The 57,671-nt window shown below is 65.3% G+C and carries 43 protein-coding genes and 2 rRNA genes (1 of these 45 running past the window's edge); 21 read left to right on the plus strand and 24 right to left on the minus strand.

Going from position 1 to position 57,671, the window contains the following annotated elements; translation table 11 throughout:
• The 4 genes from VGM71_RS06650 to VGM71_RS06665 all read left to right on the plus strand — a co-directional run.
• Positions 1-221 (plus strand): 23S ribosomal RNA (locus tag VGM71_RS06650); the annotation flags it as partial.
• Positions 222-406: 185 nt separating this feature from the next.
• Positions 407-521, plus strand: a 5S ribosomal RNA gene (gene rrf, locus VGM71_RS06655).
• 194 nt (positions 522-715) lie between these two features.
• Positions 716-2,317 (plus strand): ExeA family protein, encoded by a 1,602-nt coding sequence (locus VGM71_RS06660; protein ID WP_331543254.1) that lies wholly within the window; start codon positions 716-718, stop codon positions 2,315-2,317.
• 2 nt (positions 2,318-2,319) lie between these two features.
• Positions 2,320-3,003: a rhomboid family intramembrane serine protease gene (locus tag VGM71_RS06665; protein ID WP_331543256.1), complete on the plus strand. Its 684-nt coding sequence runs from the start codon at positions 2,320-2,322 to the stop codon at positions 3,001-3,003.
• Here the strand turns inward: VGM71_RS06665 and VGM71_RS06670 are convergent.
• Entirely contained in the window at positions 2,992-3,729 is a 738-nt protein-coding gene (locus VGM71_RS06670; protein WP_331543258.1) for a glutamine amidotransferase, read from the minus strand. The genes VGM71_RS06665 and VGM71_RS06670 overlap by 12 nt on opposite strands.
• 2 nt (positions 3,730-3,731) lie before the next feature.
• Positions 3,732-5,540 carry a GspE/PulE family protein gene (locus tag VGM71_RS06675; protein ID WP_331543260.1) on the minus strand — a complete coding sequence of 603 codons (1,809 nt, stop codon included), beginning with the start codon at positions 5,538-5,540 and terminating at the stop codon, positions 3,732-3,734.
• Between the two features lie 66 nt (positions 5,541-5,606).
• Here VGM71_RS06675 and glyQ point away from each other — a divergent pair, with 66 nt between their 5' ends.
• Positions 5,607-6,521, plus strand: coding sequence for a glycine--tRNA ligase subunit alpha (gene glyQ, locus VGM71_RS06680; RefSeq protein WP_331543262.1), 915 nt, complete (start codon positions 5,607-5,609; stop codon positions 6,519-6,521).
• On the plus strand, positions 6,511-8,655 hold the full coding sequence (gene glyS, locus VGM71_RS06685) for a glycine--tRNA ligase subunit beta (protein ID WP_331543264.1): 2,145 nt from the start codon (positions 6,511-6,513) through the stop codon (positions 8,653-8,655). Before glyQ ends, glyS begins: the two co-directional genes overlap by 11 nt.
• Before the next feature lie 45 nt (positions 8,656-8,700).
• Here glyS and VGM71_RS06690 read toward each other — a convergent pair whose 3' ends face one another.
• Entirely contained in the window at positions 8,701-9,303 is a 603-nt protein-coding gene (locus VGM71_RS06690; protein ID WP_331543266.1) for a helix-turn-helix transcriptional regulator, read from the minus strand.
• A 558-nt stretch (positions 9,304-9,861) separates the two neighbouring features.
• Between VGM71_RS06690 and VGM71_RS06695 the strand changes: the two genes are divergently transcribed.
• The 3 genes from VGM71_RS06695 (at position 9,862) to VGM71_RS06705 (ending at position 17,620) form a co-directional block, all read left to right on the plus strand.
• Positions 9,862-12,903 (plus strand): TonB-dependent receptor, encoded by a 3,042-nt coding sequence (locus tag VGM71_RS06695; protein WP_331543268.1) that lies wholly within the window; start codon positions 9,862-9,864, stop codon positions 12,901-12,903.
• Positions 12,904-13,392: 489 nt separating this feature from the next.
• Complete coding sequence (locus VGM71_RS06700; protein ID WP_331543270.1) at positions 13,393-16,437, plus strand: TonB-dependent receptor; 3,045 nt, start codon at positions 13,393-13,395, stop codon at positions 16,435-16,437.
• A 316-nt stretch (positions 16,438-16,753) separates the two neighbouring features.
• The gene (locus tag VGM71_RS06705; protein WP_331543272.1) at positions 16,754-17,620 is read left to right on the plus strand and encodes a DUF1481 domain-containing protein; all 867 of its coding nucleotides are present in this window, start codon (positions 16,754-16,756) and stop codon (positions 17,618-17,620) included.
• 91 nt (positions 17,621-17,711) lie between these two features.
• Here the strand turns inward: VGM71_RS06705 and VGM71_RS06710 are convergent, their stop codons facing one another.
• The 5 genes from VGM71_RS06710 to pepN form a co-directional block, all read right to left on the minus strand.
• Positions 17,712-19,508, minus strand: a complete 1,797-nt coding sequence (locus VGM71_RS06710; RefSeq protein WP_331543274.1) for an autotransporter outer membrane beta-barrel domain-containing protein — start codon at positions 19,506-19,508, stop codon at positions 17,712-17,714.
• 100 nt (positions 19,509-19,608) lie between these two features.
• Entirely contained in the window at positions 19,609-21,939 is a 2,331-nt protein-coding gene (locus VGM71_RS06715) for a Tex family protein (protein ID WP_331543276.1), read from the minus strand.
• A gap of 100 nt (positions 21,940-22,039) precedes the next feature.
• Complete coding sequence (locus VGM71_RS06720) at positions 22,040-22,798, minus strand: RDD family protein (RefSeq protein WP_331543278.1); 759 nt, start codon at positions 22,796-22,798, stop codon at positions 22,040-22,042.
• Between the two features lie 49 nt (positions 22,799-22,847).
• Positions 22,848-24,722: a tRNA uridine-5-carboxymethylaminomethyl(34) synthesis enzyme MnmG gene (gene mnmG, locus VGM71_RS06725; RefSeq protein ID WP_331543280.1), complete on the minus strand. Its 1,875-nt coding sequence runs from the start codon at positions 24,720-24,722 to the stop codon at positions 22,848-22,850.
• A gap of 449 nt (positions 24,723-25,171) precedes the next feature.
• Complete coding sequence (pepN, locus tag VGM71_RS06730) at positions 25,172-27,820, minus strand: aminopeptidase N (RefSeq protein ID WP_331543282.1); 2,649 nt, start codon at positions 27,818-27,820, stop codon at positions 25,172-25,174.
• Positions 27,821-27,891: 71 nt separating this feature from the next.
• Here pepN and VGM71_RS06735 point away from each other — a divergent pair, with 71 nt between their 5' ends.
• The 4 genes from VGM71_RS06735 (at position 27,892) to VGM71_RS06750 (ending at position 31,455) form a co-directional block, all read left to right on the plus strand.
• Positions 27,892-28,896 carry an aldose epimerase gene (locus tag VGM71_RS06735; RefSeq protein WP_331543284.1) on the plus strand — a complete coding sequence of 335 codons (1,005 nt, stop codon included), beginning with the start codon at positions 27,892-27,894 and terminating at the stop codon, positions 28,894-28,896.
• Complete coding sequence (locus VGM71_RS06740) at positions 28,893-29,840, plus strand: threonine ammonia-lyase (RefSeq protein ID WP_331543286.1); 948 nt, start codon at positions 28,893-28,895, stop codon at positions 29,838-29,840. Before VGM71_RS06735 ends, VGM71_RS06740 begins: the two co-directional genes overlap by 4 nt.
• Before the next feature lie 156 nt (positions 29,841-29,996).
• On the plus strand, positions 29,997-30,545 hold the full coding sequence (locus tag VGM71_RS06745) for a DNA-3-methyladenine glycosylase I (protein ID WP_331543360.1): 549 nt from the start codon (positions 29,997-29,999) through the stop codon (positions 30,543-30,545).
• 46 nt (positions 30,546-30,591) lie between these two features.
• Positions 30,592-31,455: a DUF72 domain-containing protein gene (locus tag VGM71_RS06750; protein ID WP_331543288.1), complete on the plus strand. Its 864-nt coding sequence runs from the start codon at positions 30,592-30,594 to the stop codon at positions 31,453-31,455.
• Positions 31,456-31,459: 4 nt separating this feature from the next.
• On the opposite strand, the gene bioC is transcribed toward VGM71_RS06750, so the two are convergent.
• Genes bioC through bioB form a run of 5 tightly spaced genes read right to left on the minus strand, consistent with a single transcriptional unit; the run spans position 31,460 to position 36,098 of the window.
• A complete protein-coding gene (bioC, locus tag VGM71_RS06755) occupies positions 31,460-32,347 on the minus strand; it encodes a malonyl-ACP O-methyltransferase BioC (protein ID WP_331543290.1) in 888 nt (295 codons plus the stop codon).
• A complete protein-coding gene (gene bioH, locus VGM71_RS06760) occupies positions 32,344-33,117 on the minus strand; it encodes a pimeloyl-ACP methyl ester esterase BioH (RefSeq protein WP_331543292.1) in 774 nt (257 codons plus the stop codon). Before bioH ends, bioC begins: the two co-directional genes overlap by 4 nt.
• Complete coding sequence (locus VGM71_RS06765) at positions 33,114-33,851, minus strand: sulfurtransferase (protein ID WP_331543294.1); 738 nt, start codon at positions 33,849-33,851, stop codon at positions 33,114-33,116. The genes bioH and VGM71_RS06765 overlap by 4 nt, the downstream gene beginning before the upstream one ends.
• 28 nt (positions 33,852-33,879) lie before the next feature.
• Complete coding sequence (locus VGM71_RS06770; RefSeq protein WP_331543296.1) at positions 33,880-35,097, minus strand: 8-amino-7-oxononanoate synthase; 1,218 nt, start codon at positions 35,095-35,097, stop codon at positions 33,880-33,882.
• Positions 35,094-36,098 (minus strand): biotin synthase BioB, encoded by a 1,005-nt coding sequence (gene bioB / locus VGM71_RS06775; protein WP_331543298.1) that lies wholly within the window; start codon positions 36,096-36,098, stop codon positions 35,094-35,096. Before bioB ends, VGM71_RS06770 begins: the two co-directional genes overlap by 4 nt.
• A 139-nt stretch (positions 36,099-36,237) precedes the next feature.
• Between bioB and VGM71_RS06780 the strand changes: the two genes are divergently transcribed.
• The 5 genes from VGM71_RS06780 to VGM71_RS06805 all read left to right on the plus strand — a co-directional run bounded on the left by VGM71_RS06780 (position 36,238) and on the right by VGM71_RS06805 (position 41,820).
• Positions 36,238-36,441 (plus strand): hypothetical protein, encoded by a 204-nt coding sequence (locus tag VGM71_RS06780; RefSeq protein ID WP_331543300.1) that lies wholly within the window; start codon positions 36,238-36,240, stop codon positions 36,439-36,441.
• A 15-nt stretch (positions 36,442-36,456) separates the two neighbouring features.
• Positions 36,457-37,176 carry a ComF family protein gene (locus VGM71_RS06790; protein ID WP_414675099.1) on the plus strand — a complete coding sequence of 240 codons (720 nt, stop codon included), beginning with the start codon at positions 36,457-36,459 and terminating at the stop codon, positions 37,174-37,176.
• Between the two features lie 178 nt (positions 37,177-37,354).
• Positions 37,355-39,208 carry a type IV secretory system conjugative DNA transfer family protein gene (locus VGM71_RS06795; RefSeq protein WP_331543302.1) on the plus strand — a complete coding sequence of 618 codons (1,854 nt, stop codon included), beginning with the start codon at positions 37,355-37,357 and terminating at the stop codon, positions 39,206-39,208.
• Between the two features lie 50 nt (positions 39,209-39,258).
• Complete coding sequence (locus VGM71_RS06800) at positions 39,259-39,852, plus strand: hypothetical protein (protein ID WP_331543304.1); 594 nt, start codon at positions 39,259-39,261, stop codon at positions 39,850-39,852.
• A gap of 87 nt (positions 39,853-39,939) precedes the next feature.
• Positions 39,940-41,820 (plus strand): DUF2235 domain-containing protein, encoded by a 1,881-nt coding sequence (locus VGM71_RS06805; RefSeq protein ID WP_331543306.1) that lies wholly within the window; start codon positions 39,940-39,942, stop codon positions 41,818-41,820.
• A gap of 12 nt (positions 41,821-41,832) precedes the next feature.
• Here the strand turns inward: VGM71_RS06805 and VGM71_RS06810 are convergent, their stop codons facing one another.
• The 3 genes from VGM71_RS06810 to ubiA all read right to left on the minus strand — a co-directional run bounded on the left by VGM71_RS06810 (position 41,833) and on the right by ubiA (position 46,901).
• The gene (locus VGM71_RS06810) at positions 41,833-43,326 is read right to left on the minus strand and encodes a CehA/McbA family metallohydrolase (protein WP_331543308.1); all 1,494 of its coding nucleotides are present in this window, start codon (positions 43,324-43,326) and stop codon (positions 41,833-41,835) included.
• On the minus strand, positions 43,326-45,815 hold the full coding sequence (locus VGM71_RS06815) for a TonB-dependent receptor (protein ID WP_331543310.1): 2,490 nt from the start codon (positions 45,813-45,815) through the stop codon (positions 43,326-43,328). The genes VGM71_RS06810 and VGM71_RS06815 overlap by 1 nt, the downstream gene beginning before the upstream one ends.
• Before the next feature lie 195 nt (positions 45,816-46,010).
• On the minus strand, positions 46,011-46,901 hold the full coding sequence (ubiA, locus tag VGM71_RS06820) for a 4-hydroxybenzoate octaprenyltransferase (RefSeq protein ID WP_331543364.1): 891 nt from the start codon (positions 46,899-46,901) through the stop codon (positions 46,011-46,013).
• A gap of 201 nt (positions 46,902-47,102) precedes the next feature.
• Between ubiA and VGM71_RS06825 the strand changes: the two genes are divergently transcribed.
• Both VGM71_RS06825 and VGM71_RS06830 read left to right on the plus strand, forming a co-directional pair.
• On the plus strand, positions 47,103-47,909 hold the full coding sequence (locus VGM71_RS06825; protein ID WP_331543312.1) for a hypothetical protein: 807 nt from the start codon (positions 47,103-47,105) through the stop codon (positions 47,907-47,909).
• On the plus strand, positions 47,897-48,847 hold the full coding sequence (locus VGM71_RS06830) for a hypothetical protein (RefSeq protein ID WP_331543314.1): 951 nt from the start codon (positions 47,897-47,899) through the stop codon (positions 48,845-48,847). Before VGM71_RS06825 ends, VGM71_RS06830 begins: the two co-directional genes overlap by 13 nt.
• 11 nt (positions 48,848-48,858) lie before the next feature.
• On the opposite strand, the gene VGM71_RS06835 is transcribed toward VGM71_RS06830, so the two are convergent.
• The gene (locus VGM71_RS06835; protein WP_331543316.1) at positions 48,859-49,017 is read right to left on the minus strand and encodes a hypothetical protein; all 159 of its coding nucleotides are present in this window, start codon (positions 49,015-49,017) and stop codon (positions 48,859-48,861) included.
• Between the two features lie 143 nt (positions 49,018-49,160).
• Between VGM71_RS06835 and VGM71_RS06840 the strand changes: the two genes are divergently transcribed.
• A complete protein-coding gene (locus VGM71_RS06840) occupies positions 49,161-49,760 on the plus strand; it encodes a short chain dehydrogenase (protein ID WP_331543318.1) in 600 nt (199 codons plus the stop codon).
• Here VGM71_RS06840 and ilvN read toward each other — a convergent pair.
• The 7 genes from ilvN to leuC all read right to left on the minus strand — a co-directional run.
• On the minus strand, positions 49,745-50,107 hold the full coding sequence (ilvN, locus tag VGM71_RS06845) for an acetolactate synthase small subunit (protein ID WP_331543320.1): 363 nt from the start codon (positions 50,105-50,107) through the stop codon (positions 49,745-49,747). The genes VGM71_RS06840 and ilvN overlap by 16 nt on opposite strands.
• Before the next feature lie 2 nt (positions 50,108-50,109).
• A complete protein-coding gene (gene ilvB / locus VGM71_RS06850; protein WP_331543322.1) occupies positions 50,110-51,972 on the minus strand; it encodes a biosynthetic-type acetolactate synthase large subunit in 1,863 nt (620 codons plus the stop codon).
• A 2-nt stretch (positions 51,973-51,974) separates the two neighbouring features.
• Positions 51,975-52,994: a ketol-acid reductoisomerase gene (gene ilvC, locus VGM71_RS06855; protein ID WP_331543324.1), complete on the minus strand. Its 1,020-nt coding sequence runs from the start codon at positions 52,992-52,994 to the stop codon at positions 51,975-51,977.
• 143 nt (positions 52,995-53,137) lie between these two features.
• Positions 53,138-54,898, minus strand: coding sequence for a dihydroxy-acid dehydratase (gene ilvD, locus VGM71_RS06860; protein WP_331543326.1), 1,761 nt, complete (start codon positions 54,896-54,898; stop codon positions 53,138-53,140).
• Positions 54,895-55,959, minus strand: a complete 1,065-nt coding sequence (gene leuB, locus VGM71_RS06865; RefSeq protein ID WP_331543328.1) for a 3-isopropylmalate dehydrogenase — start codon at positions 55,957-55,959, stop codon at positions 54,895-54,897. Before leuB ends, ilvD begins: the two co-directional genes overlap by 4 nt.
• On the minus strand, positions 55,956-56,552 hold the full coding sequence (leuD, locus tag VGM71_RS06870) for a 3-isopropylmalate dehydratase small subunit (protein ID WP_331543330.1): 597 nt from the start codon (positions 56,550-56,552) through the stop codon (positions 55,956-55,958). Before leuD ends, leuB begins: the two co-directional genes overlap by 4 nt.
• Positions 56,549-57,671, minus strand: partial view of a 3-isopropylmalate dehydratase large subunit gene (gene leuC / locus VGM71_RS06875; RefSeq protein WP_331543332.1) — the 3' portion only. The gene runs 293 nt beyond the window's last position; the window shows 1,123 of its 1,416 coding nt (coding positions 294-1,416); its start codon lies beyond the right edge, outside the window; the stop codon is at positions 56,549-56,551. The genes leuD and leuC overlap by 4 nt, the downstream gene beginning before the upstream one ends.

A 57,671-nucleotide genomic window follows, 5' to 3' on the forward strand; every position in this document is an offset into this window, starting at 1 on the left:
CTGGTGTTCGGGTTGTCATGCCCATGGCATTGCCCGGTAGCTACGAACGGAAGTGATAACCGCTGAAAGCATCTAAGCGGGAAGCACGCCCCAAGATGAGATCTCCCGAGAGCTTGACTCTCCTTAAGGCACCATCAAGACTAGGTGGTTGATAGGTCAGGTGTGGAAGTGCAGCAATGCATTGAGCTAACTGATACTAATGAGCCGTGCGGCTTGACCATATAACCCCAAGACGCTTCGTGTGTTTTAACAACGAAAGTCCGATTCGAATTCACCTCGACGCTTGTCACTCGTTTACGATTTATCCACGTGAGTTCCCACTCACGGAAGAGGCCGATCAGCATCACCGATCCACCTTTTCAAGAAGAATGCGGAGCCGGCGCGTCAGCGCTACTCCCACCCCTTCCCTGGCGGCCATAGCGGCGTGGTACCACCTGATCCCATCCCGAACTCAGAAGTGAAACGCGCATGCGCCGATGGTAGTGTGGCTCAAGCCATGCAAGAGTAGGTCACCGCCAGGGGCTTTATCCCAAAACCCGGTCTCATTAGAGGCCGGGTTTTTTCTTTGCTGTCGTGCCCAACGGGCACGCTCAGCAACAGGTCACCGCCAGGGGCTTTATCCTAAAACCCGGTCTCTTTAGAGGCCGGGTTTTTTCTTAATGCGTTTTTTGCCCGTCGGCATACCCGTCGTGGGCTGATGGGCTACAGTAGGCCCATGTATCTACAGACTTTCGGACTTCGCGAACCGCCTTTTGGCGACGCACCGGATCCGCGTTTCGCGTGCCTGTTTCCGCGAGAGCGGGAGGTCCTGGCGCACGTGGAATACGAGGTAGGTGCGGACCAGTCCAGCGTCACGCTGGTGACTGGCGAGCGTGGCATCGGAAAGACACTCCTGTGCATGCTGATCGAGGCCGATGCGCCGAACCATGGCGTGCGCCCGGTGCGCCAGGGTGCAGGTGACTACGCGCTCGAGACGGTCGCATGGCTCCGGGCCCTGTATGCCGGTTTCGGCCTGCCCCTTCCGCTGAGCGCCGATGCGAACACCGAGGACCACCTGGTCGACGGCCTTGCCGCGGGACTCGGGCGCCTCGCCCACCACGTCAATCATCGCTTCCTGTGGATCCTCGACGACGCTCATGAGCTGTCCGACGAGGACTTCGCCATCGTCATGCGTTTGCTGCTCGCCTGCGAAAAGGCGAGTGCGCCCTTTTACATCGTGCTCGCCGGTGATCCCTCGCTGCGAGAGCGCCTGGCCGGCCCCGAAGCACCGGCATTGGCCGGACGAATCCGCAGCCGACTGCCCTTGGCCCCGCTTAACGCGGAGGAGAGCGAGCGCTACGTCCGCCACCGCTTGCACGTGGCCGGTACGACGCTCATGCCCTTCAGTCGTCTCGGATTGCTCAGCCTGCGCGACGACGGCAAGGGCAATCCGCGCCGCCTCAACACACTGGCCCACCGTGCCCTTGAGCGTGCCGCCGAGCGCGGCGAAAAATCGATCGGCGAGCGAGCCTTGGGCTTCGTCGTCCGCGAGGCTCTTCCGCAGCATGCGCGCTATTGGCTGAGGCGGTATCGCCGGCCCATCCTCGCGATTGGGATCATGGTCGCCATTTTTTTTGTCGGCGGCATGTCTACCTGGGTTCTCACCGGGCACAGCCCCTCACGGCCCAAGAACCTGGTTGCCGAAAGCCCGGAGCAAGCCCTGGTCAAGTTCCACGATGCCTTGCCCGCGCCGGAGGTGGGTAAGCTGCGCGCATGGGGCGAACTGCTCGCCCGCTGGCAGGTGACGTCGAAAGAGACGTCCGTCTCCAATGCGGTCAACTGCGACGCGACCATCTTCCCAGGCTTCGCCTGCGTGAGTGGCCGCGGTTCGCTGGAGCAGCTCCGCCGTTTCGATCGCCCGCTCATCCTCGAGCTGGACGATGCGAATGCCAAGCAGCAGGTGCTGCTGGTCGGCGCGGGTAACGAGGCGGTGCGTCTCTACCTGGGCGGCAAGTACGTCGAACTCACGCGCGAGGCATTCCAGCGCGTATGGAATGGCCGCTTCTACGCCGTTTTTCGCGTGGACCCGGCCATGCCACCCAAGCTCTCCCGAGGCGATAGCGGCGAAGGCCTAGGCTGGGTACTCGCCCGTCTTCCTCCGGACGCCACGGGTGCTGTCCCGCGGCCGGCGACCTTCGACGGCACCGTCGAGGCTCGCGTCCTCACCGTACAGCAACGCTTCGGCATCGCCGCCGACGGCGTCGTTGGCCCGGAGACCATGTTCGCGCTGTCCTCGCTGGAAGTGGAAGGCCCGCACCTCGCGCGCGGCGTGCCTTGAGCATGTTCGTCCACGTCGACACCCGCCGGCGTTCCCGCCTGTGCTGGGCGACGATGCTCGTGGTGATCGTGTGCGTGGTCTGCTTCGTGGCGTTGGCCCTGACCAGCCCGGCGGAACGCAAGTCGATCATGCTGCACTGGGGCACCGTGCCCGCGCACCTGTTCGGCACGGGGCTGCCCTTCCTCGAACAGGTGAGCGACCCGGCTCTGCTGAGGTTGTTCACGGCGACGTTCATCCACGCGGGCTGGCTGCACCTGCTCAGCAACCTGCTCTTCCTCGTCATTTTCAGCCTCCCGGCCGAGCGCAGCCTGGGTTCGCCACGCTTCCTGCTGCTCTTCCTGCTCGGCGGCGTGGTTGCGAACCTGATCGGAGCGATGTCGCTCACTGGGGTTCGCGTGGCGATCATCGGGTGCAGCGGCGCCGTGTCCGCGGTCGTGGGTGCCTACGTCACGCTGTTTCCGCGCGCCAAGCTGGGTCTCGTGCTGCCGCTGGGCCTGTATCTGGAAATCGTGCGTGTGCCAGCCTTCGTGCTGATCGGCATGTGGGCGCTTGTGCAATTGCTCTTCAGCTATGCGGGAGCAAGCTATGGCGCCGTGGTGTGGTGGACCCACATCGGCGGCTTCCTGTTCGGCATCGTGTTCGCTGTGTTTTCCCGTGGTGCGATCGCGCGCCGCTTACGCGGCTGACGTCTCGCGCGGCGCCAGCAGGTGCTCGCGCACGAAACCTCGCAGCAGCATGCGGGCATGGGGAGTGGGCGCCACCGCGGCCAACAAGGCATCCGGCGACCGACCTTCCTTGCTGAGCGCATCGCGTTTGCGCAGGATGTACGCGCGCATCACTTCCGCGGAAAACTCCGGGTGGAACTGGGTGCTTACAGCGTGCTTGCCATAGCGCACCAGGTGATGCGGATCGCGATCGGATCGTGCCAGCGACACCGCGCCGCGCGGCAGTTCAAGCACGCTTTGCTCATGTGTCGCGTGGGCATGGAACGAATCGGGCAGGGCGGCGCCCAGCGCGTCTTTCGCTGCGCGCGCGTGCACGTCGATCCGCAGCGTGCCCATCTCACGCCCACCGGGAAGATAATCCACGCGGCCGCCGAGCGCGTGCGACATGAGTTGATGCCCGTAGCACACGCCCAGCATCGGCAGATCGGCGTCCATCGCGTTGCGGATCCATCCCGCGGTGCGTTCGCTCCACGGAAGCTTCTCCGTGACCATCGATGCAGAGCCGGTGATCACCGCGCCAGCGCAGTCCTCCGGATCCGGCAAGGTATCGCCATGCTCCACGTCGACGATGCGGAGACTGTCTTCGCGCAAACGCAAGCCCAGACGGAACCAGCGTGGAAAATCCCCATGGCGGTGACTGATGGTGTCGGGTGCGCGGCCGGTGCGGACAATGAGGACAGGCTTCATGATCAATTGTTTTCGTCGATCTCGGTGGGTGGAAGCACGTTGAGCACTTCACGAACGGTGGTGAGACCGGCGGCGACCTGCATCGCCGCCGAAATGCGCAGGGGTTTCATGCCTTCACGCAGGGCTTCGCCGCCGAATCGGCCCAGGTCTAGTTCCGAGGAAATGATCGACCGCAGCCGCGTGGACATCGGCATCATCTCGTAGACGCCGGTGCGGCCGAGGAAACCGGTCTTGCGGCATTCGAGGCAGCCGACTGGTTCAAATACCTGACCGGGCAACGGGATGTCCCAGCCATGCGTGAGCACGCGCCAGGCATCCGGGTCCTGCGAGGAGGCTGTCTTGCAATGGGGGCAGAGCGTACGCACGAGGCGCTGCGCCACCACGCCGGCAAGCGTGGACTGGATGAGGTAATGCGGCACGCCGAGGTCGAGCAGCCGGGTGACCGCACTGGGCGAATCGTTCGTGTGCAGTGTCGACAGCACCATGTGGCCGGTAAGCGAAGCTTGCACGGCCATCTGCGCGGTTTCCAGGTCGCGGATCTCGCCGATCATGATGATGTCCGGATCCTGGCGCAGCAGCGTGCGCACACCTGTCGCGAAGTCCAGGTCGATCGACGGCTGCACCTGCATCTGGTTGAGTTCCGGCGAGACCATTTCGATCGGGTCTTCGACGGTACAGACATTCAGCTCCGGCCGGGCCAGGTGCTTCAGCGTGGAATACAGCGTAGTGGTCTTGCCGGAGCCGGTGGGCCCGGTGACCAGGACGATGCCGTGCGGACGCTCCACCATCCCGCGCCAGATGCGGTCTTCGTCGGCGGAAAAGCCGAGCTGTGCGAAATCCTTCATGACGAGGTCGGGATCGAAGATACGCATCACCACTTTCTCGCCGAAGGCGGTGGGCATGGTGGAGATACGCAATTCCACTTCGCGTCCACCGGCCGACCGGGTCTTGATGCGGCCGTCCTGTGGGCGGCGCTTCTCCGCCACGTCCATGCGCGAGAGGATCTTCACGCGCGCGGTCACGGCAGTCATCACCGGCGGCGGCAGCTCGAACACCTTCTGCATGACACCGTCGATGCGAAAACGCATCTGCCCGGCGTCGCGGCGCGGTTCAAGGTGGATGTCCGAAGCGCGCTGCTCGAACGCGTACTGCAGCAGCCAGTCGACGATATGCACGACATGGCGATCATCGGCACCAACTTCGCCTGCCTTGCCCAGTTCCACCAGTTGTTCGAAGTTGATGATCTTCGAGGGTTCGTTGCCCTTGGCGTCCTGGGCGAGCTGGATGGAGCGCTGCACGCCATAGAATTCGAGCAGGTAGCGGTTGATGTCGATCGGGTTCGACACGACGCGGCGCACGTCGCGCCGGAGCATGTGGGCGAGGTCGTTGGCCCAGCCGGTATCGAACGGCTCCGCCGTGGCGAAGGTGACTTCCATGGGGGAAGCCGCGACCGGCAGGATCCGGTGGCGCTGCGCATAGGCGCTGCTGACCGCCTGCGTCGCCTGGGCCACGTTGACCTTCATCGGATCGATTTTCAGGTAGGGCAGGTCGGCCTTGCCGGCGAGCCATTCCATCAGGGCTTCCAGGCTCAGCGGCCGTCCGGGGTCACGGCGGTTCTCGGGCTTCGCATTGGCAATAAGGACGAGTGGGTGCAGTTCGATGGCCGACTTGCCACTGCGGGAGCCCATGCGGACTCGTTTCGCGTCGTCGCCGGCGAGGTAGCCGTCCACCACGAGGGAGGCGAGTACTTCCTCCAGTTCCAGCCTGCCGCGACGTCCTAAAAGCGCGCCCTGCTGTGGATTGACTGCCATTGGCCTGCGACCCTGTGTTAATGCCACGCCGCTATACTAGCCCGCTTTCTCAAGGACCCGGGAACCATGTCCGCGCCCACCTTCCAAGACGTGATCCAGACCCTGAACCGCTACTGGGCGGACCAGGGCTGCGTACTGGTCCAGCCGCTCGATACCGAGGTCGGCGCGGGCACCTTCCATCCGGCCACTTTCCTCCGTTCGCTCGGACCCGAACCCTGGGCCGCCGCCTACGTGCAACCCTGCCGCCGTCCGACGGACGGCCGCTACGGCGACAACCCGAACCGCCTCCAGCATTACTACCAGTACCAGGTGGTGCTGAAGCCGAACCCGGACGACATCCTGGAGCGCTACATCGGTTCGCTGAAGGCCTTGGGCATCGATCCCCTGGTGCACGACCTGCGCTTCGTCGAGGACAACTGGGAATCGCCCACCCTCGGCGCCTGGGGTCTCGGCTGGGAGGTCTGGCTGAACGGCATGGAGGTCACGCAGTTCACCTATTTCCAGCAGGCGGGCGGCCTCGAATGCCGTCCCGTCACCGGCGAAATCACCTACGGCCTCGAGCGCCTGGTGATGTACCTGCAGAACGTTGACAGCATCTACGACATCGTCTGGACGCATGCGCCGCACGGTGTGGTCACCTATGGCGATGTGTTCCACCAGAACGAAGTGGAGCAGAGCACGTACAACTTCGAACACGCCAACGTTGCGGAACTCTTCCGCTGGTTCGGCGTCTGCGAGGGCGAGGCCGGCAAGCTGATCGCCGCGGGCCTGCCGCTTCCCGGCTATGAACAAGTGTGCAAGGCCAGCCACGCGTTCAACCTGCTCGATGCGCGTCGCGCCATCAGCGTCACCGAGCGCCAGCGCTACATCCTTCGTGTACGTACGCTTGCCCGGGCCGTCGCGGAGGCCTACGTGGCGCAGCGTGAAAAGCTCGGTTTTCCAGGCCTGAAGAACGACAAGGAGGCCGTCCATGGCCGATAAGCGATTGCCGCTCCTCATCGAGTTGGGCACGGAAGAACTGCCACCCAAGGCGCTCGACGATCTCTCCAGCGCATTCGCGCGCGGTGTCGTCGAAGGCTTGGAAAAGCGTGGCGTTGCCGCAGACTACGCCTCGGCGAAGGCCTACGCGTCGCCGCGCCGTCTCGCCGTGCATGTTGCGGATGTGGCCGTCGCCCAGCCGGAGCAGACGGTGGAGCGTCGTGGTCCCGCGGTTGCCGCGAGCCTCGGTGCCGACGGCGAGCCCAGCAAGGCGCTGATCGGATTTGCCCAGTCCTGCGGCGTGGACGTCGCGGCGCTGGAAAAACTCGAGACGGACAAGGGCGCATGGTTCGTGTTCCGCGCCGTGAAGGCCGGCCAGCCCACGTCGGCCCTCCTGCCGGAAATCGTCGTCGAGGCGTTGAAGGCCCTTCCGATCCCCAAGGCCATGCGCTGGGGCGATCGCGACGACAGCTTCGTGCGTCCGGTCCATACCCTGCTGATGCTTCATGGTGCCGACATCGTCGAGGGAGAAATCCTGGGCCTGAAGAGCGGCCGCCTCAGTCACGGCCACCGCTTCCATCATCCCAAGCCGGTGCACGTGGCCGATGCAGACAGCTGGCTCGACGCCCTGCGCCACGCGCACGTGATCGCCGATCCCGCGGCGCGGCGCCAGCGCGTTCGCGACGAAGTGGCACGCGTGGCCACCGGCGGCGTGCCGCGGCTGTCCGAAGGCCTGCTTGACGAAATCGCCAACCTTACCGAGTGGCCGGTCGGCATCGCCTGCACCTTCGAGCGCGAATTCCTCGACGTGCCGCCGGAAGCGCTGGTCACGACGATGGAAACGAACCAGAAGTTCGTTCCGGTCTTCGACGCCGAAGGCCGGCTCACCGAACACTTCATCGGCATCGCCAACATCGAAAGCCGGGATCCGGCCGAGGTCCGCAAGGGCTACGAGCGCGTGATCCGCCCGCGCTTCGCCGACGCGAAGTTCTTCTGGGACGAGGACATGAAGACACCCCTGGCGGATTACCAGGAAGGCCTGAAGAACGTCACCTACCAGCAGTCGCTCGGCAGCCTGTGGGACAAGACCGTGCGCGTGGCCGAACTCGCGCGCGTCATCGCCAATCGGGTCGGCGTCGACGCCGGCCAGGCCACGCATGCCGCGGCGCTGGCGAAGTGCGATCTGCTCACCCGCATGGTCGGTGAGTTTCCCGAGTTGCAGGGTGTCATGGGTCGTTACTACGCGACGCGCCAGGGCATCGCCGCCGAGGTCGCCGACGCGCTCGACGGCTTCTACCAGCCGCGCTTCGGCGGCGACGCCATCGCCGCGGGTGCCGTCGGCCGGGTGCTTGCCGTGGCCGAGCGCCTGGACACCCTGGCCGGCATCTTCGCCGTCGGCCAGAAGCCCAGCGGCAACAAGGATCCCTTCGCGCTGCGCCGCGCCGCGCTCGGCCTGGCGCGTACCCTCATCGAGGGCGGCCTGGACATCGACCTGCGCGCCGCGCTCACGGAAGCTTTCGATCTCGTGCCCGAAGCGGCCCTGGTCGCCGGCGTGAAGCCGGGCAAGGACGGTAAGCCGCCGGTCGTCGACATCGGTACCCGCCGCCGGGAGCTCGGCGACGAGGTGCATGGGTTCCTGCTCGATCGCCTGCGTGGTTATTACGCTGACCAGGGCTTCTCGGCCGACCAGTTCGAATCCGTGCTCGCCGTGACCCCCGCCACGCTGCCCGACTTCGACCGCCGCCTGCGCGCCGTGGGCGCATTCGCCCTCCGCAGCGAAGCCGCCGGCCTCGCGGCCGCGAACAAGCGCGTGGCGAACATCCTGCGCAAGCAGGCCGAGGAAGCAGGCGCCGCGCCGATGAAGGGGAGTGTCGATCCGACGCACTTCGAGCTTGATGCGGAGCGCGACCTGCATGCGGCGCTGGATGCCGCGCGTGCAGAGACGAAGGGGTTGCTGGCCAGCGGCGACTACACGGGCACGCTGGCCCGCCTGGCGGCGCTGCAGGCGCCGGTGGACCGCTTCTTCGACGACGTGCTGGTGAATGCCGAGGATCCGGCGGTGCGCGCCAATCGCCTCGCCCTGCTGGCCCAGCTGAAGGCAAGCTTCGGCGCCATCGCCGACATTTCCCGGCTCTGACAGGAGGATGCAGGAGCCGCTATAGCAGCTCCTGCATCAGCCAATTCAGGCAGCCACGCCCTGGTCTTCCTGGATCCGCGACATCAGCGTGCGCCGGAAGGCCACCATGCGATCGGCGTAGTCGGTTTCACCCGAGCGGCCGAGGATCGAATACATTTCCGCGACCAGGTCGGCGTGGCGCACCGGCGAGAAGCGGCTACCGGTCATCTCGATGTCGGACTGCAGCAGCTTCATTGCCGCGGCCAGGCGCGTTGGATCGAGGGCCGCGCTGCGATTGGCCGCCATGTCGCGGCCATGGCCGTTCGTGCCATCGGCGGCGCCGCTCCGGGCGGCCGTACCTTCGGTGGAGCCGTCCAGCATCATCGGCCCTTCGCCCGCCGCCAGCCACACCAGGGACAGGCCCAGCGTCTTGGCCATCGTGACGCAGCGGCCACGCGAAGGATCGGTGTTGCCGTCGCGCCAGCTGCGCACCACGCCTTCCGAGAATCCGCAACGGCGCGCGATTTCGCTCACGCTCCCGGACATCTTGATAACGGCGCGCACGCGGCTGGCGAACGAAGAAGACGCGACCATGGCATCCGGGTGGGCGGTGTCCAGACCTCCTCGGGAGGCCTCGGCCAGGACGGATCCCCGTGAGTTGTCGTTCATGCGAATGGAACCTCGTTTTTAGAAGACCGCCCCCCGGCGATGTGCGCTCCAACGCGCGAGCCCGGCTTTCGGTGTACAGGAACTTGCCTTCGAAAGCCTTTCATCGCAGAAATTTCTTAAATATCCGCAGGTGGCTCATTAAATATCCGTCGGTGCCCAGGGCGAGAACGGTCGCCCCACGTGCTCTTTCTACTAGGAACGTTTCCTAGGTAAAAGTCCCATATAGGCCAGAAGTCATGCTTAAGGCCCCGCGTAAGCCTTTGCCACAGCGCGAAATTCCTTGGCATGCCCGCTGATGTTGTCACGCAATTAATTGCGACAACAGGTAAAAAATATGTGAGTTTTCCATATTGCGGGACGATGACGGCTTGCGTATACGTGTAGGCAATCACCTACAAGGTGATGTTCCGGGGGCGGGATTCGTTCGTGGATTCCGTTGTTTTTTTGGAGAGTTTCCAAGACCAAGCAACGAGCCAACCGACACCGTCGGTGACAGGTTTCGGCTTGCCGCACTATCGCATTACCTTGCGATGCGGCTTTCATGGGGAGAAGCATTCGATGAGTTCACGTCATTACCGCGCCAAATCGCTCGGCCGCAGGAGCGCCCTGGCCCTCGCGATTAGCCTGGGCACCGTCTCGGGCGCCGTGTTCGCGCAGGCGACCACCGGTAGCATTTTCGGCCAGGCCCCCGCGGGCGAGGGCCAGACTGTCACCGTCACCAGCGACACGGGCGTCACCCGTACGGTCAACGTCAATCCGGACGGCCGTTACAACGTCGGCCAGCTGCCCCTGGGCAATTACAAGGTCACGCTGAACCGTGGCGGCGCGCCTGTCGACTCGCGCACCAACGTCACCCTGCGTGTCGGCGCGGGTACCTCGGTGGGCTTCACCGATGCCGCTTCCGCCACAGAGGCCGCGAGCCTCGAAGGCGTGACTGTTTCCGCGAATGCCTTGCCGTCGATCGACGTCAGCTCGGTCGACTCGCGCACGGTCATCACCTCCGAGCAGCTTTCCAAGCTTCCGCTGGCTCGCACGGCCGAAGCGATCGCCCTGCTGGCGCCTGGCGCGGTGGCGGGCAGCTCGTTCTTCACCGGCCCGACCGGCAATGCCCTGGTTTCGATCGCCGGTAGCGCGGTTACCGAGAACGCGTACTACATCAACGGCTTCAACACGACCGATCCGCTCAGCGGTTTCGGCGGTATCAGCCTGCCTTATGGCGCCATCGACCAGCAGGAAATCCTGGCCGGCGGTTACGGCGCGGCGTACGGCCGTTCGGCCGGCGGTGTGATCAGCCAGGTCGGCAAGCGCGGCACTAACGAATGGCACTTCGGTGGACAGGTTCTCTGGGAGCCGAACGGAACCAAGGCCAGCCCGATGAACTTCTATCAGAAGGTCGGTGCGAATGCCGGGCAGATTTTCGACCGTAACGACAAGGACAAGCTCTGGCGCACGACGTACTCCGCGTACGCCGGCGGCCCGTTGATCAAGGACACGCTGTATGTCTTCATCGCCGCCGAACAGGAGCGTCGCGAAGGTAGCCAGACCACCAACATCAATGCGCCGTTCGTTTACAAGCAGAGCTACCGCAATCCGAAGTACTACGGCAAGATCGACTGGAACATCAATGACAGCAACATCCTCGAACTGACGGGTGCGTCGAACAAGCAGGAATACGACGCGTCGATCTTCGAGTACGACTACGACACCAAGACCCGCGGCGCGTTCGTGGGCAAGGACACGGCGGGTGCGCCACAGAACAAGTCGGGTGCCGACGTGTATTCCGCGAAGTTCACCAGCTACATCACGGATGACCTGACCCTTACCGCGCTCTACGGCAAGATGAAGGGTACGTACTACACCGCGGAGGCTGGCGAGACATCCCTTCCTTCGATCCTCACCCCGACGAGGCAGGATCCGGCGCTCAACGGCGGTTCTCCGATCAGCAACGCCAACCCGTCGGCGCAGATCGCGGATCCGACGCATAAGTCCACCAATACCAATCTGCGCATCGACCTGAGCTATCACATCGGCGATCACACCGTCACCGCCGGTATCGATAACCAGAAAGTGTCCGACCAGAACGACGGTATCACGACGTCCGGTCCCGGCTACGCCTGGGAATACAACCTGGGTGTCGCCGGTACGCCGATTATCGGCACGTCGCCGACCGACGCCGCTTATGTCGCACCCCCGGGCGGCAACGGCTATTACGTGGCCCGCTATGTTTACAGCACCGCTGCCTCGGTGCGCACGACGCAGCGCGCGCAGTACATCGAGGACTCGTGGCAGGTCAACGATCGCTGGCTCGTCAAGCTCGGCCTGCGCAACGACCAGTTCACCAACTTCAACCAGAACGGCGAAGCGTACCTGCGTCTCAAGAAGCCGCAGTGGGCGCCGCGCATCGGCGCCACCTGGGATGTCAATGGCGATTCCAGCCTGAAGATCTACGCCAACGCGGGTCGTTACTTCCTCGCGCTGCCGGCCTCGGTCGCGTTGCGCTCGGCGGGTGCGTCGCTGTACACGCGTGAGTACTTCAACTACACCGGCATCGATGCCAACGGCATCCCGCAAGGACTGACGCCGATCTTCAGCAGCACGGGCGGCCCCATTTCAGCCAACCGCGAATACGGCATCCCGCGCGATCCGAAGACGGCCGCCGGCAAGGGCATCAAGTCCGAGTACCAGGACGAATTCATCCTCGGCTTCGACGCGATGCTGACAGACAAGTGGACTTACGGTGCCAAGGCGACGGTGCGCAAGCTGCGCAACGCGATCGACGACGTGGGCGATTCCGATGCCATCCTGCGCAAGATGGATAGCCTGGGTATCGATCCCGATACCATCGGCGCCATCCAGGGTAGCTACCTGTTCAACCCGGGTCGGGCGAACACGTTCCTCATCCCGAACCTCAATGGCGGCTACTACAGCGTCGACATGACCAACAAGGATTTCGGATTCCCGCATTCGAAGCGCAACTACTACGGCCTGAACCTGTACCTCGACCATGCGTGGGATGGGAAATACCAGGTCCGCTTCGACTACCTGTACTCGAAGAGCTACGGCAACTCCGAAGGCCAGGTGCGTTCGGATATCCGGCAGGACACGGTGTCCGCGACGGTGGACTGGGATTACAACGAGGTCATGCAGTACGCCAACGGCGAGCTGGCGAACAGCCGCAAGCACCAGTTCAAGATCTACGGCTCGTACCAGATCGCGCCGGAGTGGCTGGTCTCGGCTAACGCCCTGCTGTCGTCCGGTGCGCCCAAGAGCTGCCTCGGCTACTTCGGTCCGGATGAAACCAATCCGAACCTCGGCTATGGCTCCTATTACCACTGGTGCGAGGGCCGTCCGTCGCCCCCCGGCGAGGCAGGCCACAATCCCTGGACCTACATCGTCACGGGTGCCATCGAATACCGTCCGGTGTGGGCCGACAGCAAGCTGGCCTTCAACGTTACCGTCTTCAACCTGTTCAACCAGCGCAAGGAAACGCAGACCTTCCCGATCCGCGAATTCACGGACGATCCGAACCCGCGTTATGGCGTGCCGCTCTACCAGACCACGCCTCGGTACGCCCGCTTCGGTGTCACGTACGACTTCTGATAAGGCCTCCGCTGGAACAGCTACAACAAGAGAAGGTCACGGGAGCAAGGGACGGCTCCCGGGGCAAAGGCAATACGCCTCCCCAGATCGCCCCCTGCCTCCCGGCCGGGGGCGCTTTTTTTACGTAACCATTTCACTTGTAAGCAGGAATTCCCCGATATCCGCGGTTTGCAAGAGGCGATTGCCGAGCAAAACGTAAGAAAAGGCGGCGATCCTGTGTAAATAATTTGTTGACACAGCCCTCGGCGTACGCCTAGATTCGGCCTCGATGATGCTGGACGACCCTCCCCCTGAACGGGGTGGAAGGCGGTTCAGCAAGTCCATGGCTTGTCGGAAGCAGGTCACGGGGGCAGCGCACCACTCTGGGAGAGAGGACGCGCTAAGGCGAGATTCCCCGCGACGTACAACCGAGCGAGTCACTTTTTTTCCGACTTATGTCGGTTTTGCTCGTTTTCAGGCCCGGTTCGGGCTGATCTGGGGAGATTTGCAATGAGTTCTCGCAGCATCCGGCAGGCATCCGTCCTGCGTCACTCCGCGTTGGCCTTGGCCCTCGCGATCGGTCTCGGCGGCACGGGCGTCGTTCTGGCCCAGTCGACCACCGGTAACATCTTCGGTACCGCCCAGCCTGGCGACACCGTGCAGATCAGCGGCTCCACGGGTATCACCCGCGAAGTGCCGGTCGACGCGTCGGGCCGTTACCAGTTCAACAACCTGCCGGTTGGCAGCTACCAGGTCGACCTCAAGCGCAACGGTGCCGTCGTCGATTCGCGCAAGAGCGTGAGCCTCACGGTTGGCAAGGGTTCGGACGTGTCGTTCACGGCCCCGGCCACCTCCGGTAACGCCCAGTCGCTCGAGTCGGTCACCGTCACGGCTAACAGCCTGCCGCCGGTCGACGTCTCGACTGTCGACTCGCGTACGGTCATCACCTCCGAGCAGCTCGCCAAGCTGCCGCTGGCACGTACAGCGGAAGCCATCGCACTGCTGGCGCCGGGCGCAGTCTCGGGTAGTGGTTACTTCTCCGGCCCGACCGGCAATGCCCTGGTTTCGATCGGTGGCGGCTCGGTCACCGAGAACGCGTACTACATCAACGGCTTCAACACCACCGATCCCATCAGCGGCTTCGGCGGTATCTCGCTGCCCTATGGCGCGATCGACCAGCAGGAAGTTCTGGCCGGCGGCTACGGTGCCGCTTACGGCCGCTCGGCCGGTGGCGTGATCAGTCAGGTCGGCAAGCGCGGCACGAACGAATGGCACTTCGGTGCGCAGGTCCTGTGGGAGCCGCGCGGCACCCGTTCGACCTCGGGCAACGACCGGTACATCGTCGACGGCCCGAGCACCAAGGCCGGTCAGGTGTACAACTACAACCGCAAGGACACCCAGATGCGTACGGTCGAGTCGGCCTACGTGGGTGGTCCGCTGATCAAGGACAAGCTGTACATCTTCCTTGCCGCGGAACAGGAACGCGTGAACCAGGACACCTACAAGTCCGCGGACACGGGTGCCTACTACGATCGCTCGTACCGTAACCCCAAGTACTACGGCAAGATCGATTGGAACATCAACGACAGCAACATCCTCGAAGTCACCGGTGCGTCGAACAAGGCGAATTACGACGCCAACGTCTATGACTTCGACTATGCGACGCTGCAGCGCGGCGCGTACATCGGCAAGGACCAGTCCGGCACGCCGCCGAACAAGACGGGCGCTGACCTGTACACGGCCAAGTTCACGAGCTATATCACCGACGACCTGACCCTGTCGGTGCTGTACGGCAAGATGCATGGCACGTACTACACCGGCGTGCCGCAGACGCAGACGCCGCACATCATCAACCCGACGAACCAGAACCCGGATTACACCGGTGGCGCCGCGGGTGGGATCACGAACGAAAACCCGGCGACCCGCGTTTACGACCCGCAGCACAAGTCCACGAACACGAACCTGCGCATCGACCTGAGCTACCACATCGGCGATCACACGGTCACCGGCGGTATCGATAACCAGGACGTGCGTGACTCGAACGACGGTCTCGGCACGTCGGGCCCGGGTTATGCCTGGGAATATGGCACCGCCGACGTCGGCAAACCCATCGCCGGCTCGCCGGGCAGCGGTTCCTTCGTCGGTCCGCCGGACGCCCGCGGCTTCTACGTCGATCGCTACGTCTACGTGGCTCGCGCATCGGTCCGCGTGAAGCAGCGCGCGCAGTACCTCGAGGACTCCTGGCAGGTCAACGACCGCTGGCTGGTGAAGGTCGGTATCCGTAACGACCAGTTCACCAACTACAACGGCGAGAGCCAGCCGTACCTCACCCTGACCAAGCCGCAGTGGGCGCCACGCCTCGGCGCCACTTGGGACGTCAACGGCGATTCCAGCCTGAAGATCTATGCCAACGCGGGCCGTTACTACCTCGCGCTGCCGTCTTCGGTCGCGCTTCGTTCGGCCGGCAACTCGCTGTACACGCGTGAGTATTTCACCTACACCGGCGTCGACTCGCAGGGTATCCCGACCGGCCTGACGCCGATCCAGACCGCCACGGGTGGCCCGATCTCGTCGAACCGCGAGTACGGCGTGACCCGCGATCCGGTCACCGCTGCTTCGAGCAACCTGAAGTCGGAATACCAGGACGAATTCATCCTGGGCTTCGACAAGACGCTCGGCGACAAGTGGGTCTACGGTGCGAAGGCCACCGTCCGCAAGCTGAGGAACGCGATCGACGACGTCGGCGATGCCGACACGATCACGAACAAGCTCATCGCGCAGGGCGTGGATCCGGCGACGATCGGTCCGGTACAGGGCAGCTACCTGTTCAACCCGGGTCGCGCTTCGGACTTCCTGGTGCCGAACCTCAACGGTGGCTACTACACCTCGCACGTCACGAATGCCGACTTCGGCTTCCCGCACCTCAAGCGCAGCTACTACGGTCTCGAGATGTACCTCGAGCATCCGTTCGACGGCAAGTGGTACGGCAAGGTCGATTACCTGTACTCGAAGAGCTACGGTAACTCGGAAGGCCAGGTGCGTTCGGACATCGGCCAGCAGGACGTGTCCGCGACGGTCGACTGGGATCTGCCGACCCTCATGGCGTACTCGAACGGTGAACTGTCTAACAGCCGCCGCCACGTTCTGAAGGCCTACGGTTCCTACCAGCTGACGGACGAGTGGATGCTGTCGGGCAATGCGACGGTTGCCTCGGGCGCGCCTAAGAGCTGCCTCGGCTACTACGGTGCGGGCGAGACCGATCCGACCGGCTACCAGTCGTATTACCACTACTGCTACGGTCAGCCGTCGGCTCCGGGCGCGGCGGGTCACAATCCCTGGACGCTCCTGGTCGACATGAGCGCCGAATACCGCCCGGTCTGGGCCGACAAGAAGCTTGCCTTCAACGTCACGGTGTTCAACGTGTTCAACGACCGCGAGCGCCTGGCCACCTACCCGCAGGCCGGCCGCAGCGACTCCGTCGATCCGAACTATCGCACGGCGCTGTTCCAGACCACGCCGCGCTACGCTCGCTTCGGCGTCACCTACGACTTCTGATCCACCGAAGTCGAATAGCAGTCCCACGCTCTTCGGAGCGTGGGACTGGACCGACAAACGCCACCCTTGGGGTGGCGTTTTTCTTGATAAGCCAAGGAAAGATCTTGTAAATTCAGATCACTGCCGATTTTCGGCAAGTCTGACTGCCAGCTTTCCGGCCTGCCCGGAAAAGTCATTCGTGGCGAGTTCGTCACTTGACTTTTCTGAAGGCGCATTTGCCGGTATCCTCACAAGTTCCCCCCGGAAGCTTCGCTGCGCCATGCGCATGCGTATCTTCCGTGACCCACGACCATTCCGTTCGTAACGAGGTTCGACCATGCGCAGGATTTTCTTGTCGCTCGCATCCGTGGCCGCATTGGCGGCCCTCGCCGGTTGCAGCGGCGGCTCCGACACCAATGGCCAGCAGGCCGCTGCCAGCGGCAGCACCGCCGATAACGCCGCTCCCGCCGCGCCGGCCAATGCCGTCACCGGCACGGTCAGCCTGCGCGATGCAAGCGCCCAGCTCAGCCCCGACGCCAAGCTCGACCTCAAGCTGGTCGACGTGAGCGCCGAGGGTTCCCAGCCGCTGGCTTCGAAGACGATCGCGCCGGTCACCATGCCGCAGTCGTTCCAGCTGGACTTCAACGCATCGGACCTCAATCCGAACGACATGTACATCATCGACGTCTCGCTGCAGGACGGCGAGCGCCACTACTCCTCGCCGCTGAAGACGCCCGTGCTGACCAAGGGCGCGAAGAGCGCCGTCACCGTGCAGCTCGTTGGCGAAGCCACTCCGGGCGAGAAGGAACTGGCGGGCTACAACAGCCTGAAGAAGAACATCGGTGGCATGAAGGTCACCCAGGGCACCGCGCTTAAGGAAGGGGAATCGCGCGGCTGGCAGATCTTCCGCAAGGGCAAGGACGTCCAGTTCGTGATCGAGCTGGTGGACTACGGCGACAAGGGCTTCACGTCGACCAACTATGCATATAAGGACGGCAAGCCGTGGGTCATCGTGCAGGAGAAGAAGTCGAGCAAGGATGCCAAGCCGAATTCGACCGAGCGCGCGGGCTGGAACGATGCCGGCGAGCTGGTGCTGAAGCAGAATGAGTCCGGCGGCAAGGTCGATGCGCTCTCCGACGACGACGCGAACAGCCTGAAGAAGCAGGCCGAGGCCATGTATTCGAAGGCTGGCGGCAAGAAGTAATCGCTGCGATCCAGAATCGATGAAAAAAAGAACGCCGGCATATGCCGGCGTTTTTTTGTTGCCCTGTATCGGGCGCTAACGTCCTATCGGGTCAGAATGCCAGCTTCACACCCAGGTTCAATCCGTTGTAACGCTGCGTATCGTCCCCGAAGCGGCCGCTGTAGCTGACCCACCCGCTCCAGCTCTGGCTGAAGTCGGCGGTGACGCCGAGATCGGCGGTCATCCAGGTCTTGTCGGGCGAGAAGCCCTGCACGCTGAACTGGCCGGCCATGTTGGTCAGGCCCGCGTCGATGTAGCGATCTTCGGCGCGGCCGTCGTGGTTGTAGGCCACTTCTGCGAAGGGGCGCAGCATGGTGCTACCCGACTGCCACGCGCCCTGCAGGCGCCAGCCGGCCGTTTCGATGCGCGAGTTACGGATCTGCTTGCCGAAGTGCATCGACGTGCTGGTGTTGCCGCGCTCGTCGTAACCAAACACGCGCAGTTGCTGCCATTCCACCGACGCGAACGGGCCTGTCTTCAGCGTCTCGCCGCCGAACCACCAGCCGCCGCTCAGGCCGCCACCGACGTGCGAGCCGTCGGTCTTGCCGGTTTCGGTGCGCCGGGCCGCGCCCAGGTCGATACGACGATCGATGTCGGTGAAGCTGAGCTGGCCGAAGCTGACGATGCCCCCGAAGTAGCCGCCACCGTTGTGGTAGAAGGCGTAGCCGGATCCGGCGATGTCCTGCATCTTGTAGCCGCCGCCGCCCTGGAAGTCGGCCTTCGCCTGACCGAGGCCCATGGCCACGCCGATCGACACATGATCGCTCACGCGGGCGTCGGCACCGATCGTCAGATTGACGTTGTCGCTATCGGTCTTGGGCGAGGTGTCGGTGTTCTTGAACTTCTGCTGGCCGTAGTCGACGGCCGCGAAGAAGCGCGAGTCGGCGCCGAAATTGTCCGCCATCATCTGGTTGCGCAGCGTGCGCACATGCGCGGCGTTGGAGGCCAGGCCTGCTTCGCCGAGCAGGGAGATCTGCTGCGGCGCCGTGATCACGGAGATCGCGTACTGGCCGAGCAGCGCATGCGCCGCGGTGGTCGGATGGATGCCGTCGGCGAACAGGTAGGTGCTGGCCGCGTTCGGGTCGCGCAGGGTGGCCGGCGAGCAGGTGATGGAGCTGGCCGTGGTGCAGGCCGGCACGGTGACGTTGGTGAACCCATACGTGCCCGGGCTGGCGATGACTTCGTTGAGCAGGGCGTAGGTATCGATCGGCACGATGCCGCGGTTGGCCGAGGCCAGGCCGCCGCTGAGGATGCCGTTGTAGACCTGGGAGAGCTGGGTGATGCCGGCGGAGGCGGCGGCGCCCTGCGACATGGCGGCCGGGGTCTTGCCCACGTCCGGCAGGTTGAAGACCACGATGGTCTTGGCGCCCGCCGCCTGGAGGGCCTTGATCTGGCCGACTTCGTTGGCCGCGGCGGTTGCCACAGTCACCTGGGCGGTGGCCGGGTCCTGCACCGCGGCGAGCAGGTCGTTGGCGCCGATCCACATGGTATACAGCGCGTTCGGGTTGGCCTTGCCGCCGTTGGCCGCGAGGTACTGCTGGACCTGGGTAGAGGTGGCCGGCACGGGGTTGTCGATAGCGGCGCGCGCGCCACCGAAGGCGTAGTCGGTGCCGCCCTGGAGCGAAGGCGTCAGTGTCAGGTTGAAGTGTTTCGCGATGTTCTCCACCGCGACGGTGCCCGGGTTGGTGGTGAAGCGAGTGATCACCGGGGAACCGGAAAGAAGGGCGACGTTGCCGCTATCGCTCAGGCTGTCGCCGAAGGAAACGACCTGCTGGTACCCGTCGGCGTGCGCCCCGGCACTGAAGAGGAGGGCGGCGCCAATGGCACCGGCAAGATGACGAATTCGCATGAGTACACTCCGTGTGAGGCGTTAGAGAAACGTTACGGTAATGGAAATCCATACGCTAGCGCATGCTGCGTTGCAGTAGCAGAATTTCATGGGCCTGGGGCTATTTCTTCAAAGCTTTCGAGAACGCGTCGGCGAAGGCACTGTTGGCCGGGACAGGCGCCGCCTTCGGCGGCGGCGTGCGGCTGCCCTGAGGGCTACCCCTGCGGTTGCCACCGCCCGGCGCTTCGTCGCGCGGGCCGGGACGCCCGCCACGGGCTTCACCCGGCACGTCGTCCAGGCGCATGCTGAGGGCGATGCGCTTGCGCGGAAGGTCGACCTCCATGACCTTCACCTTGACGATGTCGCCCGCCTTTACCGCATCGCGCGGGTCCTTGACGAAGGTATGCGACAGCGCCGAGACATGGACAAGGCCGTCCTGGTGCACGCCGATATCCACGAAGGCGCCGAAAGCGGCCACGTTGGTGACACGGCCTTCCAGCACCATGCCCACCGCGAGGTCCTTCAGGTCCTCCACGCCCTCGGCGAAGCTGGGTGCCACGAATTCGGGACGCGGATCGCGGCCGGGCTTTTCCAGTTCCTTCAGGATGTCGCGCACGGTGGGCAGGCCGAACGTATCGTCTGTGAATTGTTCCGCCTTCAGGCCACGCAGGAACGACGTGTCGCCGATCACCTGCTTCACCTCCCGGCCGCATTGTTTAAGGATCCGCTCAACGACGGGATAGGCCTCGGGATGCACCGAGCTGGCATCCAGCGGATTGTTGCCGCCGGTAATGCGCAGGAAGCCGGCGCACTGTTCGAAGGCTTTGTCGCCCAGGCGCGGCACCTTCAGCAGGTCCTTGCGGCTGGGGAACGGGCCATTCGCGTCGCGGTGCTTCACCACGTTCTCGGCCACGCTGGTGGACAGTCCGGCTACTCGCGCGAGCAGCGGCGCGGAAGCCGTGTTCACGTCGACGCCCACCGCGTTCACACAGTCCTCCACGCGTGCGTCCAGCGCACGGGCGAGCTTCACCTGGTTCACGTCGTGCTGGTACTGGCCCACGCCGATAGCCTTCGGCTCGATCTTCACCAGTTCGGCCAGCGGGTCCTGCAGGCGGCGCGCAATCGAGACGGCACCGCGAATCGACACGTCGAGGTCCGGGAATTCCTTTGAAGCGAGCTCGGAGGCGGAATACACCGACGCGCCGGCTTCGCTTACCACGACTTTGGAAAGAGCCAGGTCGGCGTGTTTGCGCATGACTTCGCCGACGAGCTTGTCGGTTTCGCGCGAAGCGGTACCGTTGCCGATGGCGACGAGGTTCACGCCGTGCTGTTTCGACAGCTGCGCGATGCGCGCGATGGACTGGTCCCACTGGTTGCGCGGTTCGTGCGGATAGATCGTGTCGTGGGCGAGCAGCTTGCCCGTTGCATCCACGATGGCGATCTTGCAGCCGGTACGGATACCGGGATCGAGGCCCATGACGGTCTTCGTGCCGGCCGGTGCGGCGAGCAGGAGATCCTTGAGGTTGTCGCCGAACACGCGGATAGCCTCGTCTTCCGCGCCTTCACGCACGCGTCCGAAGAGGTCGAGGGTCAGGTGCAGGTGCAGTTTCACGCGCCAGGTGAGGCGCACGGTCTCGCGCAGCCACGCATCGGCGGGGCGGCCGCGACCCACGATGCCGGCACGCGCGGCGACGCGGCCTTCGCCCTCGGCGTGGCCCTGGTCGGCATCCACGCCCGGATTCAGGTCGATCTCTAGAACACCTTCGTTACGGGCGCGCATCAGCGCGAGCAGGCGGTGCGAGGGAATCTTGGCGACCGGCTCGGCATGGTCGAAATAGTCGCGGAACTTCGCGCCTTCGTTTTCCTTGCCGGGGACCACAGTGGCGCGGATCTGTCCCTTGTCCCAAAGCCAGTCGCGCAGTTCGCCGACCAGCGCGGCGTCCTCGGCGATCGTCTCCATGAGGATGGCGCGGGCGCCGTCGAGCGCGGCCTTGCTGTCGGCGACGCCCTTTTCCGCGTCGACGAACCCGCTGGCGAAGGTTTCCGGATCCAGCGTGGGGTCCTCGCGCAGGCCCAGCGCGAGCGGTTCGAGGCCGGCCTCGCGGGCGATCTGCGCCTTCGTGCGGCGCTTGGGCTTGTAGGGCAGGTAAAGATCTTCCAGCCGCGCCTTGGTGTCGGCGACGAGGATGTCGGCCCGCAGGGCGTCGGTCATCTTGCCCTGCTCGGCGATGCTGTCCAGGATCGCGGCGCGCCGGTCCTCGAGTTCACGCAGGTAGCGCAGGCGCTCTTCGAGCAGGCGCAGCTGGATGTCGTCGAGACCACCGGTCACTTCCTTGCGATAGCGCGCGATGAACGGCACGGTGGCGCCGCCGTCGAGGAGCTCCACCGCCGCGCGCACCTGCTCGGTCTTGGCGGCGATGTCCTGGGCAATACGTTGTTCGATGCTCTGCATGGGTTTCCTGTGACTTGCTCTGCCGACCGGCCCTGGGGCCGGGCCGCCGATGATAGCAAGCACGGGGAAAGCCCCGGCCGGGCGGCCGGGGCGATGGGCATCAGGCGTCGAAGCTACCGCCCGGACCGTTGCGCGGGGTGGGAGCCACGACGGCTTTCTCGGGGCGGCCGGTCAGCACGTAGGTGCTGGCCAGCAGGTCATGCACGCCCTGCTTGCGCTGGGTGAAAGCGGCGGTGATGTAGAAGACCATCGGGACGAGGAAGGTGAAGGCGTTCACCAGGCGGATGGCGTTGCGTCCCGCGGCGCGCCCCACGCTGATGCGGCGGCCCTCGGTGTCGGTGACACGGATGCCGACGGCCATCTTGCCGGGCGTGGCCTGCCACTTCGAGCTTTCGAAGAACGCGTAATAGGCGAAACCGATCGTCAGCAGCACAAAGGTGATCGGTTGCACGGCGGCGGCGTAGGCGGTTATCGCAGCGGTCTGATCGCTTTCCAGTTGGCCGAGCAGCGTGGTCATTGCCGCGCCGAGACCCATGCTCAGGCTGATCACGGTGAAGGGCACCATCAGGATCAGGTAGTCGATCACCCAGGCGCCGAAGCGCAGCCAGAAGCCGGCATATTCCGGCTCCGCGACCTCGGTCACGCCCATGAACGGGGGCGGGGGTGGCGGCACGGACGGTACGCTGCCCATGGCGGGACGGTCGTCCGGGAACAACTCGCCGAGCGGGCGCCAGTCCGTCATGCCTTCGTGCCAGCCGAGTTCTTCCGGGCGGCAGGTGCCGTCCCGCAGCCACTGCCGGATTTCACCCTCTTCGTAAGGGCCGAAGCGCTCACCGTTCCGTCCGATCCAGACCTGCATGGTGTTCCTTCCGCTCGCTACATCGATGCCGGAATGATGCCAGATGGACTCAGGCTGCGCGGCGTTTCAGGTGAACCAGCAGCAGGGAGATGGCGGCCGGGGTGACGCCGCTGATGCGCGAAGCCTGGCCTACGGTGGCAGGCAGCGAGCGCTTCAGCTTCAGCAGCACTTCCGCCGACAGGCCGCGGACGCGGTCGTAGTCGAACCCCTCGGGGATGGCGGTGGACTCATGCCGGCGCTGGCGCTCGATCTCCTCGCGCTGGCGCTCCAGGTAACCGGAATACTTCGCCTGTACCTCCACCTGGGTGGCCACTTCTGCATCGTCGACCGGCGGCCCAAGTTCCGGCACGGTGGTGAGCAAGGCGTAATCCATCTCCGGGCGCCGCAGCAGGTCGAGGGCATGTGTCTCGCGGCTCACGGCGATGCCGAGCGCGCGTTCGATCGCCGCGCCCAGCGCGTTGCCTGGCGCGGCCCAGAGTCCTCGCAGGCGGGCACCTTCTCGTTCGGCGGCCTCGCGCTTCGCCTCAAGTCGGCGGAAACGTTCGTCAGAGACCACGCCCCGGGCATGACCGTGAGACGTGAGGCGCAGGTCGGCGTTGTCCTCGCGCAGGTGCAAGCGGTATTCGGCGCGTGAGGTGAACATGCGATAGGGCTCGATCGTACCGTTCGTCGTCAGGTCGTCGATGAGCACGCCGATGTAAGCTTCGTCGCGCCGCGGATACCACGGCGCGTCGCCGCGCACGGCCAGCGCGGCATTCATGCCGGCAACGAGGCCCTGGGCGCCCGCTTCCTCGTAACCGGTGGTGCCGTTGATCTGTCCGGCGAAATAAAGACCCGGAATACCCTTGGTTTCCAGCCAGGGATGCAGTCCGCGCGGATCGAAGTAGTCGTACTCGATGGCGTAGCCGGGGCGCGTGATGTGCGCGCGCTCGAAACCGGGAATCGAACGGACCAGCGCATATTGCACGTCGAACGGCAGCGAGGTGGAGATCCCGTTCGGATAGATCTCGAACGTATCGAGGCCTTCGGGCTCCACGAAGATCTGGTGCGAGGTCTTGTCGGCGAAGCGGACCACCTTGTCTTCGATCGACGGGCAGTAGCGGGGACCGACGCCTTCGATCTGGCCGCTGTACAACGGCGAGCGATCCAGCGAACCGCGGATGAGATCGTGCGTGGCCTCGGTGGTGTGCGTGATCCAGCAGCTGACCTGGCGCGGATGATCGGCGGCCGAGCCCATGAAGGAGAAGTGCGGCATCGGATCGTCGCCGGGCTGCTCGGCCAGCACCGAGAAATCGATGCTGCGGCTGTCGATGCGCGGCGGCGTGCCCGTCTTCAGGCGGTCGGCCGCGACGGGCAGTTCGCGCAGCTTCGCGGCGAGCGTCGAGGCGGGCGGATCGCCTGCTCGGCCACCCGCATACTGCGCGTGGCCGATGTGGATCTTTCCGGCGAGGAAGGTACCCGCGGTGAGCACCACCGTCGGTGCCTGGAAATCCAGTCCCATTTGGGTGCGCACGCCAGCGACGCGGCCGTCGACGAGGATAAGATCGTCCACCGCCTGCTGGAACAGCATCAGGTTCGGCTGTGTCTCCACGATCGAACGGATGGCGGCCTTGTACAGCGCGCGGTCTGCCTGGCAGCGAGTGGCGCGCACGGCAGGGCCCTTCGAGGCATTGAGCGTGCGCCACTGAATGCCGGCGCGATCCGCCGCCATGCCCATCGCGCCGCCCAGCGCATCGATCTCCTTGACCAGGTGGCCCTTGCCGATGCCGCCGATGGCTGGATTGCAGCTCATCTGGCCGATCGTTTCGATGTTGTGGCTGAGCAGCAGCGTGCGCGCGCCGGCGCGGGCCGAGGCGAGGGCGGCTTCGGTGCCGGCGTGTCCGCCACCGACCACGATCACGTCGTAGGTTTCGTTATGCAGCATGGGATGGGGAGGCTTCGGATGCCGGGATGGGCGATTTTACGCCCTTGCGCAATCCGTGGGTGGCATGGCTCGTGCTTGCCCTTTCATGCACTTCTTCCGGGCAGACGCAGCGCGATCATCCGCGCGCAGAGGCCGAACACAGGGGTTTGGCCGAGTGCCGGAAGTAGGAAGCGGGATGAGGGCACGGATGCCCCATTCGGTTCGAAGAATGAGATCTGGCGCCCGGCGGTCTCAGGAACAGGGGGAATCCAGGATGACCGTGCTGCCGGGCGCCAGAAACCGAGTGACTGGCACGAAGAGCCGCGGCCTTGGCCGCGGCTTTCTTCGTTGAGGCCAACAGTACACTTTTCGAATGAACCGAATGTGACTTTTACGTCAAAAAGGTACTCTGTTTCGGCAATTGGTGACGCAGTGCGTCAGTTATTTCTCAAAGATGGTGCCTGCCATCCCTAGCCCAGTGCGACGCGGGCCAGGATGTCCGTCAGGTCGCGCGAAAGATCGGTTCGGGCGGCCAGTCCTGCGACCACCCCATGGGCCGCTTCGCGGCGCACCGGTTCCAGGCGCTTCCAGCCGTTGAAGGCTGTCGCGATCCGGGCGGCTACCTGCGGATTCAGTGCGTCGATCGCCACCAGCCGATCCGCCAGCCAGCGATAGGCGGCGCCGTCCACGCGATGGAAACCGGTCGGATTCGCCCGCGCGAAGCTGCCCAGGAGCGACTGCACGCGATTCGGGTTCTTCAGGGTGAAGGCCGGATCGTTCTCCAGCGCCTGCACGCGCGCCAGGGTTTCGGTTCCCGGTATCAGCGCCTGCACGGCGAACCACTTGTCGAGGGCCAGGGCGTTGCCGTCGTAGCCTAGGCGGAAATGGGCGAACGGCTCCTCGGCGGATGACGGGACGTATGTGGCGAGCGTGGTGAGGGCGGCGAGCCGATCGGTCATGCCCGGCGCCTGCTCGTACTGGGCGCGGGCGCGCTCCGCCGCACCCTTCGTGTCCACCAGGGCCAGCAGGTCGAGGATGCGGCGTTTGAGCTGGCGACGCGCCTGGCTCGAGGCATCCAGCGCGGCGCTGGCCGCTGCCCGTAGTTGCTCGTAGCGCTCGCGCAGCGGCTCTGTGCCGATGCGCCGGGCCAGGGCATGCAGCATCGCCTGCCGGGCGCTGCGGATGCGTTCGGGATCCCGTTCCGCCTGGCGTTCCACCAATTCTATTTCGCCAGGGGGTGTCAGCAATTCGGCCAGGAGCGCATCGTCCAGGCTGCTATCCACGAACAGGTCCGCCAATGCGCGCGTCCACGCGTGCAGGGCCGAGCCGTCCATGTTGCCGTCGCGGCAATCGTCATACGCAAGCCCGGCGAGCTGCTGGCCCGCTTCCCAGCGGTTGAAGCCATCCGGATCGTGCCGCAGCAGGATCGCCAGTTCACCCGGCAGGTAGTCGCATTCCAGGATCACCGGCGCGGAGAATCCGCGGAGCAGGGAGGGCACCGGCGCGGCATCCATGTCTTCGAACACGAAGCTATGCTCGGCACCCTCGAGTACGACGGTGCGTTCGCTTGCCCCCGGACTGGCTTCGCCTTCAAGGCGCAGCGGGAGCGCGGTACCCGAGTGGTCGAACAGCGACAGGCGCACGGGAATGGGCAACGCCTGCTTGGCCGGTTGCCCCGCGGTGACGGGCGTGCGCTGGCGCAGCGTGAGCCGGTATCGGTGCTGCGCGGCGTCGAAGCGACCCTCCGCGGTGAGGCGCGGCGTGCCGGCCTGCCCATACCACGCGAGGTACGGCGAAAGGTCCGCACCGGTCGCGTCGCCCAATGCCTTCAGGAAATCCTCGATGGTGGCGGCCTGTCCATCGTGCCGCTCGAAATACAGGTTCATGCCCTTGCGGAAGCCGTCGTGGCCGAGGTGGCCGGCCAGCATGCGGACCAGTTCCGAGCCCTTCTCGTAGACGGTGGCGGTGTAGAAGTTGTTGATCTCGCTGTACTGCGACGGCCGCACCGGATGGGACAGGGGGCCGGCGTCCTCGGGGAACTGCGCGCGGCGGAGCAGCGCGACATCCTCGATGCGCTTCAGCGGTGCGGAATTCATGTCCGCGGAAAAGCTTTGCTCGCGGAACACGGTGAGGCCTTCCTTCAGGCTGAGCTGGAACCAGTCGCGGCAGGTGACGCGGTTGCCGCTCCAGTTGTGGAAGTACTCATGGGCCACCACCGCTTCCACGTGGCGGTATTCGTCGTCGGTGCTCGAATCGGGATCCGCCAGCAAGTACTTCGCGTTGAAGATGTTCAGACCTTTGTTCTCCATCGCACCCATGTTGAAATCGTGGGTGGCGACGACATGGAACACGTCGAGGTCGTAATTTCTTCCGTAGGTGCGCTCGTCCCATTGCATCGAACGGATCAGGGAATCCATCGCATAGCCGCAGCGGTCGATCACGTCGGCCTCGGCCCAGATATGCAGTCCCACGGCGCGGCCGTCGGCAGTGGTGTAGTCGTGACTGATCCGCTCCAGCCGCCCGGCCACCACGGCGAAGAGGTAGCTGGGTTTCGGGTGAGGGTCGGCGAAGCGCGCCCAGTGCCGCCCCCCGTCCAGCTCGCCCGCGCCATCGGGGTTGCCTCCCGCCAGCAGCACGGGAAAGCGCTGCCGGTCGGCGCGAAGCGTGACCGTGTACCGGGAAAGTACGTCCGGGCGATCCGGGAAGTAGGTGATATGGCGGAAACCCTCCGCCTCGCACTGGGTCAGCAGGAACCCTGTCTCGCGGCTACCGGAGAGGTAGAGGCCTTCCAGTGCGGTGTTCTCCGCCGGACGGATGGCCACGCGCGTGGCGAGGGTGCAGCGGTTCGCGTCGACGGCGACCTCCAGGAGCCCGTTGGCCAGGATGTACTCACCCTCGCCCAGGCGCCGGCCGTCCACGGATAGTTCGAGCAGTTCCAGGCCCTCGCCGTCCAGCCGTATGGGTTCGTCGGCATGGCGGACCAACTCCAGCGTGGCCGCCACCTCGGTCCGGTCGATGCCCAGATCGAACACCAGGTCCACGTGTTCCACGGCCCACGCCGGCGGGCGGTAGTCGGCGAGGCGGATGACGGAAGTAGGGGCGTCGGAACGGTCGCTCATGGCGGACACAACGTTGTTTGGCCTGACAGGCAGGCTAACATGCGTCCGAATCCGTCAAAAGGAAGGCATCCATGTCTCGTTTCACCGTCACGCGCTCGCTCCTGGGCGCCCAGGAACTGGTGGTACTGGTCGACGCGGACGCGGACCGCGAAGTCCGCATCGCCCGCCGCGGCGCCACCGTGCTGTCGATCGTCACCTGTCCGCCCGAAGGCCGGCGTGATATCGCCGATGGTTTCCGCGACGAGAAGGAACTGGCAGGCCATAAGGGATCGCGCTTCGCGATCATGACGCCGTTCGCAAACCGGGTGAACGATGCGCGGTATATATTTGAAGGAAAAACCTACGATTTGCAGCCAGGTGCCGTCGGTACCGATCGAGCCGTGCGTCACGGCTTCCTTCGCGGCGAAGTGTTCGATGTCCAGCGGGAACATGCCGACGACGACCACGCCTCCGTCACGCTGTTCACCAAGGCGATCCGCTCCGACGCGAACCCGGGCTATCCCTTCGCGCTCGATGTCTCGGTCACTTTCACGCTCGACGACAAGGGCCTGGCCGTAGAGGCGAAGACCCGCAATGTCGGCAACCATGCCGCGCCGACTTTCTTCGGTTGGCACCCGTATTTCCGTCTGTCGGACAACCCGATCGAAGGCTGGGAACTGCATGTGCCCGCCGATACGGTGATCGTCACGGGGACGGATTTCATTCCGGTCCCGGGAACGCGTGCATGGCAGGCGCTGGACAAGGCCGATCGCTGGCTGGATTTCCGCAAATCGCGCGCCATCGGGGACGCGCCACTGAACCATACCTATGCCGATCTCCAGCTCGACCCGGATGGCCGGGCGCGCACGCGCCTGCGCGATCCGAAGAGCGGCGCAGGTATCGCCGTCTGGCAGGAGAAAGGAGTGATGCTCGTCTTCACCTCCGACACCGCTGAACGCGATGCGCGAAAATCCGTGGCGCTGGAACCGATGGAATGCATGCCCGATGCCTTCAATCGCGACGATTGCACGCCGCAGATCACGTTGGGGCCTGGAGAAGAACGTCGTTTCGCCTGCGGCGTGGAGTTCGACCAATGAGCGGCTTGCCCAGTTTCGCCGGGATTCGCGACGCCGCCGCGCGGATCGCACCGTATGCGCTGGTCACGCCCGTGCTGCGCAGCGATCGTATCGACGCACTCGTCGGTACGCCCATCGTGTTCAAGTGCGAGAACCTCCAGCGCGGTGGCGCGTTCAAGTTCCGCGGCGCGAGCAATGCCGTGTGGTCGCTCACCGACGAGGACGCGGCAAGAGGCGTCGTGACGCATTCCTCCGGCAACCACGGCAACGCGCTTGCGATGGCGGCGCGGACGCGCGGCATTCCCGCGCACGTGGTCGTGCCGGAGGGCGCAGTGAAGGCGAAGGTGGATGCGATCGTCGCCGCCGGCGCCACCGTGCACCGGTGCGCGCCGACGACCGCCGCGCGCGAAGCGGCGGCAGCCGAGGTTCAGGCCAGCACGGGGGCTACGCTGGTCCATCCCTACGCCGATACCCGCGTCATGGCCGGGCAGGGAACCCTGGTGCCGGAACTGTTCCGGCAGGTGCCGGGGCTGGACACCCTGCTCTTTCCCGTCGGGGGCGGTGGTCTCGCTTCGGGATGTTCGATCGCTGCTCATGGCATCGACCCGGCCATCGTCCTCTTCGGCGCGGAGCCGGAAGGCGCCGACGACGCGGCGCGCTCGCTGGAATCCGGAGTGCGTGTCGGACCGTTCGTCGCCGACACGGTCTGCGACGGGCTGCGCACCCTGGTCGGCGAGCCGAACTTCCACGCGCTGCGCGACCACGGCGTCACCGTGCTGCGGGTGAGCGACGCGGAAGCGATCGAAGCGATGAAGCTCCTGTGGAGCGAACTGCGCATCGTCGTGGAGGTGTCGAGCGCGACCGTATTGGCCGCGGCACGACGTTACCCGCAGGCGTTTGCAGGCCGCCGCATCGGGGCTGTCCTCACCGGCGGCAATGTCGACTTGGATGCATTGCCCTGGTAACAGGCGCGTATGTGGGTGGTGCCCAACGCGGATGACGGCGCGTTACGATGTGCGCGTCTCGCATATGCGCACATAAGCTCACGTCGCGAACGGACATCCTTGGAAACGGCCCCGCAATAACCTCCTTGCTCCTTCTTGTAAGTTTGCGAGGTGGCTATGCGCTGCGCATGGGCCGAGCAGAGCGACGTTGAACGCGTCTATCACGATGCCGAATGGGGCATACCCGTCCACAACGACCGGCTTCTCTTCGAGGCGCTGGCACTGCGCGGTGTCCAGGCCGGTCTGGCCTGGCGCATCGTGCTGACCAAGCGCGAAGCGTTTCGTCGCGCATTCCATGGTTTCGATATCGCCCGCGTCGCCATCATGAGCGACACGGAACTAGCTGCGGTGCTCGCCGATCGCGGTGTCATCCGCAATCGTCTCAAACTTGAAGCCATACGCTCGAATGCGCGCATCGCGCTGCGCATCGTCGAGGACGAAGGTTCATTTTCCGCGTTCCTCTGGTCCTTCGCCGACGGCGCTCCCAAGGTGAACACACGGGGCGACCGGGATCCCATGCCCGTCTCCGACGAAGCGGCCGGCCGCATGAGCGCCACCCTGCGCAAACGGGGGTTCCGCTTCGCCGGCAGCGCCATCTGCTACGCGACGATGCAGTCGGTGGGCATGGTCGATGACCATGCCGTGGAATGTTTTCGCCGGCGCTGACGCCGCGTTCACCGCGACTGCACCGGCTTCGGGTTGCGATGCGCACATGGCTAAGACGAGGATCGGTATTTCAGGCTGGCGCTATGCTCCGTGGCGCGGTGTCTTCTACCCCAAGGATCTGGTCCAGCGGGATGAGCTGGCGTTCGCGTCGCGGGAATTCCCGACGATCGAAATCAACGGTTCGTTTTACTCGCTCCAGCGACCGGAGAGTTACCTTTCCTGGTACGAGGATACGCCGCGAGGCTTCGTCTTCGCCGTGAAGGGGCCGCGCTTCATCACTCACAACCTTCGCCTGCGTCGCATCGAAAAGCCATTGGCGAACTTCTTCGCTTCGGGCGTGCTGGCGCTGCGGGAGAAGCTGGGGCCGATCCTGTGGCAGTTCCCGCCATCGTTCCGCTTCGACCCGGAATTGTTCGAAAACTTCCTCGCCATGTTGCCGCGAACGACCGCCGACACGGCCAGGATGGGACGTGGCTACGATGCGCATCTGAAGCATGAGGCGTACCCGGAGGTCGGGCGCAATCATCGTCTTCGCCATGCGGTGGAAATCCGCCACGACAGCTTCGTCGATCCCGCGTTCGTCGCCTTGCTGCGGAAGTATGGCGTTGCGTTCGTCGTGGCCGATACGGCGGGCAAGTTCCCGCGTTACTTCGACGTCACGGCATCCTTTGTCTACGTCCGCCTGCATGGCGACAAGAAGCTCTATGCCAGCGGCTACGGTGACGAGGCATTGGATGACTGGGCCCGACGCATCCGCGCCTGGCGGCGTGGCGCGCAGCCGGCGAAGGATCCGCGCATCGCCAGCAGCGCGCCGCCGACGCGTGCCTCCCGCGACATCTACGTCTATTTCGACAACGATATGAAGGTGAAGGCGCCTCGCGACGCCCATTCGCTCACCGCAAGAGTGTGAGGCCTTAGAAGGGCGTCTTGCGCCGCGATCCGCGCAGGTTCTCGATCGGGAAGCTCGCGATCTCGCCGCTGCCTTCGCGGCGCGACTGGCCTGCGGGCGGGCCCCAGGCGTGGGCGGTGACCACTTCCCACGTCGACGGAATCACGCCGTCGCTGCGCATCGCCTCGTAGGCATCGAGCATACGACGGTAATGCTGCTTGCCCGTGAGTCCGCGCGGTCGGTCTGCGTCTGCGTTGTTCGCGCCGAGGCCCTTCAGTTCGTCGAGCAAGGCACGGGGTGTCGGATAGGTGAGCGTGTAGCGCTCGGCGAACAGCACCGGATCGCGCAAGCCCTGGGCGAGCATCGCGTCGCCCACGTCGTGCATGTCGAGGAAGCGAGCCACATGCGCCTGTTGGTCCGCCTCCGCCCAGGCGGCGCGCAGTTCCGTCAGCGTGTCGGGGCCGAGGGTGGAGAAGGTAAGGAGGCCCCCTGGTTTCAGCACGCGCGCGCATTCGGCGAACAGGCGGGACAGGTCCTCGCACCACTGGAAACAGAGGTTGGAGAACAGTATGTCCACGCTATGGTCGGGCACGGGCAGCGTATAGGCATCCGCGACGACGCGGCCGAACGGCTTCAGCCAGCCTGCGTGCTGTTTCGCCTGCCTGAGCATCGGCAGCGCGAGGTCGACGGCGATCACCTGGGCCTTCGGGTAGCGTTTCTTCAGCGCCGCGCTGCCGCGACCCGTACCGGCGCCGACGTCCAGCAGCACCTCAGGCACCTGCTCGTAGATACCCAGGCGATCGACGAGGGTCGACTGCACCTCGCGCTGGAGCGCGTCGTGTTTTTCGTAGGTGCCCGCGGCGCGACCGAAGTTGCGGCGGACCTGGCGTCGGTCGAAATGGAATTCGCTCATGGGTGTGCGTCGATGAACCGGGTCAGGACATCCGCCACGACGGCGGCGTGTCCGATGAAGGGGGCGTGTCCCGCGTGCGCGATTTCCTCGAAGCGGCCGCCGGCCGCGTCAGCGGACCAGCGCATCGCCTCCGGGTGCACGATGCGGTCGCGTCGCCCTGCGATCCAGAGGGTGGGCTGACGGATCCCGGGAAGGCGGGGGCGCAGGTCGGTGGTCTCGAGCAGGCGGATGCCTTCCATGAGTACGCGCGGATCGGGCTCGCCACGCGAAAACGCTTCGTCCTTCAGTCGCCGTGCCTCGGCGCGCGGATCGGCGCTGCCCATGGCTTCGAGGGCGATGAAACGCTCCACGGTGGCCTTGTAGTCGGCTTCCAGGTCGGTGGCGAGCTGGCGAACCATCGCGGCGTCATTGCCGTACGGCCAGTCGTCGCTACGCACGAAGCGTGGGGTGGAGCACATCGGCGCCACCGCGCGTACGGCTCCGGGCAGTTCCAGCGCGGCGGTCAATGCCACGAGGCCACCCATCGACCAGCCGAGCCACACGGCCGGTGGCGTAGCCGCGGCAATCGCGCGGGCGCAGGCCAGCGGCTCGAGCGGGATGTCGGAGTGGCAGGAATACCCATGGCCTGGCAGGTCCACCACGTACATCGTGCAGCGGTCTGCCAGTGCTTCGGCCAGCGGCGCCAGGATGCCGCCATGCATGGCCCAGCCATGGATCATCACCAGCGGTATCGCGCCACTGCCATGGGTTTCGATGTGCAGGCCGCTCACGTCGCGTCGCTCGGGGCCAACGCAGGATCGAGCGCGCCGCGGCCGTCGAAAACAAAGCAATCGCCGCGCCAGTGGGAGCCGCCCACTTCTTCGAAATACGTGAGGATGCCGCCCTCAAGCTGGAACACGTTCTCGATGCCGATGTCGCGCATGTGGATGGCCGCCTTCTCACAGCGGATGCCGCCCGTGCAGAACGAGACCACCGTCTTGCCTTCGAAGCGCTCGCGATCGGCGGCGACGGCGGCGGGGAAATCGGTGAAGCTGGACAGTCCGTATCCGACGGCGTCCTCGAACGTGCCGGCGGCCACCTCGTAATCGTTGCGGGTGTCCAGCAGCAGCACCGGCCGTCCGGCGTCGTCATGGCCCTGGTCGAGCCAGCGGCGCAGATCGACCGGCCGCACATGCGGCGCCCTGCCTTCAACAGGTTTGATCGCCGGCGCCCGCATGGTGATGATTTCCTTCTTCAGGCGCACACGCATGCGGGCGAACGGCACGTCGTCGGACGCGCTTTCTTTCGGCGCGATATCCGCGAAGCGCGGATCATCGCGCAGCCAGTCGAGGAAGGCCTCGACCGTTTCGCGCGGCGCGGCGAGGAACAGGTTGATGCCCTCCGGCGCAAGCAGGATCGTTCCCTTCAGCGCGAGCGCCTCGCAGCGCTCGACGACCCGCGCCCGCAGGCTTTCGAGGTCGTCGAGACCGACGAACTTGTAGGCGGAAACGTTGAGGATCGTCATGGGCGGGCCCGGGAAGTGCGACCTGGCATTATACGGCCGCGCTTTCCACGGGACGGGGAAGGTACGCCAGGGCATTCAGAAGGGCGTCGATCCGGTCCGGCGTGTGCAATGCGGACAGCGTGATGCGCAGGCGTGAGCCGTCGCGCGGTACCGTGGGCGGGCGGATCGCCACCACCAGGAAGCCGGCCGCCTCCAGCGCCGAGGCCGCGGCGGTTGCGGCGGCGGGTGTGCCCATGGCCAGGGGCTGGATCGCGGTCGCGGAGGCCATGAGCGGAAGGCCCAGCTGGGCGGCGCCGGCACGGAAGCGGGCGATATTCGCCGCAAGACGATCACGGCGTCCGTCGCGGTCGAATCGGACCAGGCGGACAGCTGCGCGCGTGGCGGCGGCCAGCGCCGCGGGCATCGCCGTCGTATAGACGTAGGTGCGGGCGAACTGGGCAATGGCCTCGATCACCGCGGCATCGCCCGCGACGAAGGCACCGGCACAACCCAGTGCCTTGCCGAGCGTGCCCATGAGTACAGGAACGTCGGCCGTACCGAGGCCCGCGGCGCTTACCGAGCCGGCGCCCTGGGGCCCGAGAACTCCCAACCCGTGGGCATCGTCGACGTAGAGCAGGGCACCGCGGGTGCGGCAGACATCGGCCAGTGCCGGCAGCGGCGCCACGTCGCCGTCCATGCTGAACACGCCGTCGGTGGCGACCAGGGCGGGAAGTCCCGTCCGCGCGTCGAGCTGGCGTGCCGCGCCCCCGGCATCGCCATGCGGATAGCGGCGCAACTCGGCGCCGGCGAGTTGCGCACCGTCGATCAGGCTGGCGTGGTTAAGCCGGTCCTGCACGCAGAGCGACGAACCGCGCCCCCATATGGGCATGGTGTCCGCGCCGAGCAGGGCTTGCAGGGCGCCGAGGTTTGCCATCACGCCTGTGGAAAACAACAGGGCACGTTCGCGGCCGGTCCAGTCGGCAAGCTCCTCCTCGAGCGCCGCGTGCTCGCTGCGGTGCCCGGACACTAGGTGCGCGGCGCCCGTGCCCACGCCTTCCGCCGCGGCCGTCCGTGACAACGCGGCCACCAGATCGCGATGGCTCGCGAGGCCGAGGTAATCATTCCCGCAAAAGTCGGTCAGCGCGCGGCCGCGAACGAACCGGCGACCGCCAAGGGCGTCGCAGGTCTGTGCCCGGCGCAGCAGTCCCGCCTGTTCCCGCGCGGCGCGCGCGCTTTCCAGGCGGGCGAGGAGATCGGGCCGGTTCACGCCTCGGCGGACTCCACGATGTCGGCGTGCACGGTGCCCGGTTCGATCTCGACTTCCATCGGCTTCAGGCCGAGGCGTTCGAACAGGCGACGGTCGTGTTCCACGTCGGGATTGCCGGTGGTGAGCAGTTTTTCGCCATAGAAGATCGAGTTGGCGCCGGCGGCGAAGCACAGCGCCTGCAGCGCGTCGTCCATCGTTTCGCGTCCCGCCGAGAGGCGCACGACCGAGGCGGGCATGAGGATGCGCGCGACGGCGATGCTGCGCACGAATTCGAACGGATCCAGTGCCTCCGTGCCAGCCAGCGGCGTGCCGGCCACCTGCACCAGGCGATTGATCGGCACCGACTCCGGATGTTCCGGCAGGTTGGCGAGGGTGGCGAGCAGGCCGGCGCGTTGGGCGCGCGATTCGCCCATGCCGACAATGCCGCCGCAGCAGGTTTTCAGGCCCGCCTCGCGCACGTGTGCGAGCGTGTCCAGACGATCCTGGTATTCACGCGTATGGATGATCTCGCCGTAGAAGTCGGGTGAGGTGTCCAGATTGTGGTTATAGAAGTCGAGACCGGCCGCCTTCAGCGTGTCGGCCTGCGGCTGGCTGAGCATGCCCAGCGTGGCGCAGGTCTGCAGGCCCAGCGATTTCACCGCGCTGACGATCTCGGCCACCTTGACCACGTCGCGATCCTTCGGCGAACGCCAGGCGGCACCCATGCAGAACCGGCTGGCCCCGGCGTCCTTGGCGGCTTGCGCCCTGGCCAGCACGGCGTCCACGCTCATCAGCTTTTCGGCTTTCACGCCGGTGGCGTAGCGCGCCGCCTGCGGGCAGTAGGCGCAATCCTCGGGGCACCCGCCGGTCTTGATCGAGAGCAGGGTCGAAACCTGCACCGCGTTGGCGTCATGGTACTGCCGGTGGACGGTCTGGGCCTGGAAAAGCAGGTCGTTGAATGGCAAGGCGAAAAGACGCTCGACTTCCTCGCGGGACCAGTCGTGGCGAAGGGCTGCGGTCATGGTGGTTTTCCGGGGGCGAAGGCCCAAAGTGTGGAAACCTCCCGGCCCACTGTCAACCTTAACGACCTATTTGAGGTTTACATTGCTTCGCCGCGGGCTGCCGTACGATGGAATCCGGGATTCCCGAGGAGATGCGTGCATGAGCGATGGACAGGGCAGCACCGGCAACGTGATAGCCGCGATCTGCAGTTTCTTCATCCCCGGCCTGGGGCAATTGGTACAGGGGCGAGTCTTCAAGGCACTGATCATGTTCGTGCTTGCCGCGGTGCTCTGGGTGATCTGGCTGGGCTGGATCATCCACCTGTGGTCGATCGTCGACGCTGCCATGTACCGGCGCGACTGAGGTCATCGCAGACGCATGGACGCGTCCTCACTCAAGGCATGGCTGGCGGCGGCGGGGCGTTTCGTCCTTCCGCCTTGTTGCCTCGTCTGCGACGGGTCGGGAAGCGGTGGCCTGGACCTGTGTGACGGTTGCCGCCGGTCCCTCGTGCGGAACATCGCCTGCTGTGGACGCTGCGCGCTTCCGTTGCCATCCACCACGATCCTCTGTGGCCAGTGTCAGCAAATGCCACCTCCGTGGCACGACGTATGGGTTCCCTTCGTCTACGCGTGGCCGCTCGACGTCCTCGAAAGCCGCTTCAAGTTTTCCGGCAGTCTCGTCGCGGGACGCGTGCTCTCCGCTTGCTGGCTGTCGGCCGGCCAGCCGCCCCTCATGCCCGAGCTTCTTGTGCCGGTGCCGTTGCACACCAGCCGCCTGCGTAAGCGGGGATACAACCAGGCGCTCGAACTCGCCCGGCCGTTGGCCAGGCGCTTCGGATTACCGCTTGCGCATGATGTGCTCGGCCGCGCCCGTCGTACAGGAGCGCAGACCGAACTCGATGCTGCCGCACGCGCGACAAACGTGCGTGCGGCGTTCGCAGTACAGCGCGTGCCGGTACAGAAGCATGTGGCGATCGTGGACGATGTGATGACGACGGGCGCGACGCTCGCCGAGTGCGCGCGTGCCTTGCTTGCCGCGGGCGTAGAGCGTGTGGATGTGTGGGCGCTGGCCCGGACGCCGTTGCCTGCTCAACGATAGGTTGCATTAAGGACAACCCGATTCCGAAATATCGGAAGCGCCGGGTAAAAGCCCTGGCTGTGGGACAGCTTGCGGGGTTCTTATATGACGCGGCCTACAGCGTCAGACGGCAATAAACTATTGCTTTCATTGACTACTCCGTCGAGCATTCCTGAAGTCTCGCAGGGAGTGTTCTTACATGCGTCCATGGAAGGCGGCTTTCGCCGCCGTCGCAACCCTCGCCGCGGTCGCCGCGGCGGCTTACGGCTCTGGCCATTTCACCTACCTGTTCCTCGGTGTCGACGGGTATCCGGTGCACTGGGACACCGCGTGGCGCTACGTGCAGGCACTGGACCAGCCGTCTTACGCCCCGTATGGATGGCGCATCAAGCTCGCGCTCACCGTCGGTTGTGCCTTGTCGTTCCTTGCGTGGTGCGCGGTGCTGGTGCTGCTCTTTAGGCACGGCTCGGCTTTGGAGTCCACCCATGGCGATGCGCGCTTCGCGACCATCGCCGAGCTGAGGCGGGCCGGCCTGCTCGAGCAGACCGAGCAGAGCATCCTCATCGGCAAGTACATGGGTCACAGGCTTTGGCTTGGTGGCACTCAGCACGTCCTCGTCGTCAGCCCGACGCGCTCGGGCAAAACGACCAGCCTTGCCATTCCCGCCCTGTGCACTTACGAGCATTCGATGGTGGTGCTCGACATTAAGGGAGAACTGCGCAAGGCCACCAGCGGGCGGCGCGAGGCGATGGGTCAGCGCGTCTACACATGGGCGCCTTACGACGACGAGGGAAAAACCCATCGGTTCAACCCGATGACGCTCCTGGCCGACATGGATCACGGCAAGCGCATCGGCGAGATCCAGACCATCGCGGCCATTCTCTATCCGGACCACCCAGGCGCGGACCCTTTCTGGGTGTCACAGAGCCGTGCCGCCTTTACCGCGTTCACCTCGTACATGTTCGAAGCCTGGGACGACAAAAGGCCACCTCGACAGCCTGATCTGGAAGCAGGTGCGCAGGACCCGGCCGTCAACACGTATCCCGAATTTCCGTCGTTCGAGCGCATCCTGCGCTTTTCCAGTGGTGCCGATGAGAAGAGTTGCAAAGCCATGCTTGCCACCCTGCTCGGGGATGTGGGCTTTGCCTTCATCAGTTCGCAGACGCGCACGGTCTTCCGCAATCTCGTCGGCCTGGCGGAGGAAACGTTTTCGTCGGTGATCGCCGCCATGCAAGCGCCGCTCCAGCAATTCCTGAGTCCTATCCTGGCCGCTGCCACTAACGCGACAGATTTCGACATCCGCAGGTTTCGTAAAGAGAGGACGACACTCTTCATCGATATTCCGACCAACAAGCTGGACGAGAGCAGCAAGCTTCTCAACATCTTCTTCAGTTCGGTGATCGGCAACAACCTCGACAAGCAACTTGGTGAGGAGCCGGATCTCAAGTACCAGATGCTCATGCTGATGGACGAATTCACCGCCATGGGCCGGATGGACGTGTGGGCCAAACGCATCTCTATTTCGGCCAGTTATGGCGTGCGCGACCTGTGCATCATCCAGAGCCAGTCGCAGCTGCGCTCGGTGTACGGCGAGCACGACGCGCAGAATTTCATCACCAATCACGGCGCGCAGATCGTGTTTGCCCCGCGCGAGCAGGATGACGCCAACGCGTACAGCGACATGCTCGGCTACAAGACCGTACGCAAGCGCCAGCAGTCCACCGGTCATGGCGGTGGCGGACGGCAGGTTTCCACCAGTTATGTAGAGGAGCGCCGGGCGCTGCTCCTGCCCCAGGAAGTCAAGGAGCTTCACAGCGATGACGAGCTGATCTTCTACGAAGGCTGCAGGCCTATCCGAGCGAAGAAGAACTGGTTCTTCAAGGATAAGACGTTCAGGGCCTGGACGAGTCTGCCGCCGGTGGAGGTCGAGCGAGCGGCTGGGCCGGTCTTTAGCGAACCAGCCGAGCTTAAGTTGCCGGTCGAGAATAACGTCGTGCACATGACCGACCGGTCCTGTCTTGTTGCGTTCGAGCAAGCGGTAGGTGCGTCGTGATGAGGGGACCTAGGAAGCATCGATGGTCGCTCATCGTCGCAATCACAGGCATGGGTGCCGTGGGGTTGTTCGCCCGTGCGTCCCCAGCGGAGACGACGCAGAAGGAACCTGAACTGGCCTACCGTGGCGACCCGGCAGTGCGTGCAACGATGAATTTTCGACCCGTCAAGTGGCCGCTCAAGTTCAAGGAGCATAGCTTCGGTGCCTTCTGCTATGGCACGTTGACGTGCACCGTGTGGTATGCCGGCCAGAGACACGGCCGGGATAAGCCAAGGCCGTCGTCGTCGACGCTTGGCCCCGCGTATCTCGACTACATGAGTGGCGATCACGGGGGAATTCGCAATTTCCCCAAAGCGGCGAAAGCTACGTGGACATCCTCCGATGGAGAACCCCATCAGGCAGAGATTGATATTGCTTCCATCTTTCGTGATGAACTGATCCGGCATAACGTGACCAGGGGCGAGGTGGCGGAGCAACCGGACGGAGGTTTGCCTATCAACCCGTCCATCATTCTCGAGGTCAACGACCGCGCGATTCGTGTCTATATGCGGGCGTTTATTCCCACCAAGCACCTGCAGGTTCCTGGCAACACGTTTAGTGGGCACCGGCAAGACCTGATTCTGGTCAAGATCTATAACTATTAACACACAGAGAGTGCGCCCGTGGGCCAACTTCTTTCAAACGGCGTGAGCCGCCCAGCCACATCTCGCGATATCGATGTCTATGATCGTATGCGCGAGCAACAAGCGAAGCATTCGGTTCCCGTGCTGCAGAGCCGAAACAATCCGCACGAGTATCTGTTCATCGCACTGTTTGACGGCACGGGGCAGGATGCCAACGATACAAGCCAGTTGCTGACCAATGTCGGGGAGCTGAGGAACCAGTCGGAACGCATGAGGGAGGGATCAGGCGGCCGAATTGGCTACCACTATGTCGAAGGCATTGGGACGCAGAAGAACCCGATTACCCGAGCTATCGATGGGGCCTTTCCCTATACATGGGACGACAAGATTCGGGTGATGTATACAGATATTGCCGGTCAAACTTCCCGATGGAAGGATCTGGACCCGCAAGCAAAGGTACGCGTGGTCGGCGTCGGCTACAGCCGAGGTGCCGTGCTAGTTCCCGGTCTGGCGCGTTTGGTCGATCAATACGGCATCGTCGATCCCGAAGGCATGAAGTTCGGCCGCGATGCGAACGGCAACCTGAGCGTCACGGCGCCCCGCACGCTGATTGCGCCAGGTGAAGTAGCACAGGCCGTGGGCCTCTTCGACCCGGTCGGCACCAATCTTCCGCGCAACTACGATGCCCGCCTGCCGAAGTCGGTCCTCTCGGGCTTCTCGCAGATCGCTCGCGACGAACAGCGCGAGCTGTTCCCGCACCAGACCATCCTGGATCCGGATTGGTCCGACGACGGCCGCTTCCTCAGTGCCACCGTGCCCGGCGGGCATTCGAATGTCGGCGGCGGTAACAAGGAGGCTGGTCTGGAAGTCATGGCCTTCAACGGCATGGCCGACTATCTCAACGCGCTGACCGACCAGCAGCTATTCGAACACCGCCCGTTGCCCGACGATCCGGCGCAGTACGCCATCTTCCAGGCCAAGGGCGCCACGGCCGCCTTCGGCCTGCGCATGGACCACGACGGGCAGCGCGACCTTCGCAACGAACTGGCGAACTGCAAGATCGTCGACCTGTGCCACGACGCCGATCCGGTGGATCAGTCGCTGGCGCGGCAGTTCGGCTGGCAGCAGGTCACGCCTCAGGTGGCACAGATACCGCCGCGGTTGCCCGAGCCCATCGCCTTCCATCGCTCCACCCCGCCACCTGCGCCGGCATCGCAGCGCCTGCTCGACGATCCGATGCACCCGGATTACCGGATGTTTCGCGACGCCCGGCGTCTCGTGCACGAACTGGACCGGGCGCATCGAAGGGAGCCGGATGAGCGCAGCGACAACCTGAGTGCCGCCCTGGTCGTGGCCGCCCGCGCCGATGGGCTGAACCGTATCGACCGGGTCGAACTGATGGACGGCAACGACAAGCTGTCGGCCGTGGAAGCAGGTTACGGCCCCGCCAAGCGCACCACCGTGCCGGTGGTGGAATCGATGGACACGCCGCTGGAAAGAAGTTCCGTCCGTTGGACGACGACGGTGCAGGTATCCAGGGGGCATGACGAGCCATCGTTGGAGCAGGCGAGGGACGTGGAGATGTCACCAACTGCCATGCGATTCCATCAGGCCGCCCCTGCGGGAATGCAACACGAAAGCCACGATCCTCGCCACCCCGGGAATCCCAACCACGAGCTCTACCGCGAACTGCAAAGGCAGGTTCCCCAGGCTTCCGAAGACCGCCTCCTGCAGTTCACCGCCGCCTGCCACACGAGCCGGATCACCGCCGACAACCTCAGGTCGGTCAGGCTGGACCCGGAACGGATGACGCTGGAGTTCCAGGGCGCCGGCCTGTTGACCACGGCCGCCCGGATCGACCTGAGCGCCCCTCCGACGTATCCGCAGGAGGCCATCGCGCAGATCCAGCAATTCGACCGGCAGCAAACGCAGATCATGGACAACTTCCAGGCACAGCAGGCGCAACTCGGCATGGGGCGTTCGATGTGAGGCGGGCCGCGGTCAGCGGTTGATGTAAACGGGATTGCCAAGGATCAGCAGCTTGCCCTCCGGCGAGCGCACATCCACGCGCAGCCAGTGCGGCTTTCCGTCACTGGTCCAATCGAAGGCTACGTCGCCGTTCGGCGGGATCCACGATCCCGCACCGGCCAGCGGTAGCCCATCCAACGTAGCGGCGATGAGCTGGCCCTGTAGCGCGGCCGTGTGCACGGCAACATGCATCGCCGCGCCGTCCGCCACCCGAATCGCATCGCCCATGCCGGCCCGGGCCGCGCCCGCGGTGCCGACGACGTCGAGCGAACGGTCGCGGGTTCCTTCGGTATCCACGAACACATGCCCTGCGCGGATGCCGTCGAGGATGCCTTCCATGGAAAGCTCCCGCGCATGCACGACCGTGGTCGGCGTACCGATCGTTCCGGCGAAAGCGTCGCGCGGATCGTCGGGCCCGATATGGCTGTCGCTGCCGCCGATGGCCGTGATGCGCAGGCCGTCGTTCAACTGCTTCTCCCAGAACGGGATGCCGGTATCGGCGCGCTCCGCGTCCTTGCCGTTGATCGCCTCGATCGCCCTGAAGCCGTGCATGTCCACGGGATTCTTCGGCGTGAACCCGCAACCCATGCAGGTTTCGTCGTTCGGCCGGTTCGGGTGGTTGATCGAGATCACGCCGTGTGCCCGGGCGATATCGGCCAGCAGGGCGTTCCAGTCCGGCACATCTTTCGTTCCCACGCGGAAGTCCACGGTGCGCGAGACGCCGAAGAGGTTGGCATGACCCTCGAACGTCGTGATTTCCCGCGCCGGGATCAGAAGCATCCTGTCGAAGTACGGCTGGATTTCCCGCAGCCCGGACACCTGCGACATCGTGTTGTGGTCGGATACGGCGATGAAGTCGAGGCCGCGCTTCGCCGCCGAGGTGGCGACGAGGAACAGGGGGCACGGCACCTTCTTCGTGCGCGACAGGTTCAGGCAGCCGCCGTCGCTGTGCGCCGAATGCATGTGCAGGTCGCCGCGGTACCAGCGATCCTCCATGGCAAGCGGTGCCGTGAGCCCGTGCTCAGGGCCGAAGCCTTCGTCGTCGCGCGAAAGCCAGATCCTCGCGGTATACAGGGCCGTCGATGTAGGCCGGATGTTCGGTATGCCAAGCAGCAGGCGCCACTTGCCCGGCTGGATGACGCCGGGAAGGAAAGAGGCCGTGGCATCCGTGGCCGATACCGTGAAGCGCCGCTTGGTGCCGCCGCTCCAGCCGCGGAATCCGTCCTGCGCCTCGAAACCACCCGGCCCGAGCAGTCCCAGGTCGATCGTCGTACGCTCCTCGCGACCGGTGTAATCGACGTCAATCGTGATCCGCGACGTGCCCTTGGGCACGTCGAACGGAACCTCGCGGTACGTGTGCTGGTCCGCGCCGGACAGCTGGCCCCGCAGGACCAGGCTCGGCGCCCGCTCCGTCGCCATACCGGCGGCGGCGAAGCAGGCGAGCACGATGCTTAATAGCGCCCGCATCAGAACCGGTACATCGCGGCGAGGCGGAACGAGCGGCCCAGCAGCGGACGTGCGATGAACGTGTTCGCACCCGCGTCGGCACTCGCCAGTTCGCCGGCGCGCGGATTGCCTTCCGTGAGGCCCAGCGAGTTGGTGATGTTGTCGGCGTAGAGGAACAGCGACAGCTGCTGCGTTGCATCGTAGCGGGCGCTCGCGCCGACCACGTGGTACGACGGCAGCACCACCGAGTTCGCGGTGTCCACGAAGCGCTTGCCTTCGTGCTCGTACGACACCTGCAGGCGCAGGCGGCCGTCGAGCAGGTTCACGCCCGGCACGATGCGGTAGCTGACCTTCGGCACGCGGATGAGCTGGTTGTCGTCGTAGTCGCGCAGCACGGGTGCATTGGCGACGACGTCGGTATAGCTCAGGCCCTTGTACTTCGGATCCTGCAAGGTGGCGTTGAACTGCACGTCGAACCACTTGGTCGGGTACAGCGTGCCCTCCAGCTCGAGGCCATACGTCTTCGTGCTGGCGAAGCCGGTCTGCGGCGTGGAAGTGTTGCCGTTACGGTCGAAAACGTTGTTGGTGAAGCCGACGTTGTCGTACTTCGTGTAGAAGGCCGTCGCGTACAGGTCCATGAGGCGGTCGCTGTATTTCCAGCCCGCTTCGGCCAGGTCCATCGTCTGCAGAAGCGGCGTGGCCGTCGGACTGGTGATGTAGGTGCTGAGGTTCGGCAGGCGGAAGGCCGAGGTCCAGCGGGCGAACAGGCCCTGGCGCGGCGAGAACTGCCAGTTGCCGCCCAGCGTCCAACCGGTCTTGTCGAACGACTGGTCGTAATTCGTGAGCACCCCGTTGCCCGTGATGACCGAGGTTGCCGCCGGCGAGCCGCCGATGTCGATCGTCTGCTTGCCTTCGGTGAAGCCCTTGACGCTTACCTTTTCGTAGCGCAGGCCGCCATCGATGCGCAGCTCCGGCGTCACCTGCCATTCGTCGGACGCGTAGAAGGCATTGGTGTCGGATTTACCGTTGGCATGTTCCCACTCGTAGCCGTAACGGTAGACGCCGTGGTCGGTGAGCGAACCCAGCACGTTGCCGTTCGCGTCAACACCCACCAGGTCGAGCAGGTGCGCATTGTCGGTCGCGTCGGTCAGCACGGTCGAGGAATAACGGCTGAAATCCTGCTGGAAGTTCGCGTGGTAGTAGCCGAACGTGACGTCATGGCTCTGGTCGCCGAACTCGAACTTGCGCAGCACGCGCGTGTCGTTGATGAATTCGTTCACGGGCATCGTCACGCCGCGCAGGCCTTCGGTCACCACCAGCCCGTTGCCGTTCTGGTTGGCCACGTTGAACACCTGCGAGGGGTTGTCCACGTAGCGGAACTGCAGGCCCGTGGCGCCCGGGATGGCGGTGAGGCGCTTGGTGTCCTGGGCGATGAACGAACTGGCGCTCTGCAGGGCGTTCGGGAACACGCCGTTACGCTGCGTATCGGTATTGCTGTAGCGCATCGATTCGGCCAGCTTCCAGTCGTCGCCGAGGTCGTGGTCGAACTTGAACGACACCTGCGTGCGCTTCACGTGGGTGCCTTCGTCGTTGTCGAAGTTGTACAGGCTGCCGTCGCCCTGGCGCATGAGCACATGCTCGGTTTCCGGGCCGGCAAGCGTTCCGTAGTTGCCGTTGAAGCCGGGCACCGGACGGATGTCGCCGTTGGCGTTCGTGCGCATCGGGATGCCGAGGTACAGGGCGACCTTGTCGTCCATGTGCTTGACGTCGAAGCTGATGTCGCCGTGCTCGAGTTGCTTGGACAGCGTGGCGCGCAGCTGGCCGCCATCGTCCGCGTTGAACTGCGGACGGCGAATGCCGTCGTCCACGCGCCAGAAGCCACCGACGCCGAGCTTCCAGCCGCCGCCGATGGGCGTGCCGTACCAGAAGTCGAGGCGGTTCAGCGAGTAGTTGCCGACGGTGTACTTCACCAGGCCTTCCGGTGTGTCGCCGACCTTGCGCGGAATGAAGTTGATGGCGCCAGCCGGTGCATTCGAATAGAAGATCGACGAGGGGCCTCCGCGGACCACTTCGACGCGTTCGATCGTCTCGTCGAGGCGGAACGCCTGGTCGGCGTTGAGGTAGCCCAACGCCGGATCGTGCTGGACGGGAATGCCATCTTCGAGCAGCGTGACCGAGCCGTAGCCGTCCACCGGGATTCCGCGGGCGCGAATATTGCCCGACGCTTCGCCGCCGGAAGATTCCACCCAGAAGCCTGGCACCGACTTTACGGCCTCGGTGACGCTGGTGGGCGCCTGCATGCGCAGGCGGTCTTCGTCGATCGTGGTAATCGAGTAGCTGGTTTCCGCCTTGGTGCGGGTGTCGACGCCGGAGCGTGCCGTGACGACGACATTGTCGAGGTCCGTCGTCTTCTTCCCGGGGTTGCTGTCCTGGGCGTTGGCCGCGGCGGAAACGAGGAGCGCGCCGACGAGCGCCGCGCGCACGGCGCGGCTGAGGAGGGTAGTACGCATGGTGAATGTTTTCCGGGGAAGGGGCTGCGCGCACCCTCCCCGCGGACGTTGCGGCAAGCGCACGCCCGCGGCCACTCCGTGGGTCCGCGACACGCAAGAACTTATGCGTCAGCGATGACGGGATCGCTGAACTTTCATGACGGCCCTATTTCAATCGAGCTAAATGGTCATCGCCGGCTTACACCGTGATCACGGTCACAATGCGAGCGCGATCACGATACCGAGCCACAAGGCCAGTCCCACCCAGTTGTTGTTACGGAAGGCGGTGAGGCACGCTGCCCGTTCGCGATCACGCATGATCCACTGCTGGTAGCCGAACAGGCCGGTGGTCGCGGACAGCCCGATCCAGTACGGCCAGCCCAGGCCGGCACGCGTGCCGACCAGCAGCATGGTGAGCAGGAACGTGCCCATCAGCACGCCGATGATGACGAGGTCGGCGTCCGCGAAGAGGATGGCCGTGGATTTCGCGCCCGCCCTGATGTCTTCCTCGCGATCGACCATCGCGTATTCGGTGTCGTAGATCACCGACCAGAGAATGTTGCCGATGAACAGCAGCCACGCGAGCGGCGGCACCGTGTTTGTCACGGCGGCGAACGCCATCGGGATCGACCAGCCGAACGCCGCGCCCAGTACCACCTGGGGCAGGTTCGTGTAGCGCTTGCTGAAAGGATAGATGGCCGCGAGCGCCGCGCCGGCGAATGAGAGCAGGATGGTGAGCCGGTTCGTGAACAGCACCAGGATGAAAGAGAATGCCAGCAGGCCGGCGAAGATACGGAGTGCTTCGCGCGGGGCGACCCTGCCGCTGGCGATGGGCCGTCCTGCCGTACGCGCGACCTGGGGATCGAGCTTGCGGTCGGCGTAGTCGTTGATGGCGCACCCGGCGGATCGCATGGCGAACACGCCGAGGGTGAAGATCGCCAGCGGCCCGATGGGCGGGAAATCCTTTGCCGCAAGCCACAATGCCCACCAGGTCGGCCACATGAGGAGCAGGGCGCCGATGGGCCGGTCCATGCGGGTAAGCACAAGGTAGGCATGGATCTTTTCGCGCCGCGCTGCCGGCAAGGCCTTGAGCAGCACGGCAAGCACGCGCTCGGCGGTGGTCGATGCGTCGGCGGGGCGTGCCAGCGGTGCCGGCTTACGGGTGGCAGGTGTCGCCTTGCGCCGCGCGGAAGGCTTGCGGGATGTGGGGCTCATGCATTGAAGTCTAGCGGGCCTGCCGATGCTTTGGGGTCGTAGGTGGGTTCCGGTAAACTCCCGCCTTCCGCAATGGACCTGCCCGGCGAGACCTTGACTACGGAAAACCCATCGTTTCGCCAGTTGCTGATGGTTCTCTGCGGGATATGGGCGGCGCTGCACTTCAACGTGCTCTTCGGGAAGCAGGTCCTCCCCTGGGACGCCATCGACCAGTTCTACCCCACGGTCTACTTCAACGCGCATACCCTTCGTTCTGGACTCGTTCCCTGGTGGAATCCGTATATCTATGCCGGTTACCCGCAGATCGGGGACCCGCAGGGGATGATGTTTTCTCCCCTGCTCATGGGCTGGATGCTTCTGCGACAGGATCCCGGTGCCGTGTGGTTCGATTGGGGCGTTTTGCTCCACGTCCTCATGGGAGGCGCGGCGATGCTCGCGCTCCTGCGCCGTTACGGGGGCAACGCCCTGGGCTGGCTGCTCGGCGCCACGGTGTTCATGGCCGGTGGCGTTGCCGCGTCGCGACTTGAGCACACGCCGGATGTCATCGCCTATGCGTACGTTCCCGTGGTGCTCCTGGCACTGCGCCAGTTCCTCGATGAGCCGCGCGGGCGCCGCGGCCTGATCCTGGGGGTCGCCGCTGGTGCGATGGTGACCCAGTTGGTTCAGATCACTTACCTCTTCGTCCTCGTCATCGTTGTCCATGCGGCCATCGGTACGGTTCGGCGCTGGGCAGCCTACGATCTCCGCCGCCGGCGGGGCTGGTATGCAGGCGTCGCGGTGGCCCTCGCGATGGCTTCGGCCATCGGGCTTCCCCAGTTGCTTGTTGGCTGGCAGCCACCGGTACTTCGCTACAGGGGCGGCATGCCGCTGCTTTCATCGCCGTCGCCGTGGTGGCCGTAGCGCTCTGGCAGGTAAGACGCCCGGGCAGTGAATGGCGTGCGGCGCTGTGGTTGATGCTGGTCCTCGTTGCCGACTACCGAACGTTCAATCTCGGCGGTACCTTCAACGAGTCGACGAACTGGGCCGCTCGTTTTACAAGGAACCCGGCGGTTCACTACCTGGCGCGGCACCTGAAGGCCGACGGCATCGTGCTGCCAGATCGCATCAGCACGATCAATGCCTACCCCGCCTGGGACGATACGGTCGCCATGCTCGGTATTCCGTCCACGCGGGGTTACAACCCTTTGCGCTATGCGCTTTACGAACAGTGGTACCAGCCACGTGAAAGCAGCAGCGTCCACGACGTGGCCGCACCGTATAACCGCCTTCCCGAGAGCCGGCTCGACGACTTGCTGGCCGTGCGCTATCTCATCGTCGGCCGCGGCAAAGGGTGGCCGTCGTTCGTGCCGCCCGCCGATTACACGAAGGTGCAATCGGAAAACGACGTCGATATCTGGCGCAACGATCAGGCGTTCGCGCGGCTACTGAATCCGACGCAGGCGCGATGGCTTCGGCCCGGCGAGGCACCCGACGTCGGACGGTTCGTCGATACGGATTTCGCCTCGACGCTCTGGCTCACACCGCGGGACAACGAGGATGCGAAGGCCTCCAGGGAGGCTGCGGCGACTTGCCACGGCGTCGTCGAAACCACGGCCCTCGGCGCGACGCCCACGACGCTCGATCTGGCGGTCACGGCGTCGTCGGCCGGATGGATCGCCATGAGCGAACTGGACTACCCGGGGTGGGTAGCCGAGCTGGATGACGAACCGATCGCGATCCATCGCGCCAACGGCATGTTTCGTGCGGTCTGCGTCCCGGCTGGCGAGCACCGCTTGCACCTTGCCTTTCATCCTTGGCACTTGGTCGCTTACGCCTGGCGGCATGGGCGCCGGGCGTAGTCTTATCGGACTCAGCGCTCTAACGGTTCGATCGGATCGTCGTCCACCGGTGGTTCCGGATCGGCGTCACGCTCGGGCTTGTAGTGGCCCGGTTTGCGGATTTCTTCGTCGGGACGGTTCTTGCCGGGTTCGGCGATGGGCGGCTGGGGATTGGTGGGTGTGTAAGGCATAGGAAACTCACCTAGGGGGGAGTGCCCAACCTAGGCATCGCCTGGTGAAACAGCCGGGTAGGCATCGTAAAGCTCCGGTGGAGACGACGGTTCATGGCCCTCCGCGTAACCTTGCCGGTCGCAACTCCAAGGAAAACCCGATCATGAAGATCCTGTTAGTCGGTGCCGGCGGCACCCTTGGCCAGGCGGTGGCTACCGAACTAGGCGTGCGGCACGACATCGTCCGGGCCGGCCGCTCCCTCGGCGACGTGCGCGTGGACCTGCGCGACGCCGCCAGCGTCGAAGCGATGTTTCGCGATGTCGGCGACCTGGATGCCGTGGTTTGTGCGGCCGGCAAGGTGCCTTTCGCGCCGCTGGCGGATTTCACCGAGGCGAAGTATCTCGAAGGCCTGCAAGACAAGCTCATGGGCCAGCTGCGCCTGGTCCACGCAGGCACTTCGCGGCTGCGCGACGGTGGTTCATTCACCCTTATCACCGGCATCCTCACCGAGCAGCCTATCGTCGCGGGTGCGTGTGCCAGCATGGTGAACGGCGCGGTCGAAGCCTTCGTTCGCGCGGCGGCGATCGAACTGCCGCGCGGCATCCGGATCAACGCGGTGAGCCCTAACGTGCTCGTGGAGTCGATGGAAAGCTACGGACCGTTCTTCCGTGGGGTCGAGGCAGTGCCGGTGGCGCGTGCGGCGCTGGCGTTCTCGCGCTCGGTCGAGGGGCGGCAGACGGGGCAGGTCTACAAGGTCTGGTAGGCCCGATGCCGATCGGCCGCGGGTGTGTCGCCATGCGCGCGGTCGACGATCTCGCCAGCGAGCTGGAGTACGGCTCCGAACGCCAGGATCAAGGGGCCTTCAGCCGGTCCGCCTTCGCCGAGGTCCGCGATTTCAATCACGTCGACGAGCTTCGCGGACTGTTTCACGATCTGCTCGATCGCGGCATCGTCGACGTCGACCACCAGGGTCAGCCGCGACACATCGGCATCCCGCGTCGCCGTTACGATCAACGACTCGATGTTGTAGCCGCGCGACGCGAACAGGCCAGCCACGCGAGCCAGTGCGCCTGCTTCGTTCTGCAAAAGCATGGAGACCAGGTGGCGCATCGTCAGAACATTCCTGTCGGTTCGGCGGTTCGGGCCACCGGCTTCTCACGACTGGCGATCCAGTCCCCCGTGATCATCTCCGCATAGGTCGCCCCGGGTCCCACCATCGGATAGACGCCGGCGTCGGGATCGATCACCACTTCGAGAAAGGCCGGTCCTTCGAAGGCCAGGAAGTCGGCGATGGTGGCGTCGACCCCTGCCGGGTCGTCCAGCCGCCTGGCCCATTCGAAACCGTCGGCCTGGGCGGCCCGGACAAAATCCTTCTTATGCAGGCTCTTGTCCGAGGCGGAGAACCGCCCCTTGAAGAACAGCTTCTGCCACTGGCGGACCATGCCGTCGCCGCTGTTGTTCAGCACCACGATCTTCACCGGCAGGTTGTACGTGGTCACCGTTTCCAGCTCGCCGATGTTCATGCGGATGCTGGCGTCGCCGTCCACGTCGATCACGATGCGGTCGCGGCGCGCAAACTGTGCACCGATCGCCGCGGGGAGGCCGAAACCCATCGTGCCCATGGAGCCGGACGTGAGCCAGTGGCGTGGCTCGCGGAAGTCGAAGTATTGGGCAGCCCACATCTGGTGCTGGCCCACGCCCGTGCTGATGATGGCGCGGCCGTCGGTGATGCGGTTGATCGCCTCGATGACCGCACAGGGCTGGATACTCGTGCCTTCGCGGCAGAAGTCCATCGCGTGGGTCGTCTTCAGCGCAGCGACGTGCGCATGCCACGGCGCGTAATCGCCGCGGAGGCCCCTGTTCCTTCCGTACGACGTCAGTCGCTCCAGCGACTGGTCCAGCGTGCCCACATGGTGCCAGTCCACTGTCTTGACCTTGCCGATCTCGGCCGGATCGATGTCGATCTGGACGATGGCGCGCGCGGCCGGTGCGAACTTCGCCGGCACGCCCACCACGCGGTCGTCGAATCGCGCACCCAGGGCTAACAGGAAATCGCAGTCGTCCATCGCGTAGTTGGCATACGCCGCGCCGTGCATGCCGAGCATGTCCAGTGCGAGCGGATCGGTGGTGTCGAACCCACCGATCCCCATCAAGGTGGTGACGACGGGAATGCCATGCTCGTGGGCGAAGTCACTCAGGGCGCCCGCCGCGCCGGCGGACACCACGCCGCCGCCCGCGTAGATCAGGGGACGCTTCGCCTGGCCGAGCAGACCGAAGAATCGTGCGCATGCGTCGTCGGGAATCGTCGCCGACTCCACGGCATGCAGGCGGGATCGATAACCTCGCACCGGAAGCTCGTGGCTGCCATGGAACACGAGCGGCGCGTTCTGTACATCCTTGGGGATGTCGATGACGACGGGACCCGGGCGGCCGCTGCGGGCAATATGGAAGGCGGTGCGAAGCGTGGCTTCCAGCGTCGCCGGATCGGTCACGAGGAAGACGTGCTTCGCACAGGAACCCATGATCGTGCTGACGGGTGCCTCCTGGAACGCGTCGGTGCCGATCGCCGCCGTCGGCACCTGTCCGCTGATCACCACCAGCGGAATCGAGTCGGCCATCGAATCGCGCACGGGGGTCACGGCATTGGTCGCACCCGGTCCGGACGTCACCAGCGCCACGCCCACCCGGCCCGATGCGCGTGCATAGCCCGCGGCCATGAAGCACGCGCCCTGTTCATTGGCGGGAACGATCAGCGGCATCGGCTCGGTGCCGTCATCCCGCGGATGTTCGGCGTTGTACCGAAATACCGCGTCATACACGGGAAGGATGGCGCCGCCGGAGTAGCCGAAGAGGACATCGAGGCCTTCGTCGGCAAGTATCTGCACGACGATGTCCGCGCCGGTCAGGATGTGACCGGCCAGGGAGTGTCTCGAGGTAGGGCGACTATTGCCGGTGGTGTCCAGTTGGGCGTTCACGGTCACTCCGCCTTGGCCGACTCGGGTGCGGGCTTCGACGGATTGGCGGCGAGCCACGGCATGCGCGCGCGCAGCCGTGCACCGACCTGCTCGATCGGGTGCTCGAGGTCGCGCTGCTTGAATGCCTTGTAGTTCGGCAGGCCCGCCTTGTATTCGGCCGTCCATTCGCGGGCAAAGGTGCCGTCCTGGATCTCCTTGAGCACGGCTTTCATGCGTTGCTTCGTGCCCTCGTCGACCACACGCGGGCCACGGGTGTAGTCGCCGTACTGGGCGGTTTCCGAAATGAATTCGAGCATGCGCGCGATGCCGCCTTCGTAGAACAGGTCCACGATGAGCTTCAGCTCGTGCATCACCTCGTAGTAGGCGATCTCGGGTCGGTAGCCCGCTTCCACGAGCGTTTCGAACCCCTTGATGACGAGTTCGGATGCCCCACCGCAGAGCACGGCCTGCTCGCCGAACAGGTCGGTTTCGGTTTCCTCCTTGAAGTCGGTTTCGATGAGCATGGCGCGCGCGCCGCCGATGCCCGCCGCATAAGCCGTCGCGCGCTCGGCCGCCTTGCCCGTGGTGTCCTGGTGCACCGCATACAGGCAGGGCACGCCGCGGCCGATCTCGTATTCGCGGCGAACCAGCGCGCCCGGGCCCTTCGGCGCGACGAGCACCACGTCGATGTCCGTGCGCGGCTGGATCTGGCCGAAATGCACGTTGAAGCCGTGCGCGAAGAGCAGCGTGGCACCGGGCTTCATGTTCGCCTCGATGGCGTCCTTGTAGATGCCAGGCTGGGTCATGTCCGGGGTCAGCACAGCGACGAGGTCCGCACCGCGCACGGCATCGGCCGGCTCGGCCACGGCGAAGCCGTCCACATAGGCACGACTCCACGACGGGCCGCCGGGGCGCAGGCCGACCACGACGTCGAGGCCGGAATCCTTCAGGTTGAGCGCGTGGGCGCGGCCCTGGCTGCCGTAGCCGAGCACGGCGATACGGGCGTTCTGCAAGGGGGCGGTGGTGGCTTGGATGTCGGTCACGGGGTTGTCTCCTGAAGTGTGTGACGTGCGGGGTGTCGTAGGAGCGCGCCCTGCGCGCGACATGTTTTGAAGCCGAAAGCGACAGGACCTGTTGCGTCTCGCGAGAAGCTTTCGCGCGCAAGGCGCGCTCCTACAGGGCGGTATCAGTTGCCGATGAGTTCCTGGGTCAGGTCTTCGCCTTCGAATTCGTGGCGTGCGTGTGTCGCGACGACGGGCTCATCGTCGAAGGCCTGGGTGACCGCGCCTTCCGCGGCGGAACCGACGAGGCGCGCGTACTTGGCGAGCACGCCACGCGTGACCTTCGGTGCCGTCGGCCGCCATGCGGCACGACGCGAGGCGAGGTCGGCATCGGTACGCAGTTCGCGTGTGGACGCATCGATGAACACCGCATCGCCTTCGCGGAGCAGGCCGATGGGGCCGCCGCGCGCCGCTTCTGGCGCGACGTGTCCGACCATGAAGCCGTGCGTCGCACCGCTGAACCGGCCGTCGGTGATGAGCGCGACATCGTTGCCGAGGCCGCGACCGACGAGCGCCGCCGTCACGGCCAGCATTTCGCGCATGCCCGGTCCGCCGGCGGGCCCTTCGTTGCGGATCACCATGACGTCGCCGCCGCGGATACGTCCGGCTTGTACGGCCGCGAAAGCGGCTTCCTCGCTCTCGAACACGCGGGCTGGCCCCGCATGGCTGGTGCGGCCATGGCCGGCAAGCTTCAGGATGCATCCCTCGGGCGAGAGATTGCCGTAGAGGATGCTGTAGCCGCCGCGCGGCTTGAACGCGTTGTCGACGGATCGAACCACCTGCTGCCCCGCGGTGGCTGGCGGAGCCGCATCGAGTTCGGCGAACAGACTGCGGCCGGTGATGGTCTGCGTATCCGCGATCAGGCCGGCATCGCGCAGTTCGCGCGCCACGACCGCCGTACCGCCGGCGGCGGTGAGTTCCACCGCGCTGAAGCGCCCGCCGGGTTTCAGGTCGGCAATCACCGGCGTGCGCGCGGAAGCCGGCTCGAAGTCCTCGATCGAAAGCGGTACGCGTGCTTCGCTGGCGATCGCCAGCAGGTGAAGCACGGCGTTGGTGGATCCGGCCGTAGCGGCGACCATGCGCGCCGCATTGTCGAACGCCGTGCGAGTCATCACGTCGCGCGGCCGGCGGTTCGCTTCGAGACAGGCCATGGCGAGTTGTCCGCAGCGGTAGGCGGCATCGCGTTTGGCCGGGTCGGTGGCGGGAATGTCGTTGAGGCCGACGGGCGACAGTCCAAGCGTGGTCAGCACCATGGCCATGGTGTTAGCAGTGAACTGGCCACCGCAGGCACCCGCGCCCGGACAGGCGTGACGTTCGACGTCGTCGAGCTCGGCATCGTCGATCTTGCCTGCCCCGTGCGCGCCTACGGCTTCGAACACTTCCTGCACCGTGATCGGACAACCATTGTGGCTGCCGTGCGCGATGCTGCCGCCGTAGAGTGCCACGCCGGGAATGTTCAGCCGGGCCAGGGCCATGGCCGCGGCCGGAATGGTCTTGTCGCAGCCGCAGAGCAGCACCATCGCGTCGAGGCAGTGGCCGTCGACGGCCAGCTCGATGGAGTCCGCGATCAGCTCGCGACTTACCAGCGACGAGCGCATGCCCGGCGTGCCCATGGCGATGCCGTCCGTGACGGCGATGGTATTGAATTCCACGGGCGTGCCGCCGGCCGCGCGCACGCCTTCGGCGGCGGCTTCGGCCAGTTCACGCAGGTTGAGATTGCACGGCGATACGTTCGACCAGCTGTGCACGATGGCGACCATCGGCCGTGCAATGGCATCGTCGTCGAGTCCCGTGGCGCGCAACATCGCACGGGCGGGTGCGCGATCGGGGCCGGTCTTGATCGCGTCGCTGCGGAGCGTGCGCAGCGGTATCTTCTTCGTGGTCATGCGGCCTCCGCTTTGGCGGTACAGGCATCGAGGACGGCGCGGGTCACGGCGTGCGTGGTGGCGCTGCCACCGAGGTCGCGGGTGAGGTTGGCGTGTTCCAGTACGTGATCGACCGCGGCTTCCACCATGGCGGCTTCGTCCGGAAGACCAAGCGAATGTCGCAGCAGCATGGCCGTCGAGAGGATCGTGCCGAGCGGATTGGCCAGCGACTGTCCGGCGATATCCGGCGCCGAACCGTGGATCGGCTCGTACACGCCCGCGCCGGGGCCGCCAATAGACGCGGACGGCGACAGGCCCAGCGATCCGGCGAGCACCGAGGCCTCATCGGTGAGGATGTCGCCGAACATGTTCTCGGTGACGATCACGTCGTAGTCGGCGGGGCGGGTGAGCAAGTGCATCGCCATGGAATCGACCAGCTGGTGTTCCAGCTCCACGTCCGGATAATCGGCGGCGACCCGCGTGGCGACCGAGCGCCAGAGGCGCGAGGTTTCCAGCACGTTGGCCTTGTCCACGGAGGTGACCTTGCGACGACGGGTTCGGGCGAGATCGAACGCGTGGCGAAGCACGCGCTCGATCTCGTCCACGCTATAGCGGCACTCGTCGGTGGCGTCGGTGTCGCTGCGCGTTTTCGCGCCGAAATAGATGCCGCCCGTGAGCTCGCGGATGAAGACGAGGTCCACGCCGTTCGTGCGTTCCGCTTTCAGCGGCGAGAGCGCCGCAGTGCGCGGATGAAGCTTCAGCGGCCGCACATTGGCGAACACGCCAAGCAGCTTGCGCATCGCCAGGAGGCCCTGCTCCGGACGGACCTTCGCGTTCGGGTCGGACCACTTCGGACCGCCCACCGCACCCAGCAGGACGGCGTCCGCCGCCAGCAACGCATCGCGCGTTTCCGGCGGCAGCGGATCGCCGAAACGGTCGATGGCCTCGCCACCGATGGCGTGTTCGGTGAAGGTGAATTCGTGACCGAAGCGCTGTGCGACCTGGCGCAGCACGGCCACGCCGGCGGAAGCGACTTCCGGGCCGATGCCGTCACCGGGGAGCACGACGATGGAGGCCTTCATGCCGCTACCTCCATGCGCTGTTCGTACGCGGCGATATCGCCTTCCTGCTGCAGCAGGAAGCCCAGTTGGTCCACGCCGTTCAGCAGGCAATGCCGCGAGAAGGCGTCGAGGTCGAAACGGACCGAGCCACCGTCGGGAAGGCGGATCGTGCCCTCGGCGATATCGATGCGCAGTTCCACGCCGGGGTTGTCGAGCAGCCAGCGATGCTCGGCCTCGCTGACGACGATGGCAACGAGGCCATTCTTCAATGCGTTGCCGCGGAAGATGTCCGCGATCTCGCTGGAGATGACGGCCCGGATGCCGTAATCGAGAAGTGCCCAGGGCGCGTGTTCGCGCGACGAACCACAGCCGAAGTTGCGTCCGGCCACGAGGATGGCGCAGCCAAGCGCCTGCGGCTGGTTGAGCGGGAACGCGGGATCGTCACTGCCGTCGGTGGCATAGCGCCAGTCTTCGAAGCAGTGCGTGCCGAGGCCGGTGCGCTCGGTGGTGGTGAGGAATCGCGCCGGGATGATGCGGTCGGTATCGATGTTTTCATTGCGCAGCACCGCCGTGCGGGACTGCACGTAGGCGAGCGGGCGGCTGGTCGGGCTCATGCGGCGGCTTCCTGGTTCATGTATTCGCGGGGATCGGTGACGCGGCCGGCCACGGCGGAAGCCGCGGCGACCAGCGGGCTGGCGAGCACGGTGCGCGCACCCTTGCCCTGGCGGCCTTCGAAGTTGCGGTTGCTGGTGGCGACGACGAGCTGGCCCGGCTGGGCGAGGTCGCCGTTCATGGCGATGCACATGGAGCAGCCCGGCTCGCGCCACTCCGCGCCGGCGGCACGGAAAACTTCGTGCAGCCCTTCGCGCTCAGCGTCGCGGCGCACCTGCTCCGAGCCGGGCACCACGAGCATGCGAACGCTCGCGGCCACGCGCCGCCCGCGCAGGATCTCCGCCGCGGCACGCAGGTCGGAGAGGCGGCCATTGGTACAGCTCCCGATGAAGACGACGTCCACGGCTTCACCCGCGATCGGCTTGCCGGCAGTGACCTTCATATAGTCGAGGGCTCGCTGTTCGACCGCATCCGCCGCGGCGGGTATCGGTGCGTGTATGGGCACGACCATGCCGGGATGCGTGCCATAGGTGACCGACGGCTGGATGGACGAGGCGTCGATACGCACGTCACGGTCGTAGCTGGCGCCTTCGTCGCTGGGCAGCGTGCGCCAGCGGGCGACAGCGCGGTCCCACGCCTCTCCCTTCGGCGCGCGCTCGCGTCCGGCCAGCCAGGCGAAGGTCGTCTCGTCGGGAGCGATGAGGCCCGCACGCGCGCCTGCTTCGATGGACATGTTGCACACCGTCATGCGCTCCTCCATCGACAGCGCACGGATCGCCTCGCCGGTGTACTCGAACACGTGCCCCGTGCCGCCGCCGATGCCGATTTTTCCGATGATGTGCAGGATGAGGTCCTTCGCGGTAACCCCGTTCTGCAACGCGCCGTCCACGTGGATGGCAAACGATTTGGGCTTACGCTGGAGCAGGCACTGCGTGGCCAGCACGTGGCCGACCTCGGTGGTGCCGATGCCGAAGGCCAGCGCGCCGAAGGCGCCGTGCGTGGCCGTGTGGCTGTCGCCGCAGACGATGGTCATGCCGGGCTGCGTGGCGCCCACTTCCGGCCCCGCGACGTGCACGATGCCGCGCTGCGGGCTGTCCCAGCCCATGAGGTCGATGCCGAAC

This window comes from Luteibacter sp. (assembly GCF_036499525.1).
Lineage (GTDB): Bacteria > Pseudomonadota > Gammaproteobacteria > Xanthomonadales > Rhodanobacteraceae > Luteibacter.

What these genes read in the sequence shown, in the direction of transcription:
- VGM71_RS06660 (WP_331543254.1), top strand. Translation starts at nt 716, where the DNA reads ATGTATCTACAGACTTTCGGACTTCGCGAACCGCCTTTTGGCGACGCA.
- VGM71_RS06665 (WP_331543256.1), top strand. Translation starts at nt 2,320, where the DNA reads ATGTTCGTCCACGTCGACACCCGCCGGCGTTCCCGCCTGTGCTGGGCG.
- VGM71_RS06670 (WP_331543258.1), bottom strand. Translation starts at nt 3,729, where the DNA reads ATGAAGCCTGTCCTCATTGTCCGCACCGGCCGCGCACCCGACACCATC.
- VGM71_RS06675 (WP_331543260.1), bottom strand. Translation starts at nt 5,540, where the DNA reads ATGGCAGTCAATCCACAGCAGGGCGCGCTTTTAGGACGTCGCGGCAGG.
- glyQ (WP_331543262.1), top strand. Translation starts at nt 5,607, where the DNA reads ATGTCCGCGCCCACCTTCCAAGACGTGATCCAGACCCTGAACCGCTAC.
- glyS (WP_331543264.1), top strand. Translation starts at nt 6,511, where the DNA reads ATGGCCGATAAGCGATTGCCGCTCCTCATCGAGTTGGGCACGGAAGAA.
- VGM71_RS06690 (WP_331543266.1), bottom strand. Translation starts at nt 9,303, where the DNA reads ATGAACGACAACTCACGGGGATCCGTCCTGGCCGAGGCCTCCCGAGGA.
- VGM71_RS06695 (WP_331543268.1), top strand. Translation starts at nt 9,862, where the DNA reads ATGAGTTCACGTCATTACCGCGCCAAATCGCTCGGCCGCAGGAGCGCC.
- VGM71_RS06700 (WP_331543270.1), top strand. Translation starts at nt 13,393, where the DNA reads ATGAGTTCTCGCAGCATCCGGCAGGCATCCGTCCTGCGTCACTCCGCG.
- VGM71_RS06705 (WP_331543272.1), top strand. Translation starts at nt 16,754, where the DNA reads ATGCGCAGGATTTTCTTGTCGCTCGCATCCGTGGCCGCATTGGCGGCC.
- VGM71_RS06710 (WP_331543274.1), bottom strand. Translation starts at nt 19,508, where the DNA reads ATGCGAATTCGTCATCTTGCCGGTGCCATTGGCGCCGCCCTCCTCTTC.
- VGM71_RS06715 (WP_331543276.1), bottom strand. Translation starts at nt 21,939, where the DNA reads ATGCAGAGCATCGAACAACGTATTGCCCAGGACATCGCCGCCAAGACC.
- VGM71_RS06720 (WP_331543278.1), bottom strand. Translation starts at nt 22,798, where the DNA reads ATGCAGGTCTGGATCGGACGGAACGGTGAGCGCTTCGGCCCTTACGAA.
- mnmG (WP_331543280.1), bottom strand. Translation starts at nt 24,722, where the DNA reads ATGCTGCATAACGAAACCTACGACGTGATCGTGGTCGGTGGCGGACAC.
- pepN (WP_331543282.1), bottom strand. Translation starts at nt 27,820, where the DNA reads ATGAGCGACCGTTCCGACGCCCCTACTTCCGTCATCCGCCTCGCCGAC.
- VGM71_RS06735 (WP_331543284.1), top strand. Translation starts at nt 27,892, where the DNA reads ATGTCTCGTTTCACCGTCACGCGCTCGCTCCTGGGCGCCCAGGAACTG.
- VGM71_RS06740 (WP_331543286.1), top strand. Translation starts at nt 28,893, where the DNA reads ATGAGCGGCTTGCCCAGTTTCGCCGGGATTCGCGACGCCGCCGCGCGG.
- VGM71_RS06745 (WP_331543360.1), top strand. Translation starts at nt 29,997, where the DNA reads ATGCGCTGCGCATGGGCCGAGCAGAGCGACGTTGAACGCGTCTATCAC.
- VGM71_RS06750 (WP_331543288.1), top strand. Translation starts at nt 30,592, where the DNA reads ATGGCTAAGACGAGGATCGGTATTTCAGGCTGGCGCTATGCTCCGTGG.
- bioC (WP_331543290.1), bottom strand. Translation starts at nt 32,347, where the DNA reads ATGAGCGAATTCCATTTCGACCGACGCCAGGTCCGCCGCAACTTCGGT.
- VGM71_RS06765 (WP_331543294.1), bottom strand. Translation starts at nt 33,851, where the DNA reads ATGACGATCCTCAACGTTTCCGCCTACAAGTTCGTCGGTCTCGACGAC.
- bioB (WP_331543298.1), bottom strand. Translation starts at nt 36,098, where the DNA reads ATGACCGCAGCCCTTCGCCACGACTGGTCCCGCGAGGAAGTCGAGCGT.
- VGM71_RS06780 (WP_331543300.1), top strand. Translation starts at nt 36,238, where the DNA reads ATGAGCGATGGACAGGGCAGCACCGGCAACGTGATAGCCGCGATCTGC.
- VGM71_RS06790 (WP_414675099.1), top strand. Translation starts at nt 36,457, where the DNA reads ATGGACGCGTCCTCACTCAAGGCATGGCTGGCGGCGGCGGGGCGTTTC.
- VGM71_RS06795 (WP_331543302.1), top strand. Translation starts at nt 37,355, where the DNA reads ATGCGTCCATGGAAGGCGGCTTTCGCCGCCGTCGCAACCCTCGCCGCG.
- VGM71_RS06800 (WP_331543304.1), top strand. Translation starts at nt 39,259, where the DNA reads ATGGGTGCCGTGGGGTTGTTCGCCCGTGCGTCCCCAGCGGAGACGACG.
- VGM71_RS06805 (WP_331543306.1), top strand. Translation starts at nt 39,940, where the DNA reads ATGCGCGAGCAACAAGCGAAGCATTCGGTTCCCGTGCTGCAGAGCCGA.
- VGM71_RS06810 (WP_331543308.1), bottom strand. Translation starts at nt 43,326, where the DNA reads ATGCGGGCGCTATTAAGCATCGTGCTCGCCTGCTTCGCCGCCGCCGGT.
- VGM71_RS06815 (WP_331543310.1), bottom strand. Translation starts at nt 45,815, where the DNA reads ATGCGTACTACCCTCCTCAGCCGCGCCGTGCGCGCGGCGCTCGTCGGC.
- VGM71_RS06835 (WP_331543316.1), bottom strand. Translation starts at nt 49,017, where the DNA reads ATGCCTTACACACCCACCAATCCCCAGCCGCCCATCGCCGAACCCGGC.
- VGM71_RS06840 (WP_331543318.1), top strand. Translation starts at nt 49,161, where the DNA reads ATGAAGATCCTGTTAGTCGGTGCCGGCGGCACCCTTGGCCAGGCGGTG.
- ilvN (WP_331543320.1), bottom strand. Translation starts at nt 50,107, where the DNA reads ATGCGCCACCTGGTCTCCATGCTTTTGCAGAACGAAGCAGGCGCACTG.
- ilvD (WP_331543326.1), bottom strand. Translation starts at nt 54,898, where the DNA reads ATGACCACGAAGAAGATACCGCTGCGCACGCTCCGCAGCGACGCGATC.
- leuB (WP_331543328.1), bottom strand. Translation starts at nt 55,959, where the DNA reads ATGAAGGCCTCCATCGTCGTGCTCCCCGGTGACGGCATCGGCCCGGAA.
- leuD (WP_331543330.1), bottom strand. Translation starts at nt 56,552, where the DNA reads ATGAGCCCGACCAGCCGCCCGCTCGCCTACGTGCAGTCCCGCACGGCG.